Below are 51,462 nucleotides of genomic sequence, written 5' to 3'. Positions count from 1 at the left end.
GTCGATGTGGCGCATTATAGAGATCCCGCTCACATTGGCAAGGCTTTACCGCAATTAAATTGCAAAAAACTGCACTTTTTTAGTTATTCATATCAACACACAGCCTTTATACAGACTTATCCACAGATATGTGCAAAAAGAGAAGTTTTGCCCCGGATAGGCACAGTCGCGTCTGATGCGCAGCGCCAACGGCGGCCTCTATATAAAGAGGCATATAGTGCAGTGCTTATCCCAATCCAGCCTCTTTGACCCAGCACGCCATCAGCTCGCAGGCGGGAAGATCCCAGCAGCCCGATACATTCTGGCCAGCCCAGAGCGGAGAGAAGCCACAGTCCCCCACCTTTTCGGCGGCGGTGCGCAGCGGTGCCAGTGCGCCACTGGCATAGGGGAAGTGAGGGGCAAGATCCGAGAGCGGGCCCAGCTCTTTCATAAGACGGTTGACGATACCCCGCGCCGGGCGGCCACTGAACAGATTGGTCAGTGCCGTCTGCTGGCCTTGGGGTGAATGAAGGGCGGCTCGATGCAGCACCGAGGTGGTCGCTTCATGGCAGCAGAGAAAGGCGGTGCCCATCTGCACGGCGCTCGCCCCCATTGCCAACGCGTTGGCGATCCCCTTGCCATCGACGATACCGCCAGCGGCAATCACCGGCAGATCGGTCACCGCGAGGATCTGTGCCAGCAGGGTCAAGGTGCTCTGCTGCAAGGCGAGATCATCGGAGAGGAAATGACCGCGATGACCGCCCGCCTCCAATCCCTGAGCGATGATGGCATCGGCGCCGTGTTGAGCGAGCCATACAGCCTCCGCCACGGTGGTGGCGCTGGCCAAGACCTTGGCCCCCGCAGCCTTCACTTGAGCAAGCAGCTCGGGAGCGGGCAGGCCGAAGTGGAAGCTGACCACCGCCGGTCTGAACTCAGCCACCATGGCGGCATGATCCTCATTGAAAGGTGCACGGCTTGGCGCCGTCGTAACGGTTGGGGGAAGTATGCCGAACTCGGCATAGTAGGGAGCAAGGCGCTGCTGCCAGCTGGCCAGAGCAACGGGATCAGGTTCCCGTTGTCGATGGCAGAAGAAGTTGATGTTAAATGGCCCAAGGCCGCTTTGGGTAAGTCGTCCCAGTTTGCTGCGCAGCTCCGCTGATGTGAGCATGGCGGCAGGCAAGGAGCCCAAGCCGCCCACTCGGGTCACGGCCAGCGCCAGCTCGCTACCCTGCACACCGGCCATCGGTGCCTGAATAATGGGATAACGCATCCCCAGCTCGGCAAACAGGCTCATCAGTTCACCCCAAGCAGCATTGCCCGTTCTTGCGGGCCAAACCGGTTGTTGCCATCCATCTGTCAGACTCCTTTCCGATAGCTATGGTTACACATCAGGCCCGCAAGGGGCCTGATGAAGAGAGTGAAGGCTTAACGCACGCTGCGCAGCAGGAAGTCCGGCTGACCACAGGAGCGGCGCTCGCGCTTTTGCATCTCGGCGGAGCAGGTGACCGCATCTGTCCCCTCTTTATTGACGCAGATATAGATCTCCCGCAGGAAGCGGCCACCATCGGCGCAAGCCACCGTGATGTTGTCGGGGGCCAGCCACGAGTTGGCGCTCGCCAGATCGGCCTTGAGCTGGAAGCTGGTTTTGCGCAGCGGCTCTTCCGGGGATTGATAAGCCGCCGGGATCTTCACCTTCTGGCGCAGATCGCTTGCCAGCTGATGGAAGGCCTGCTGGCTCAGGCCGGAGCAGGTGCCGTGCTTCTCCCACTCATGGCGATAGAGAAAACGGCTGGGGTAGAGGTCGGCAAACTCGTTCTCCATATCGGGATTGAGCCGTTCGCGGGTGCAGTTGCTGGGGTAACCGCGATCGTACTGGGGCCAAAGACCATGCAGCACAAACCCCAGCTTGCGGGAACACTGGTCCCGATCGGCCGGTTTGACGGCACAATGCTCGGGCGACCAGGAGAGTGCCATGGCGTAATAGTCAAACTCCCCCGCCTCCCCTTTGGCCAGCACGGCCGAGGAGAGCAACAAACCACCCGCCAACAGGGCAATCATCTTCTTCATCTTTATATGTCCACCTAACGCGACTCGGGATGAAAGCCATGCTCCCATATTCTGGCGGCGGGAAACAGCCATGCCGAGACGCCGCGCGACAAGGGTCAGACCAGTCAGGGGTTTCACCTGAGGGCGAGCAGGGGTAAGCTGACCGACCGGTAGGCTCCTCGTCCACCACCAGATAATCCCTCTTGGCAACCACAGGATGTAACATGATCCGCAAGAATCCCTCCGGCCATCTGCCTGTCATCGACGAATCCGCCTATATCGACAAGACCGCCATCATCTGCGGCAAGGTGATCATCAAAGAGAATGTCTTTGTCGGCCCCTATGCGGTGATCCGCGCCGACGAAGTGGATACCAACGGCGAGATGGAACCCATCGTCATCGGCGCCAACTCCAATATTCAGGATGGCGTGGTGATCCACTCCAAATCCGGCGCCGCCGTCACCATCGGCGAGTACACCTCCATCGCCCACCGCTCCATCGTCCACGGGCCATGCGAAGTGGGAAACCGCGTCTTTATCGGCTTCAACAGCGTGCTGTTCAACTGCCATATCGGTGACGGTGCCGTGGTACGTCACAACTCGGTGATCGATGGCTGCGATCTGCCGCCGGAGTTCTACGTCCCCTCCACCACCCGTATCAACCAGCAGAGCGATCTGACCCATATCCCACGGGTCTCGGTGGATGCCGCCGAGTTCTCCGAGGACGTAGCCCACACCAATATCGATCTGGTCAAAGGGTACAAGGCGCTCTCCAACGAGTTCTGATCCCTCTATTTCCAGCGGGTTTCGGTAGATGCCGCCGAGTTCCCCGAAGATGTGGCTCACACCAACATCGATCTGGTCAAAGGGTACAAGGCGCTCTCCAACGAGTTCTGATCCCTCTGTATTCCCAGAGAACAAAACGGGCGCCGAGGCGCCCGTTTTTCATCAGACTATCTATAAAGGCTAGATGGCCCTGACGCAGGTGGCGGCATGGGCCTCGTCCGCCAGATCCCACAGAGGATCACCAGTGCTCAGGTCGAACAGCGGCAGCTCACCATCGTCATTGGCAGTCGCATCGCTGCTCCAGTAGCGGTTGTAGAGCGGCCAACCCTGCTGCTGGAGCAACTGATCCGTCGCGCCATCCTTGTTGTAGGCAGCAAACAGCACCTCCAGCTCGGCCCGGGTCGGCAGACGCCAGTCATCGTGGCCGCGCGCCACCAGCTGCTGGCAGTAATCCCGCGCCCGCGCCTGACCCATGGTCACATACTCCAGCGGGAAGGGATTGTAGTCGCCATCGCTGTCACTGCTCACACCGTCATAGGAGATGGACAGACGCTCCGCCTCGTCCCTGGTCAGCTGGCAGACAAAGGCCAGCTTGCCCGCCACCAGCTCGGGTTGACGACAGCCCCGGGCAAAATCAGGCTGGGCATCGACCACCTGCACCGTCACGTTCAACGTGTGACGAGCCGTGGTCGCCACCAGTCGTGCCGTACCGACCGCCACACCGCGTAACTCGCCCTGCGGACTCACGGTGGCGAACTCCGGCTGTTCGCTGCGCCACTCAACAGGCCCATCGAGCGGGCCGAGAGAACCATCGCTCAATTGCCACTGCAGTTGCAGAGGAAGCGTTCGCCCCACTTCCAGCTGAGGCTGGGCAGGCAGCACGGCCAAGCCGGTGATCACCGCTCCCACCGGAGCCGGGTCATCCGCCTCACTCACCCCCAGCTCGGCAACAGTGGCCGGGGTGCGGCGCGGCTCGGCCGAGGTGCTGCGCAAAAACTCGCCGATGGCATCGAGCTCGTCATTGCTGAGGCCAAGAGCATGCAGGTGATCGGAGGCTTTGGGGAAGAAGGGATCATATTGATCCGCGCCGGTCGGGAAGCCGACCCCGCTGCTCCACTTGGTCACGCCAAAGTTGTACATGGCCACCACCCCCTGCACCGAGCCGCCGATACGCTGGGCCAGGATCGGGAAGATGCCGTTGTGCATATAGGGGCCGGTAAAGGCGACGTCCCGCAAGCTGGGGGTCTTGAAGCGACCGATGTCCGCCTTGTTGCGGGTCTGCAGGAAGCGCCCGCGATCTTCCAGCTTGCCACGACCGTAATAGGTGAGCCCCACACTCTCGAACCCGTGCTGACTCAGCAGCGGGCCAGAGTGGCAGTTCATACAGCGGCCATCGGTGCGGTAGAGGTGCATCCCCCACAGCGCCTTGTCACTGAGCGCCTGACTATCCCCTTTGACGAAGCGCTCAAAATCGCTGTCGCGGCTGATGATGGTGCGCTCGAAGGTGGCGATCGCCTTGGCAATCCGCTCCAGCGTGATCCTCTGATCGCCAAAGACGGTGGCAAAAGCAGCCTGATAGTCGGGGCTGGCCTGCAAGCGAGCCAGCAGTTCGTCATGACTCAGCGCCATTTCGATGGGGTTCTGGATCGGGTGAAGCGACTGCTCCTCCAGCGTGGCGACCCGCCCGTCCCAGAACTGGGTCGAGCTGAAGGCGCTGTTGAGGATGGAAGGAGCATTGCGATTCCCCTTCTGACCCAGATGACCGACCGAGACACTCAGGCCGTCGCTCCACCCCTTTTGCGGATCGTGGCAACTGGCACAGCTGATATCCCGCCCCTTGGAGAGCTGTTTGTCGAAAAAGAGCTGCTGACCCAGCACCACCTTGGCTCGGCTATAGGGGTTGTCGGCCGGGAAGGGAACCGCCGGCAGCGGCCCCAGCTCCTGCCATTCCACCCCGTCATCCACCCTGGCGGCAGGCCATTGAGCCGATGAACCGCTGTATTGGGCGCGCAGGGCCGCCATGTCCGGCTTGCTGCTATCGCGCACCACGGAGGGGCGCACCGGATAGGGTGCCAGCGCATACCAGAGCAGACTCCCCTCTCCCTCATCCAGCCAGGTTCGGGTCGCCAGTTGATAGAGACGGGGTTGACCCGTACCATCCTGCAGCCAGATCTGGGCGGGCAGGGTGACGGCAAAGGTATTGGGGTAGCGCCATGCCGACTTGTCACTGCTCAGCAGCCGTTCGAATTCGGTGAGGGTCGGCAGGCGCCAGTCGCTGCGGCCGCAAGCGGTCAGCCCCGCAGCCAGTTGTGGCTGGCTGGCAATCTTCAACGCACTGGTGTCACTGCCATAAAGCCAGTACTGACTGCCCTTGACCCCGCTGACCGTGCGCACATCGTGCAGGCACTGCCAGGGGCCACGCACCACCAGCTGCCCCTGCTCATCGAGGCGCAGCAGATCTGCCGTCTCCGGCTCGTCCGGCTGGCTTGGATTGGCGGGGTAGAGCTGGGTGCGGGCGGACTGGATCTGGGCACTGTTGCTGCGCTGATACCAGCTGCGCGCCTGCTTGTCATCGCGCAGGGCCAACAGCATCTGCCAACTGTCGGCATAGTCGAGCACGACGCCCGGCTGACGCTGGGCCAGCAGGAAGGCTGCATAATCCTCAATGGCCGCCTGTTGCTGCACGCGGATCTCCTCTGCCCTGCCCCACTCGGCCTGACTGAGGGAACCATCTCCGCTCTGATCCGCCAGCAGGAAGAGCGCCGTCTCCTCCTCGTTCAATCCCAGCCGCGGCACGCTGTTGCGGCGCGCCAGAGTGATCCCGGCCGAGAGATCCGCCACCCGCACCGATACCGCGCGCAGCAGATAACCCTCGTCGCTAGCGAGCAGCTCCAGCGGCTGATCCAGTTGCAGACCTGCTGGCAAAGTGATGCTGACAAGCTGGCCCAGTTCGATGGCCTGCTGCACGCGGATCCCGGTGGCGACCTGTCTCACCTCGAGCTGTGCCCCCGCCCCCAGCCGATCGGCCACATTGACCTCAATGGTCAGGGGAACCCGGGTATGAGTTTCCGGCGGTACTATTGGCGGAGTGATGGGCGGTTCGGTCGGCTTGACGACCGGCGGGGTCACCTCGGGTGAGGGGGTCACCGACGTATTGCTGTGATTGTCATTGCATGCAGTCAGAGCCAGCAGGCTGAGCAGTAAGAGGCTGGTTTTCATTCGGTATGGTTGGGTGGTCAGACAAGTGCGCGACTATCCAACCAAATACCAATCATTATCAATTGCATTCAATTAATATGCTTTTTGACAACAACTTCTTATCAGCACGCCTTACCACCCGATGAGAGAGGGCAGCCTCTTTGGCTGCCCTCTCTTGCTTCAAACCCGCTTGTCGAAAGCCCGACAATCTTCAGGAGCACTTCTTCAGGCTGATATGCCAGTTGGCACCGGATTGCACCTGATGCTTGGCGGCGAAGCTGTCCATGTTCAGCGCCACCGACACCTGCAGCAGGCTGTTGAGGTAGACCAGCGGCTGCCCTTCCGGCACATCGCCGAAGCTGCTGACGTAGGGTGCCTTGCCGTCATATTTGACCGCAGACCCTTCGCTGATCTTGATGCAGGCTGTATCCCCCTTGTTGATCCCCGCCTTGGTCAGCTGGGTATCGTCGATGTTGGTCCAGACGTTGCCGTACTGCACATCGAGGATTGGGATGGTGCCCTTGAGGGTGCCATCCTTCTCGGCTACCGCAGGCTGATAGGGGATCTTCACCACCTCAGCAGGCAGTTTCGGGCCTACCTGCTCGTAGTTGATGGCGCCGGAAGCGAGTCGTGCGCCGGTATAGGCATACACATCGCGGCCGTGGAAGGTGTAGGACTTCTCGGAACCCTTGAGGCGGTTGAGCTTCTCATCGATCTGGCGCACCGCCTCGATGCCGAAGTGCTCGGCCACCAGGGTCAAAGTGCCGTTGTCCGGGGTAACGATGTAGTGGCCGCTCTTGGTCTTGAGCACCACCGAGTGGCGATCGGTGCCCACGCCAGGATCAACCACGCTGACAAACACCGTGCCCTTGGGCCAATACTGCAAGGTCTGGTAGAGGCGGTAGGAGGCTTCCCAGATGTTGTAGGCCGGGATCTCGTGGGTCAGATCATAGAGTGGCAGGGTGCGATCAACCCCGAAAGCGACCCCTTTCATGGCTGACACGGCGCCATCTTTGAGGCCGAAATCGGTCTGGATCACCAGCGCTTCGTTGGCGGTGGCGATGCCACTGGCCAGCATGAGGGCGAGCGCGATGGCGCGGGGAGCGGTGCGAATATCCATATCTGAACTCCTGAATCATCTGAGGATAACGAAACGGCAATAGCCATTTAGACATCCAGACTGCCAGCTGTAGATTTTTTTGCAAGGGGTTTGCAACAAAGTGAGAGGCGACTCGCAGAAATTGTGCTCGCCAAACGGCGGCGGGGGAGGTATCAAAGGCAGAATGGGAAAACGTTTACAATACAGGAGCGCAGCACTATGACACAACCGGTACCGGAGATGATGACCCTGCTGCTGGAGATTGGTGAACAGAGCAGCCAGGTCTGGCTGAGCCAGCCCGAGGGGGCGCCATTGGCCATCCCGCTGGCCTTTGGCACCCACGCCATCCAGCCCGGGCCGTTTCGCCACGCGCCGCCCACCCCGCTTGAGCTGGAGCGGGCCATCATGGTGGTGGAAGATGAGCTGATGCGCATCGCCCCGCAGATCCCGCCTGGCTTGCAGCTGACCCTGCGCAGCCAGCCGTCACTGGCCGAAGTGCTGGGGGACAATGAACTCAGCCGGGATCTGGTGGAGCAGGCCTTTGGCCAGCTGGCCGCCATGGCGGAAGGGGATCCCCTCGCCGCCAGCTTGCTGCCCCGCGACGAGCACTTTGCTGCCGTGCTGCTGATCGTCAGGGAGTGGCTGCACCATCTGGCCAGCGAGAGCGTGCTGATCGTGGAGTAAGGGTAAATAAGTGGTGAAGGCTTCAGCTTCTGGCAAGGGTTGTCGGTGGATCCTGTCGGAATTTCTTTCGCGTATACTTGGCTCACACGGCGCCCGCGTCCCCATCGGTACTGCACCAGACACCTATGACCTTATTTTCAGGTAAATCCCCAACCCTTCACTGGCCACCGGCGCTTGCTCGCCAGTTCATCGTCAAAGTGCTCGGATTAGCCCTGCTCGCCCTGACCGGATTGGGCTGCGTCTTCTATTACACCTATCAGAGCCTGCGGCACGATATGGATCTCATCACCGCCAAGCAGAAGAACGTGTTCGAGGTCTTCTATCAGCGGGCCAAGATCCTCGAGGTGGAGAACATCACCAGCTATCTCGCCTACCAGCGGTCGCTGGAGTCCCCCAACCACCTCGTTCGCAACAAGCCGAACACCAACTACCTCTATGGCTACGACCTGAGAAGCAAATACCGCTTTGCCGATATTCCGCTGCAATACCCGGCCGCCAATATCCTCAACACCTTCCGCTATGCCCTCTCCTACCCAGAGGTGATCAATATCTACACCATCTGGAATGACTACCGGCTGATCGGCATGGTGGCCGACAACGATGTGTTGCCCGCTAGACTGGCGCCGATCAAGGTGGATCTGATGACGCTGCCCGCCTGGTATCACTACTTCGGTTGCGCCAGCTTTGCGCCCGGCCGCCCCTTCTGCAGCGCCGATGAGGCCTTTGTCTCCGATATCGAGATCGACAGCTTCAGCATGCGCAGCACCATAGTGATGAGCTTCCCCTTCATTCATCCGTCGGGGCACGGTGGCTACCAATACGGGCTGCTCAGCATCGACATCGCCGTCGATGAGGCGTTTCGCGATGTGCTGCGCCCCTTCGACACCGTCAACCCGACCCGCACCAACATATCATTTGAAGCTGCCGAACCCTGCCATCGCTGGCACGTCTGCCTGAGCAAACCCTTTATGCGCACCAAGGCGGGGGAAGATCTCTATCTCAAGTGGTCCTACAGCTGGCTCGATTTCGTCAAGCTGACGCTGCAAGGTGCCGCCTTCAAGGTCTATCTCATCGTGCTGCTGTTGGGCATGATTACCTGGAAGCAACTCTACCTACGGCTGCGTACACTGGCCCACACCGACCACCTGACCCGGCTGCCGCGCCGGGACATTCTCAGCCAGAGTCTGCTCCATGAGCACGACTACCTGATGATCCTCGATATCGACAACTTCAAGTCGATCAACGACCGCTATGGTCACGCCGTCGGCGATCTGGCGCTGATGGCGTTCTCCCGCCATATCAAAGGCAGCATCCGCAAGGTCGATACCGCCATCCGCTGGGGCGGCGAGGAGTTTGTCTTGCTGTTCAAGGGGATGGAGGATGACGAGATGATGATCCACTCCGCTGGCCGCCTGCTGGAGCGGCCCTTGCGGATCCCCGAGCTGCCCACCCCCATCACCTTCTCCGCCGGGGTGATCCGCATTCGCGACTACCTCACCGTCACCGAGGCGGTACATCTGGCCGACGAGCTGCTCTACCACGTCAAACAGCACGGCAAGCACAACATCGCCTGCTACACGGGCAAAGCGATCCGGCTGATCCGCCCGTTGCCGGACGCAACAGGGGCATAGCCGCCTTCTGCCGATCCCCCTGCTTCTGTTACCATCGCGGCCACGATGATTGTGTCGTTGTGGCCGCTGGCCGCGATAACCCCATACTGGTGCCCTCTATGTCTATTGCCTCATTCGCCGAACTGGCCCTCTCCCCCCGTCTGCAGCAGACCCTGAGCGAGCTGGGCTATGCCGCCCCCACCCCCATTCAGGCCCGCGCCATCCCCACCATTTTGGCAGGGCGGGATCTGATGGCTGGCGCCCAGACCGGCACCGGCAAGACCGCCGCCTTTGTGCTGCCGCTGCTGGAGCAGCTGCTGCAACATCCAGCGAGCGACACCGCCCACCCGATCCGTGCGCTGGTGCTGGTGCCGACCCGCGAGCTGGCGGTGCAGGTCGCCGAGAGCGTGGCGCGCTACGGTCAAGGCACCGGTCTCACCAGCACCCTGGTGTACGGCGGGGTGAGTATCGCGGCGCAGGTCAAAGCGCTGAAAAGCGGGGTGGATCTGCTGATCGCCACCCCGGGTCGCCTGCTCGATCATCTGCGTCAGGGAGCATTGAGCCTTGATAGCCTCCGCCATCTGGTATTTGACGAGGCGGACCGCATGCTCGACATGGGCTTTATGGACGAGATCAAGGCACTGCTGAAACAGATCCCGGCGGATCGCCAGACCCTGCTCTTCTCCGCCACCTGCGACGACAACCTGTTTGCCTTGAGCAAAGTGCTGCTGCGCGACCCCGAATTAATTGAAGTGGCACCGCGCAACACCACGGCGGCCGAGGTGGAACAGCGGGTCTACACAGTGGATGGCGAGCGCAAGCTGGCGCTGGTCGAACATATGCTCAAAGTGAAGGGGTGGGCACCGGCCCTCATCTTCAGCCGTACCCGCCAAGGGGCGGACAAGCTGGCCCAGCAGCTTGGCAAGGCTGACATCAATGCGCTGGCCTTCCACGGCGATCTGTCGCAAAGCGCGCGTGAAAAAGTGCTGCTGGAGTTTCGCGCTGGCACCCTGCAAGCACTGGTCGCCACCGATGTGGCAGCCCGCGGCCTCGACATCACGGATCTCAACTATGTGATTAACCTCGAATTCCCGTTTGTGGCGGAGGATTACGTCCACCGTATCGGTCGCACCGGCCGCGCGGGCAACAAGGGGCTAGCCATCACCTTGTTCAGCCCGGAAGATGCGCCGCTGTTGGAGAAGGTAGAAGCGGTACTCGACACCCGCCTACCCCAGCAGTGGTTCCCGGGCTTTGAGCCGGATCTCACCCGCTTCGAGCCCGAGCCACGCCGCAACAGCAAGGCGGCCCAAAAGCAGCGCGCCAGAAAGCAGGCGCTCTCTGGCAACAAGGGTGGCAAGGGCAAGCGTTAAGCCGCTCCTGCGCCGCCAACAAAAAACGCCCGCATGGGCGTTTTTTGCTATCCGACTCGGGCAAGTGCCCCTTGGCGAGTAGCACCCTAGCGGCTCGCCAGCACCAGTGGCAGGGATCGCAAAATCTGCCGCTCCGCCAGGGTCGAGAGGATAAACATCACCAGATAACCGAGCCCCAGAGCCACGATAATCGCCACCACGTTGACAGTGAATTCCGCCACCAGATAGTAGGCAGCAACCAGCGCCACTATGCCCGCCAGCCGGATCAGCAAACTCTGGGTAAAGTGACCGTGGGCCTTGATATAGGCGAGCTGATAGCCGTTAAGCATCATAAAGATAAAGAAGATGGAAAAGTGGAACAGCACAGGCACCGCCCCCACGTAGTCGGCGGGGAAGAACAGCAACACCAGCGGCTTGCCCGCCAGCAGCATCAAGCCAAAGAACGCCAGACTGACGATGGCGGAGAGGCGGAAGATCCAGCGCCGTATCATCCTGATCTGGCGGTGATCGCCATTGCGCAGATTGACCGCCAGCTCAGGCAGCACAAAGCGGTAGATGGGGAAGACAAACAGAGTGGTCATATAGGTGAAGATAGGGCGCACCACCACCTGAAAATCCCCCAGCTCGTCGATGCTGAAGTGGCGGATGGTGAGCAGCACAGTGATGTAAATCATCAGGATGCTGGCCCCCGCCTCCAGCGAGGCAGTAAAGCTCTTCTTCACATAACTCACCATCTCGGGGCCTAGCTCAACTTTAGCGAGCGGCTTGGTGGCGATGGCCCGGCGACGCGAAACATACATATAACCGGCGATGGCGAGCGACGAGAAGGTCAGCCCGTAGAAGAGCGAAGCGAGCGCATCCATCCCCAGCCCGAAGTAACAGGCCATAAACAGCAGACCGTTGGCCAGCGGCTCCAGCCAGGTGACCCGATTGGAGAGCTGATACATCCGGTACATGGCCACCAGATTGGTGAAGTAGACCTTGAGCCCCAGCCCGAAGATGACCCCCACCAGTTGCAGATACTCCACCCGGATATGGAGCCCGTGCTTGATATAAGGGATCACCGCCCCCCAGGTGAGCAGCACGATGCCAATCAGGAAGTAGCGGAAGATATTGATGATGTCCCGATCGTTTTTGGTCTGGGAGTAACTCACTACCATGGAGGAGCGAAAACCTGTCATCAGGATAAAGGAGAGGGAGATCAAATCCACCACGCTGTTGAACAGCGCCAGCTCCCCCTTGGCGACCCACTGCGCCAGCCACACCTTGAAGGCGAAGCCAATAACGATGCTGACCAGCGAGGCCCACATCCCAGTGATAAAGGCCTGCTTGAGGCGCGCGAGAGAGGCGTATTGCATAACGAAAATGGATAACTTTCAGGGAAAAGAGAGAGGGCCATCTTATGAAAGCCTCCCTCCCTTGAACAGCGTTAATGCCACGCACTCACAGCCACCAAAAAAACCGCAAACGCAAAAGGCCCGCTTATTTCCTGAAAGCGGGCGTTTTGTGGTGTGCCGTTATGGCTGCTGATTGCAGCGATGGCACGGCTTGCTGCCAGTCTGTCGCGCAACCCTTATGACTGCGGCGCCGCCTTGATCAGCTCTTCATAGTGATCAATCAGCTCAGGCCCGTGCAGCGGTGAGTCGTGACCGCCGATTACCGTCTTGATCGGCAGCTTCATCGCCTTGAGCCGCTCGATGGTCTGCGGATACTCCTTCACATTGGCAAAGCTCAGGTTGCCCAGCTTCTCCTTGAGGATGCAGTTGCCATAGAGCACCTGCTGGTCGGGGAAGTAGACAAAGATGCCGTCCGGCGTGTGGGCCGGGCCTGCGTAGAAGGCGCGCACCTTGCCCTCTTGCAGCTTGAAGTCGCCATCGTGCACCACGTTGGGCAGCACCAGCGGTAGATCCGGATACTCCGGCAGCCCCTTGCGGGTAAAGGCGACAATCTCGGCCCAGTCGCTCTTCATCAGATCCCGGGTCTGGCGAGTCGATACCACCTTGGCCCCGATGGACTTCCAGTAGGCGTTACCGCCCGCTCGGTCGGTGTGGTAGTTGGTGTTGATCACCTCCAGCACCGGTTTGCTGCTGACCCGTTTGATCAGCTTGTGCAGCTCGCGGGCGGTATCCGGCGTCCAGGTCGCCCCCACCACCGTCACCCCCTTGGCCCCGAAATAGACCATGGAGTTCTCTTTGACGTAGTAGTTATCTTCAACAACATAGACAGGGCCGCTCACCTGCATCAGCGACATCCCCGCCGCCCGCACGCTGCCACCCCAGAAACTCGCCATCAGCACCACGGCCCCGGCCAATGTGCACTTTATCCAACCTTTCATCATCTTGCTCCCTCGAACCAACCGCCCCCTCGCCACCCCTGTGGCAAGCCGGGCCTTTTAAGCAGTGAGCAGAAGATACGGGGGATTTGTGAGGGGAAAATGAGGTTGTGTGAAGTCTGGGTGAAGTCAGGGGAAAGTCCGGAGCAATCAGCAGCGGCCTCCTGTTCGCGATCGCCCGAATACGCTGCGCTATTCGAACCTGCAACACAGATAGCAACCCCTCACCCTAACCCTCTCCCGAGGGAGAGGGGATGGCTCGTGCCAATTCCAAGCCACTCATATTCACCCGCACCACAGAGCCAACACACAATCAGCGGAGCATATTTGCCCCCTTCTCCCCTTGCGGGAGAAGGGCTGGGGATGAGGGGATGGTAAATGGCAATACGAAAGCTCAACACTCGAGATAATTTATTGATCTATGTCGAATTTAATCTGGAAGTAACTTCCCTAAAAAATATTTATAGCTATGATGCTCATTTGATGACAAAAAACATGTTGAAGCTATTTTTCGGGAAAGCACTGTGAAAACAGAACTATCTATAAAGTTGGACTATTTAAAAGACAGGAGCAATCCTGCCGAAGTATTCGAAGCAATGGCATCATATATCAATGCCTATCAGGACCTTGGTCAGTTACTTAGTAGTTCTATTGGACTAGATACAGACTTCAGCTTTCAATTAAATGACATAGAGAAAGGTTCAATTCTAAGCAAGCTATCTGTAATATCAGATAAAATAGATAGCCTCCTTGAGGCTGCTTTTTATACCTCAGGAAATGAGTTGTTTAAAGAACTTATCGATGAAGAGTCAACTGAGACTGAAGAGCAAGTTGAACAATTAGCAGCCAAATTAGAGTCATCTCTAGCACGAAACATTCCGCCACAAATGATAGACCACTATATAGATAGACAAAACCTATCTTTTGTTTTAAGCAAATTCTCAAATGCCAATCAGAAAATAAGAAACGGTGAGTCTGTAACATTTAAAAATGGAAAAAGTAATCGTTCCGAGTGCCAAATTAATACAAGGTGGCGATTTTTAGGTAATCCTAGAGAAATGTTCCAAGGTGATACCCAGTCTCATGAAACCGATGATAGATTGTATGTCAAAATTTCTGTCAATGAAGGCAACTCAGTTTGGTCATTCCGTAGTACATTATTAAATCGTTCTTTCCCTGCTAGAATATTGCAAAAAGAATGGTTAGAACGATATCAAGCAGGACTAATCCCTGCCATTGGCCCCAAAGACATTATTAAAGCTAGAATTAAATATGATGTTTACACCCCAACCAAAGGACATGGGCATCCAGAAATAAGGAATGCAAAGATAATTACTATAGAGAATATAGAAAGATTTAGTGGGCATCAATATGAAATTGACGCTTGATATTAAAGAGCGAAAAGCCACATACGCTGAATTAAAAACAGAGTATCTCTATATTTTAATTCCTTTTATGCTGCTTATCTCAGTAAAACTGCATCTATCCTCCTGGCAAGAAATAATAATATCTCCCGACTGGTCTTTAGCATCATGTCTCATTTTTGGGCAAATTACATCTAAAGTATCTAAAGCTATAGCTCGGACAAAATGTAATACCAGCGAGGAGTATTTTGGTTGGTATACGGCAAAGAGATTCCTTCTTGTATTAGTGTCTGCTGCATCTTATTTTGGCATGCTATCTAAACCTACGTTCGAATTGGGTGTATTTCAGTTATTTATTTTTGTACTTGCAAGTTATTTTCATTTCAAAGATGGTTTTACAACAAAACTATTGCAGATAAATTCAAAGTGATTTTTTTCAAAAACAAACCCACCCGCATAACGGATGGGTTTGCTTTCTTATTTCCGGTAAATCCCAAGAGATTTAACTCAAAATAGCATTCACCCCAACGGCGGCGTCCGTGGCGGTACCATCCGCTTGCTGCCGGTAGACTCGAAGGCCGAGGCGAAACGCAGCAGGTTGTTGTCGTCATAGGCGCGACCGGCGAAGGTCAGGCCCACCGGCATACCGATATCGGCCATCACCCCCATGGGGACGGTGACGGTCGGCACGCCGAGATGGCGAATGGCGAGGTTACCGTTGGCCACCCAGATGCCGTTGCTCCAGGCGATATCGGCAGAGGCCGGATTCACGTCCGCATCAGCCGGGGCGACGTCGGCGACGGTGGGGAACAGCACGGCGTCGAGCTTGAGCCCGTCCATCCAGTCCTCCAGGTCCAGCTTGCGGGTCTTTTCCAGAGCGCGCAGGCCATCCGGCACCGATGCAATCTCGTCAAAACGCTTGAGGCCGCGCTTGGCCATATTGACGTACTCATCCATGCCCGCCGCCAGATCGCCCTCGCGGTTCGGCAGGGTGCCCGGATCGTGGGGGAAGATCTTCGGCCCATCGACATCCTCAAGCTTGTTCAACTTGGGATCACCGTTGGCGCGCAGGAAGTCGTCGAACGCCCAGCCAGAGAGCTCCCACAGCTCGTCGTTGAGAAACTCCGGACTCACGATGCCGCGGTTGAACACGGTCGGCGCGCCGGGTCGGTCCCCTTCACAGTTGGAGACCAGCGGGAAGTCCACTTCGATGACTTCCGCGCCAGCGGCTTCCAGCGCCTTGCGTGCGTCTTCCCAGAGGGCGATCACGGTCTCGCGGGTATGGATGCGCTGACCGGTTGGGCCGCCGATACCGGGGTTTTCGCTGGTGCCGGCCAGTTCATCCTTGTTGATAAACATGCGCGGCACGCCGAGGCGCTTGCCCTTGAGGGCATCGGCCTTGGCTGCCAGTTCCAGATAGGAGGCCGGACGCACTTCGGAGGCCTTGGGCAGCTGCACCCAGGGCTGCATGCGCCACAGATCGCCACGGGTATCGGCATCGTCAGCCACCACTACGTCGAGCACTTCCAGCAGATCGGCCATAGTGCGGGCATAGGGCACCACCACATCCATGGTCGGAGTCAGCGGCCAGTTGCCGCGCACCGAGATGACGCCACGGGACGGGATGTAGGCGCACAGGCCGTTGTTGGAGGCAGGGCCACGGCCGCTCGACCAGGTCTCTTCGGCAAGGCCGAAGGCGGAGAAGCTGGCGGCGGTGGCAGTACCGGCGCCGTTGGAGGAGCCGGAAGCAAACGGCGCAGTCAGGTAGTCGGCGTTGTAGGGGCTCTCGGCACGGCCATAGACGCCGCGCTGCATACCGCCATTGGCCATCGGCGGCATATTGGTTTTGCCAAGGCAGATGGCACCGGCGGCGCGCAGGCGCTCCACGGTAAAGGCATCGCGCTGGGCCACCAGATCCTTGAAGGCCGGGCTGCCGGAGGCGGCAGTCAGCCCCTTGACCAGATAGCTGTCTTTGGCGGTGTAAGGGATGCCGTCGAGCGGCCCCAGGGTCTCGCCACGGGCACGGCGGGCATCGGAAGCCTCGGCCTCTTTCAGCGCATCGGGATTGGCGACCACCACGGCGTTGAGTTTGGTGGCAGTCTCGGGGCCGTTGTAGGCCTCGATACGGGCCAGATAGGCCTTGACCAGTTCGACCGCTGTGGTGCGGCCTGATTCGAGCGCGGCACGCAGCTCGGCAATGGAAACCTCGGTCACTTCGATCATTTAGGATCTCCTGTAAAAGGGTGACTGTTTGTCATGATGATCGCCGCATCAGCGCCTGCGACCATCACACTATCAAGGGATAAAACCCCACGGCGTGGGGTTTTGAATACCAACCTCAGCTGGCTTGGAACCGGTTTACGACCCGTCGCGAGAGGCCGTCAGCAAGGTGAAGAGCAGCGCAGGAACCGGAGCGTATAAACATACGTGAGGCTTCCGAGCAGCACATGAGCCTTGATCACGGCCTCGCAGCAGGATCGTCATCCGGTTCTTACTGACCGGAAGGGATCTGCTGGGTAATGCAATGAATATTGCCACCGCCCAGCAGGATCTCGCGGGCCGGTACGCCGATCACGGTGTGCTCCGGGAAGATCTCTTCCAGAATGCGCTGGGCTTCGCCATCGGTGGCGGCATCCAGCAACGGGTAGACGATGCGATCGTTGGTGATGAGGAAGTTCACATAGGAACCGGCCAGACGACCTTCTGCCTCGCGCGGCACACCGCTGCCGCTCTCGACACCGGCAGACTCCTCTTCGGTGCAGAACAGCGGGCCCGGCTGGGGCAGCTTCCACACTTTCAGCTTGCGACCCTTGGCATCGACCGCGGCTTCCAGCACCTTGAGGGCGGCCACGGAGCGGGCGTACTGGGGATCGTTCTGGTCGTCAGTCCAGTGCAGGGCCACTTCACCCGGACGCACGAAGCAGCACATGTTGTCGATGTGGCCGTCGGTTTCATCCATGTAGACGCCTTCGTCCAGCCAGATAAAGCTGGTGACGCCCAGATAGTCGCGCAGGTGCGCTTCGATCTGCGCTTTGCTCAGGTGCGGGTTGCGGTTCTCGTTGAGCAGGCACTCGGCGCTGGTCAGGCAGGTGCCTTCGCCATCGACGTGGATGGAGCCCCCTTCCAGAATGAGCGGCGCATCGTAGCGAGCCATGCCGTGCTGGGCCAGCATCTGGGCCGCCACTTCCTCATCCTGATTCCACGGGTAGTAGAGACCGCCCTTGTGACCGCCCCAGGCGTTGAAGCCCCAATCTACTCCACGGCACTCGCCGGCAGCGTTGGTGACGATAGTCGGGCCGGTATCGCGAGCCCAGCAGTCATCGCTGGCCATTTCGACCAGGGTCACGTGAGCGGGCATGATGGCGCGGGCCTGCTCCATAAACTGGGCTGGCACCCCCATAAAGACCGGGGTAGCGCCGCCGATGGCATCGGCTACCTTGGCAAAGGTGGGCTGGGCGAAGCGACCGGCTTCACGCCAGTTGTCAGGACGAAACGGCCAGATCATCCAGACGGCCTGCTGGTGCGCCCACTCGGCGGGCATGGTGAAGCCGTCGGCGGCCGGCGTGGAATGAATGGTCTTGATGCTCATCGCAAGGCTCCTTGCATGGATTGAGGCCCCGATTTACGCCCGATGCGGCACGGGAACCCGGAAAAATAACAGTGGGTCGCAGAGTAAGACGTTGCGCCCCCATCCATCAAATGAATAGGATGGATTGTCCCATAAACACGGCGAATAATCCCCCCATGAAACTGCACCAGCTCGACCTCAATCTGCTGCTCGCGTTTGACGCCCTGATGACGCAAGGGAGCGTCACTCGCGCCGCCGAAGCGCTCTTTATCAGCCAGCCCGCCATGAGCCATTCGCTCAACCGGCTGCGCACCTTCCTCGGCGACCCACTGCTGGTGCGCACCCCGCAGGGGATGCTGCCGACCCCGCGCGCCCAGCGGCTGCATCTCGGGGTGCAACAGGCGTTGCGGCTGCTGGAGCAGCAGCTCACCGAGGAAGAAGAGTTCGAGCCGAGCCAGTCGAAGCGGCGCTTCGTGCTCTGCACCACAGATTACGTAGAGTGCGTGCTGATCCCGCCGCTGATCCAGCGCCTCAGACGGCTGGCGCCGGGGGTCACCATCGAGATCCGCATCCTGCGCGACACCCTGCCCGAAGCGGATCTGGCGAGCGGAGAGATCGATCTGGTGCTGGGGTTTGACGAATACATGCAGGTGCCGGGGTATCTCGGCAAGGAGACCTGGCTCACCGAGCCGCTGGCCGGGCTGGTGCGCGCCGATCTGCCCATTGCCAAATCCGCCCCCGCCCCCGCCGGTGCCGGTGCCGGTGCCGAGGATGATCCCTCCCAATGGCAGGAACGCATCACCTTGCAGCAGCTGATCGCCATGCCCCATGTGTTCCACTCACCCCTTGGCACCTCGGAGGCGAGCCTCGACCGCTATCTGAAGAGTCAGGGCTTTAGCCGCACCATCTCGGTCAACAGCCAGAGCTATATGTCCGCCGCCGCAATCGTCAGCCAAAGCGATCACCTCTTGGTGCTGCCCAGCATGGTGGCCGACCTGCTCGCCACCCACTGGCCGCTGAAAAGCCTGCCGCTGCCCGAAGACGTGCCGGTTTATCACCTCAACTGCGTCTGGCATCCCGTGCATGCCCAGCAACCCGCACTGGTATGGCTGAAAGATTTGATGCAGGAGCTGGTGGGGCCGAGGTAAACACTCTTCCCTCCGAAATTGGCTGGGATCACCAACCGACCCACTAAAAAACACTTGCTGACGGAGCATGTGGCCCAAACAGAACCTCGATCAATTCCCTCTCCCTTTGGGAGAGGGTTAGGGTGAGGGCCGCTCCCTCCCCCTCATCCCCAACCCTTCTCCCGCAAGGGGAGAAGGGAGCTGATCCAGTACAATCGGCAACATCACGGGTAACCAATTAGCAGGACAATGCCCATCAGCTCGTCAGCTCGTCAGCTCGTCAGCTCGTCAGCTCGTCAGCTCGTCATTACCAAAATCCAGCTATGGCCCATTGTGGTCAACCAAATATCAACAGCACCTCGATCAGTTCCCTCTCCCTCAGGGAGAGGGCTAGGGTGAGGGCGGCTCCCTCCCCCTCATCCCCAGCCCTTCTCCCGCAAGGGGAGAAGGGAGCCGTTACGCTACAACTTGCAACATCGCGGACAGCCAATCAGCCTGGCTATTCCCGATAAATTCAAAAACTTATCGTCATCTGCTTATCACCCAATCCGGCTGACTCCGCTCGAATCCGGCAATGAATACGGTGGTGATCAACCAAATCCCGACAGCACCTCGATCAGTCCCCTCTCCCTTTGGGAGAGGGCTAGGGTGAGGGGACGCAATATTCAACCGGTAAACACCAGGGAAGCTGGCTATATCTATAGGGCCAAACAGAACTGGAGCCCTTTATGGAAAGCAACCGCTTTGCCAAGCGACTGAGACGTGATGCCACGCTGGCAGAGCAAAAACTGTGGCAACAGTTGCGCAATCGCCGTCTGGCGGGAGTGAAATTTCGCCGCCAAATGCCAATCGGTCCCTATGTGGTGGATTTCATCTGCCTTGAACAGGGATTGGTCATCGAAGTGGATGGCTCGCAACATGGCGAGCATGTTAACCAAACACATGACGAGGCTCGGACAGCCTATCTCAATCAACAGGGATTTCAGGTGATCAGGGTGTGGAATAACGATGTGCTGGGCAGGCTCAATGCAGTGCTGGATTTTATCCAGCTCTCATTGCGTCAGGCTGATTGACCCTTCTCCCCTCAATGCACAAAGTGAAAACGGGAGAAGGGGAAACACAATCCAGTGCCTACTTACGCCCGCAGGGCCCGCATCAGCTGGGCGACTACGTCATCGAGCAGGGGGCGGTCGGGGCGGCACTGTGCGAAGGTGACCAGACCTTGCAGGTTGATCAGCAGCAGGGCGGTGAGGGTGCGGATATTGCTATCCGGGGCCAGCTCGCCCTTTGCCTGCGCCTGCGTCAGCAACTCGGCCAGATCCTGCTCCAGCTCGCCGTAGATCCCCTTGACCCGCTGGGTCAGCTCCTCATCCTGCTCGCTCAGCTCCATCATGGTGCGGGTCACCAGACAGGAGCCGCAGAGCGCCTCCCCTACAATCCGGTCGAGATAGGTAGCGAGGCCCGCCAGCGGGCTCGGATTGTCGAGCAAGGAGCGGCGCAGGGTACGTTTGCCCTCGACATAGTGATCCACCGCCGCCAACAGCAGGCCGCGCTTGTTGCCGAAGGCGCCGTAAATGCTGCCCGGATGCAGGCCGGTGGCGGCCACCAGCTCCTGCATGGTGGTCTTGGCGTATCCCTTGGCGCGAAACGCTTCCATGGCATTTCGCAGCACCTCGTCCCGATCAAACTCGGCTATGCGCATGGTTCCTCCCGTGGGAAATGGTTCACCGGCAAGGGGCAACAAGGCCCGCCGATAAAGAGTGGCTGGAAAGGGCGGCAAGTTTACCCCAGCCGCCCGCTCGGGCCAACCTTCTTGAACGCGCATTCAAAAAAAGCTTGCACCCGACGCAAAAAACGTCTTGAATGCACGTTCAAGAATAACCCTTTCAGGACAACCTATCATGAATACCCTGTTTCAGCCGTATCGCCTTAATGACACTCTGACCCTGGCCAACCGCTTCATGATGGCCCCGCTCACCCGCTGCATGGCAGGCCCCGGTCTGGTGCCGACCGAGCAGATGGCTGCCTATTATGCTCGCCGTGCCGACATCGGCCTGATTGTCTCCGAGGCCGTCATCATTCGCCCCGACGCGCAGGGCTATCCCAATACCCCGGGCCTGTTCACCCAGGCTCAGATCGATGGCTGGAAGAAAGTGACCAGCGCAGTGCACGCCAAGGGCGGCAAGATCTTCGCCCAGCTGTGGCACGTCGGTCGTCTCTCCCACCCCTTCTTCCATCAGGGCGAAGTGCTGGCCCCCTCTGCCGTGGCCCATGAGGGCACCATGCCGCGCATGCGCGAGCTGAGCTATCTGGTGCCGCGCGCCCTGACCGAAGCCGACATCGCCCAGCTGGTAGAGGATTACGCGACTGCAGGTGCCAACGCCATCGAGGCCGGTTTTGACGGGGTGGAGATCCACGGCGCCAACGGCTACCTCATCGACCAGTTCCTGCACCACTCCACCAACCTGCGCAGCGACAACTACGGTGGCAGCCCGGAGAAGATGAGCCGCTTCGCGCTGGAAGTGGTCGATGCCATCAGCGCCCGCATCGGCGGTGATCGGGTAGGCATTCGCCTCTCCCCGGGTGCCTATGTCCATCTGGCAGGCAGCCCGGAAGATCGCGCCGTGTTCGACTACCTGCTGGCCGAGCTCAACGATCGCCCGCTGGCCTATATCCACCTCGGCATCTTTGATGACAACCTCACCTTCGATTATCTGGGTGGCCGCGCCTCCGACTATCTGCGCGCCAACTACAAGGGCAATCTGGTCGGGGTGGGCAACTACGACGCCGAGCGCGCTGCCGTGGCCATCGAGGCCAACCGCTTCGATCTGGTAGCCATCGGTCGTCCGCTCATCGCCAACCCGGACTATCTCGACAAGGTGAAGAAGGGCGAAGCGCTGGTACCCTACGCCGACACCATGCTGGCTGAGCTGGTATAACTGCGAAGCCATCGCCAGACGACAGGCAATAAAAAACGAGGGGAGCTGTTGCTCCCCTCGTGCTATCTGCTTGTTCTACCGTTCAGCCATTTTTTGCCATCACGGCAACCTTCTCAGGTGCGAAACAGTGCCTCAATGGAGAGCCCCTGGCTCAGCAGGATCTCCCGCAGACGGCGCAGCCCCTCGACCTGGATCTGGCGCACCCGCTCGCGGGTCAGGCCAATCTCGGCACCGACATCTTCCAAAGTGGCAGGCTCATAACCCAGCAAGCCAAATCGGCGAGCCAGCACTTCACGCTGCTTGGGATTCAGCTCTTCCAGCCAGTGCACTATGCTGGCGCGCATGTCGTCATCCTGCGACTCCAGCTCAGGCCCCATGCCACGCTCGTCGGAGATCACATCCAGCAGCGCCTTGTCGCGATCGCCGCCGATGGGGGTATCCACCGAGGTGATCTTCTCGTTGAGCTTGAGCATGCGGTTCACGTCGGCAACCGAACGATCCAGCGCGAAGGCAATATCCTCGGCTGTGGGTTCGTGGTCGAGACGGTGAGAGAGCTCGCGCGCGGTGCGCAGGTAAACGTTTAACTCCTTGACCACATGAATGGGCAGACGAATGGTGCGGGTCTGGTTCATGATGGCCCGCTCTATGGTCTGGCGGATCCACCAGGTGGCATAGGTGGAGAAACGGAAGCCGCGCTCGGGGTCGAACTTTTCGACCGCACGGATAAGACCGAGGTTGCCCTCTTCGATGAGATCCAGCAGCACCAAGCCGCGGTTGTTGTAGCGACGGGCGATTTTCACCACCAGTCGAAGGTTGGACTCGATCATGCGCTTGCGGGCTGCTTTGTCACCCCGCAAGGCACGACGGGCGTAGTAGACTTCCTCTTCGGCAGTAAGCAGCGGGGAAAAACCTATCTCCCCCAGATAGAGTTGCGTGGCATCCATCACCTTGTTCAGTTCCGGTGCCAGCAACTCATCGGAGATCGTCTCTTCTGCCTCGGCAGTGACCTCCTGCAACCCTTCTGCTTCTACCTCATCGTCATCCTCATGGGAATGAGACTCAGCGTCAAACTCTAACTCTGCATCCTGCATTACCAGTTGTTCTTGGCTCATGGTGTGTCTCCCTGACGTTACCAGAGTAAGACTCGATCTCTGGGGTTAACGCTTTGGCAAATAGCTCATCGGATTGATCGACTTGCCTCGGTACCGGATCTCGAAATGCAATCGCACATCCGGCGCGTCCGTGCTACCCATGTTGGCAATCACCGAGCCCCCCTTGACGCTATCCCCTTCCTTCACCCGCAACTCATCGTTGTGAGCGTAGGCGGAGAGATAGTCATCATCATGCTTGAGGATGATCAGCTTGCCGTACCCCCTTAAAGCGCTACCGGCGTATACCACCTTGCCGCTGCTGGCCGCGTAGACGGGTTGCCCCTTCTGGCCTGCTATGTCGATCCCCTTGTTACCCTGTTCTGCAACAGAGAAACCCTCGACGATCCGGCCTTTTGCGGGCCAGTGCCAAACAAGTTTCGACTGGGAGCTGCTTGTTTTTTGTTCTTTGACCTGAGCGTATTCTTTCGGTGCTGCCGGAGCAACGGATTTCTGCGAAATGAATGGCGTGGTCTGACCTGACCCGCTTGGCTCAGCCAGCGGACGTGGCCCACTGCTCTGCTGGCTCACGGCTACCGGCGTCACAGTTACCGGACGAGTCGCCGCGACCATCTGGGTCGAACCACCACCAGCAGACTGGACGTTAAGCACCTGACCCGGCTGCAACGCATAGGGGGCACTCAAGTTGTTGCTCTGTGCCAGTGTTTGCGGCGCCATACCAAACTGGCGACCGATACTGCTCAGGGTATCGCCCCGACGCACCTCATAGGTGCTGGCACTTCTGCTGGCCGTGGTTACAGAACTGGATGAATCAAACCGCAGCCGCTGACCCGGATAGATGTTATAGGGGGGGCTGATGTTGTTGAGACTGGCCAGCGAGGGGACATCGCTACCGGAATTGAATGCGATGGAGTAGAGGGTATCCCCTTTCTTGACTACATAGCCGCCACCCTGAATGGGGGCTCCCCCCTGGACTCCACCCTGGCGAGCCGGGATGGTCGAGACGAACTGATCATCACCGACACCGTCCACTGGAGCTGCCGTTTTACTGGAAGCGCAGGCAAGCAACAGCCATGACAACACCACAACACAGCTTCCTTGCCAAATAGGCGAACGCATAATGGATCCTTAACGACTAAACCAGAAATAGGCCACAACGGCCAGACCAATACAGAGCCAACCGAGCACATCTACATAGTGCATCAGTTTGCGTTCCATCTTTTCACCGCCCCAACGCATCAGGCCCGCAACCAGGAAGAAACGCATGCCACGACCGATGAGGGAGGTGATGATGAAGGGCAGCAGAGCCATTTGCAACAACCCTGCCGTCACGGTAAACACCTTGTAGGGAATGGGGGTGAAGCTGGCAATGAAGATGACCCAGATACCCCACTGTTCAAACCAGTGGCGGGCGATCTCGATCTTGCTCTGATAGCCAACCGATGCCACCAGCGGTTCTACCACCGGATCCCACAGGGCGTAGCCCAGGGCATAGCCAAACAGGGCGCCCAGCACCGAAAAGGTCGTTGCCAACCCGGCGTAATGCCACGCTTTATGGGGCTTGGCGAGCGCCATGGGCGCCAGCATCACATCCACAGGGATCGGCCAGAACACTGACTCGATAAAGGCGGTGATGGAGAGATACCAGGGGGCATACTTGTGGCGCGCCCACTGCATTACCAATACATACAAACGGGAAAACAACTTCACTCAACATCTCCGTCGATCAGGGGAACAAAACGGACCGGCTCCAGAATACGACTGGTCAACTGGGAGCCGGACCGTTCAATCAATTGCAAGGTTTGCTGGCTGTCGCCCACCGGCAACACCAGTCGGCCACCATCAGCCAGCTGGTCGGTCAGCGCGGTCGGAATTTCACTCGCCGCAGCCGTCACCAAAATGGCGTCATAAGGTCCCTTGTTGGACCACCCCAGCCAGCCGTTGCCGTGCTTGGCCGAGACATTGTGCAGATCGAGCTGGCGCAATCGGCGTCTGGCCAAAAATTGCAACGACTTGATCCGCTCCACGGTATAAACATGCTCCACCAGATGGGCGAGAATGGCCGTCTGGTAACCGGAGCCAGTGCCGATCTCCAGCACATGGGCCGGATTATTTTGCATCAGCAATTCAGTCATGCGCGCCACCATATAGGGCTGCGAAATGGTCTGACCGTGGCCAATGGGCAGCGCCGTGTTGTCCCACGCCTTGTGCGCCATGGCTTCGTCCACAAACAGCTGGCGCGGCACTTTCGCAATCGTCGCCAGCACGCGAAAATCACGAATATCCTGCGCAATAAGCTGATTTAACAGGCGCTGTACTATCACACCCTCATCCCTGCAGATCTAACCAGGCTCCCAGACCGGCGAGACTGTCATAGGCAGTCATATCGATGGTCAGGGGAGTAATCGAGACATAACCCTGCTCGATGGCAGCAAAGTCGGTACCTTCTCCAGCATCCTGCTGGCTGCCTGGCGGGCCAATCCAGTAGATCGGCTGGCCACGGGGATCCTCGGTGCGGATCACCGACTCCGCCCGATGGCGATTGCCAAGACGGGTGGTCTTGATCCCCTTGATCTGCGCGAGGGGCAAGTCCGGCACGTTGACGTTGAGGATCTGATCGGCAGGCAGGGGGTGCTTCATCAGCCCCTTCACCAGCAAGGCAGCATAGTGGGCCGCCGTGGCAAAGTGGGTCTTGCCCACCAGCGAAATGGCGATGGAGGGGTAGCCAAGATGGCGCCCCTCGGTGGCCGCTGCGACCGTTCCCGAGTAGATGACATCATCCCCCAGATTGGCGCCGTGATTGATGCCAGCCACCACCATGTCCGGTTCCGGGCGCACCAGCTCGTTGACCGCCAGATGAACGCAGTCGGTCGGCGTGCCTTTCACCGCATAGTAACCGCTTTCGTTGATGCGGGTGACCCACAGCGGTACTTCCAGCGTCAGGGAGTGACTCGCGCCGCTGCGGTTGCGATCCGGTGCCACCACAATGACCTCACCGCAGGCGCGCAGCGCCTCGCTGAGGGCACCAATGCCCTCGGCATGTACACCATCATCATTACTGACCAGAATTCGCATCGGTCTGATTCCTGAAACCATGATCGGCCTCTTCGGCCAGCATTAACTCGCGCACCACGCTGGTGGCAAACGCGCCCGCCGGCAGGAAGAAGGAGAGGGTCAGCGCCTCGCCATCCAGCTGCCAACTCATCTGTTCCGGCTTGAGCAGCAGCGGGCGGCGATCCTGATCCAGCCCGGCTTTCTCCAGCCCGTCACACCACTCGGCATACGGGGCCAGCACGCCCTGTTCGAACTCAGCAGCGGCGCCCTGACTGGCCAGACGGCCACGACCCCACTGGGGCGCGGTGAGCTGTACGTCGCCGGAGGCGAGGCGGGCCGCCAGCTCAGGGGTAACGCTATCTTCGCTGAAGATGGAGTGGCTACCCTTGAGCATCACGCAATCACCGGCCAGCAACTGATGAGCCAGCCCCTGCTCGATGCGGGCGCTGACAATGGCGTTGAACAGCATGCTACGGGCGGCAGAGAGGTAGAGGGAGCGCTTGTTGCGATCCTTGATCCGCTTGCCGGCGAACATCGCCTTGGCCGCTTCCAGGTTGTTGCCATCACGGCCAAACCGCTGCTCACCATAATAATTGGGGACGCCCTCAGTGGCGATGGCCTGCAGACGATCTTCCAGTGCCTCAACCTGGCTGACATCGGTCAAACGCAGGGTAAAGTGGTTGCCCTTGAGGTAACCCACCCGCAGCTTCTTGTTGTGGCGCTTGGCTTGCAGGATCTGGATGCTGGCACTCTCGATGACCGACAAGTCCGGTTCGGCCTTGCCCGGCAGGTGAATGCCGAACCACTGCTCGGTGACCGCGTGGCGATCTTTGAGACCCGCCCAGCTCACCGCATTGCGATTGACCCCGGCCGCATCGGCCAGTAGACCCGCCACCCAGGCAGTGTTCTCGCCGGTTTTGCGCACCCGGACGAAGATATGCTCCCCTTCCCCGCAGGGCTCGAAACCAAGATCTTCATTCACCACGAAATCGGCGGCCTCAGCCTTGAGGATACCGCGGGCAGTGGGTGCCCCGTGCAGATAGGCAAGTTGTTCCAGCATTATTGTTTCACCAGTAGGACGACGGCTTCGGTGGCGATCCCTTCCTTGCGCCCCGTAAACCCAAGCTGTTCGGTGGTGGTCGCCTTGACGTTCACCCGGTTCAAATCACATTGCAGATCGGCGGCCAGCACGGCGCACATGGCGTCGATATGGGGAGCCATTTTGGGAGCCTGAGCGATGATGGTGACATCCAGATTGCCGATGGCATAACCCGCTTGCTGTACCCGGGCAAACACGTCCCGCAGCAGGATACGGCTGTCGATCCCCTTGAATTCGGCGGCGGTATCGGGGAAGTGGCGACCGATGTCACCGGCGCCGATGGCACCCAGCAGGGCATCGCTTACTGCGTGCAGCACCACGTCACCGTCGGAGTGGGCAATCAGTCCCTGCTCGTAGGGAACCGGCACGCCGCCCAGCATGCAGGGGCCTTCCCCACCAAACTTGTGTACATCAAAACCATGACCAATGCGCATCATACCTGGCATCCTCCACACATGCAGGGAAGGACCCCGTCACACTGGTGCACCTCAATACCCTGTCCAATCCGGACCATGTCAGCTCCTTTAGTCACTGCTCTTGCAAAAATGGCTTATGCCTGCTGGCTTAGAAACAACCCCGCCAAAGAGAGATCTTCAGGCCGGGTCACTTTGATATTGTCGGCGCGCCCCTCCACCATCCGCACGGTGAAACCGGCGCGTTCCATGGCAGACGCCTCGTCGGTGATGGTGGCCCCCAGCAGCAATCCCTCTTCCAGCGCCCGTTGCAGGGTGCGGGTCGGGAACATCTGCGGCGTCAGGGCATGCCAGAGCTGCTCGCGCTCGACGGTGGCGATGATATTGCCCTCGCCATCGGAGCGCTTCATGGTATCGCGCACCCGACTGCCGAGAATGGCGCCACCGCAGCTCATGGCAGCGGCAATCAGCGCATCGAGATCGCCGTGAGTCAGGCAGGGGCGGGCTGCATCGTGCACCAGCACCCACTCTCCTTGCGCCACATGGAGGCCATTGAGGACGGAAAAGGCGCGCTCGGCGCCTCCCTCAACCCGCACAATGCGCGGGTCAGCCGCCACGGGCAGGGCCTCAAACCAGCGATCATGGGGCGCCAGCGCCACTATCACCTGCGTGATGGCGGGGTGAGCGAGCAGCCGCTCCAAGGTATGTTCGAGAATGGTCTTGCCTGCCAGTTGCAGGTACTGCTTGGGGCAATCGGCCCCCATCCGGCTGCCGATACCGGCGGCAGGTACGATCGCCGTCAGGCCGGATACCCGGCTGGCATCAGTCATCGTAGGGCTCATCGTCCGGCGCCGTCTCTTTGTCTTTCTCTTTGGGGATGATCCGGTAGAAGGTCTCCCCCTGCTTGATGTAACCCAGATCGTTGCGCGACAGCTCCTCGATGGCCGCAAGGCCAGAGGTGAGATCATCTATCTCGCGGTAGATGAGGTCGTTACGATCCTTGAGAGTCTGGTTGTCCCGCTGTTGCTGCGAGATGGCCTCCGACAGGTTCTGATAATCGGATAGCCCGTTCTTCCCCAGCCAGAGGTCATATTGCAGTCCCCCCAGCAGGAGGATCAGGATCAGGGTGAATAGCCGCATGCACTAGGTCTCCTTCAGGCGGCCTAGTGTCCCATATTCGGTGGCAAGACAAAAGAAAGCCAGCACCCCTGAGCCACTGGCCGAACAGAAAAAAGTGCCCAAGAGTGAATCAGATAGCACAAAGCCCCGCCAAACCGGTACAAGGATGGCCAACCAGGGCACACCTCATCCGGGGCGGGGCTCTTTATCAGAGCGGGATTAACCGGTTCAGTTGACCGCGACCGGCTCTCCCACGCTCTCGGCAGGGGTATTAAACTCCTCCTCTGCCTCGCGGAAACGCTCCAGCATCGCCTTTGATGGCGCTTCGCTCAACAGACTGCCCACCACGATAGCCAGCAGCGCGAACAGGAAGCCCGGGATGATTTCATACAGCCCCAGCCAGCCGAACTGCTTCCAGACGATGACGGTGATGGCACCAACCAGCATGCCTGCCAGCGCGCCGTTGCGGGTCATCCGCGGCCACAGCACCGAGAGCAGCACCACGGGGCCGAAGGCGGCACCGAAACCGGCCCAGGCGTAGCTCACCAGCCCCAGCACCCGGTTCTCCGGATTCATGGCGACGGCGATGGCAATCACCGAGATCAGCAGCACCATCAGGCGCCCCACCCACACCAGCTCACGCTGGGAGGCATTCTTGCGCAGGAAGGGTTTGTAGAGATCCTCGGTGATGGCGCTGGAGCAGACCAGCAACTGGCAGCTCAGGGTACTCATCACCGCCGCCAGAATGGCGGAGAGCAGCACACCGGCGATCCAGGGGTTGAACAGGATCTTGGAGAGCTCGATAAAGACCCGCTCCGGGTTGCCGGTCACCCCAGCCGCCACTTCCGGGAAGCGGGCAAAGTAGGCCAGCCCGAAGAAGCCGATGGCCACCGCGCCAGCGAGGCAGAACACCATCCAGGTCATGCTGATGCGACGGGCATTGGCCATGGAGTGGTGGGAATCTGCCGCCATGAAGCGGGCCAGAATGTGGGGCTGACCAAAGTAGCCAAGGCCCCAGGCCATCAGCGAGACAATGGCGATCACATCCAGATTCTTGAACATGTCGAGGTTGGTGGCGCTCTTGGCGGCCACTTCGATCATGGCGCTGTCCACCCCGCCGACGGCGATGATGACGAACACCGGCGTCAGGATCAGGGCAAAGATCATCAGGGTCGCCTGCACCGTATCGGTCCAGCTCACCGCGAGGAAGCCGCCGAAGAAGGTGTAGGTGATGGTGGCAGCGGCACCGACCCAGAGGGCGGTGTTGTAATCCATGCCGAAGGTGCTCTCGAACAGACGGGCACCGGCCACCACGCCAGAGGCGCAATAGATGGTGAAGAACAGCAGGATCACCAGCGCCGAGAGGATGCGCAGCACCTTGCTGTGATCTTCAAAGCGGTAGGTGAAGTAGTCCGGCAGGGTCAGGGCGTTGCGGTTCTTCTCGGTATGTACCCGCAGGCGACCCGCTACCCAGCGCCAGTTGAGGTAGGCGCCGATCACCAGACCGATGGCGATCCAGCTCTCGGAAATGCCGCTGACGAAGACGGCGCCGGGCAGGCCCATCAGCAGCCAGCCGCTCATGTCGGAGGCACCGGCAGAGAGGGCGGTCACCCAGCTCCCCATCCGGCGGCCGCCCAGAATGTAGTCATCAAAGTTGCGGGTGGCGCGATAGGCGACGAAGCCGATCAGCACCATTCCGAGGATATACACCAGGAAGGTGATTAACATGGGTGTGCTAGCTGTCATGCAAAACTCCGTTTTGTGTCATTTTCTGCCCGCTCTGGTGACGGGCTCATCCCTAAAAAACCGACCTAGCTTAATCAGCCGTTCGCGCCAGCTCAACCACTTTTAACAAACACAAAACACAATAAAAACCTTTGCGCATCAAATCATCTGCCGCATCAAGAGGATGGCACCAGATTTTCTGCCGTGACCGTGGCGGCCATATCGCCGCACCGGCAGCTATTGAGCGTTATGTTTTCACATTTTGTTACTATCCATTTTTTACAAGCCTGCGCCCCGCTCCTACACTCCCCGCCCTGTCTCATCACACCAGTCAGAGGTCGGCACCATGTCATCTCATCTGTCACACCTGCGAACCCTCGCCCGCCGCCTTCACCCGGTGGAGGAGTCGGGTCATCTCATCAGACGGGCCAAGTATGTGGGGCGTCTCTGGCTCAATCCCGGCGCCCGCGCCCTCTATCGCCAGCAGCAGGAGCAACCGCTGCTGGCGCAGGCGATCAGCCGCTTCCCCGATATTCTGGAAAAGCCGATCCACCCCTATCGCCACAAAGGACTGGGCAAGAGGCTGCGCGCGGGGCTTATCAGCGGCCACTACCAGCAGCTGGCCCGTCAGCTGCCCAAGGCGCAGCAACTGGCGATCTACAGCGGGCGCGGCCTGCTGCTGGCCCAGTGGCAGAGCGACAAGCTGACGGCACCGCTGACCCTGCAACTGGATTACCAAACCCACATGGGCAAAGAGGGGGAGATGAGCCTGACCCTCAAGCTGGGTGACGCCGCGCTCTATTACATGGCCCTCAATCTGCGCCCCGCTCCAAGCCCAACCCTCGAGATCTGCTCGCTGCAGGGCGGCAAGGGGCTGAGCGAGGAGATCAAGCAGGTCACCAAGGCCTGCGGCGGGCTGCGCCCCATGTCCCTGCTGGTCTATATGGCCGCCGAGCTGGCCCGGGGGTTGGCATGCAACACCCTGCTCGGGATCCGTACCCAGAGCCATGTCTATCAGAGCAGCAAACGCACCGCCGAACGGGTCAAATTTGATCTGGATGGCTTGTGGCAGGAGCATCAGGGCAGCGTGCAGGATGCACTCTGGATGAGCCTGCCGCTGGAGGTGCCACGCAAAACGCTGGAGGAGATCCCCTCCCGCAAGCGGGCCAGCTACAAGGCGCGCTACCAGTTGCTCGATCAGCTCGGCAGCGAGCTGCAGGCAAATCTGCTGCGAAGCTGAGTCAGACCAGCAGAAACAAAAAGGGCGAACAGCATGCTGTTCGCCCTTTGTCATGACGGGGATCTGCCTTAGCGGTTGATTGCCATCGGCATGCCGTTGCGCTGTTCCAGCGCCTGTTTCACCAGCTGGGAGTCGCTATCGGCGTGAGCGATGAAGCGAGTCACCGTTGGGGTCATCGGCAGCGGCGCCGGCAGCTTGGAGTTGAACTCCTCCTCGCTGCGCGAAAGCGGCTGGTGCACTTCCAGATAACGGTGACCATCCTGTTCCACAGAGGCCTTGATCGGCTGGTTGACGAACTGGACGCGGGTACCGACCGGTACCTGCTTGAACAGGTAGGCGATATCGTCGTTACGCAGACGCACGCAACCGTGGCTCACCCGCAGGCCGATACCGAAGTTGGCGTTGGTACCGTGGATGGCGTACATCTTGCCGATGTAGAGGGCGAACAGCCCCATGGGGTTGTCCGGGCCAGCCGGCCAGACCGCCGGCAGACTCTTGCCATTGGCGGCATATTCAGCGTGCATCTTGGCGGTCGGGGTCCAGGTCGGGCCCGCTTTCTTGCGCTGTACGCTGGTCACCCAGTTTTCCGGGGTGTCGGTGCCGAGCTGGCCGATGCCGATGGGCAGCACTTCCACCACTTTTTTACCCTTGGGGTAGTAGTAGAGGCGCATTTCGGCCACGTTGAGCACCAACCCTTCCCGCGGGGCATCCGGCAGGATCAGCTGCTGGGGGATCACCAGCTTCTCGCCGGTCTGTACCAGCAGGGGATCCGCATCGGGGTTGGCTTCAGTCATGTTGGTGAGCCCCAGCTGGAATTTCGCCGCAATGGCCTCCAGCGGCTGGCCGTTCTCTTCAGCCGGGACTACGTATTGCAGATTTTCCCCCACCAGACGGCTGTTGGCCGCAGGCAGAGCATATTCAACAGCGAAAACCGGCGCAGCGGTCAGCAGCAGGCTGTAGCAGAGGGTTGCCACACTATTGCGAAGGAGCTTCATAACTTTCCCATGATGATGACTTGAAGTGACGTCTCTGGGCTGGCAGCTGATCAAGCTGGGATCAGGGGCGCGAAGAGAAGGCCGCCATTTTTCTCCTCTGCACGCCAAATTTCAACCGACAAGTAGTGATGGGTCGATGATTAATATACGGATTTTTCCGCGTCCTCGACCCGCCCGATCTCCTTGCTTATCCCCGTTGCCAGCCACGCATGTCGTAACCTGTGGGAGATTGATGCAACCGCAGATGAAATTGCTCAATAACGGCAAAGATATGGTCGAAAATATCGGCCTGGATCCCTTCGTAATCGGCCCATGCGGTCGTCGCGGTAAAGCAGTAAATCTCCAGCGGCAGGCCATCTGAAGTGGGCGCCAGCTGGCGCACCATCAGGGTCATCTCCTTGCGAATGCCGGTGTGGGCACGCAGGTAGGCATCCAGATAGGCGCGCAGAGTACCGAGGTTGGTGAGGTGGCGACCGTTGATGGGGCAGCTCAAGGCATCGCTCAACTGCTGGTTGTAGGCGCTCAGCTCCTGCTCCTTGCGGCTGAGATAGGGTGCCAGCAGTTGCGCCTGCTTGAGCTGCAACTGCTCATCGGCAGTCAGAAAGCGCACGCTGGTCATGTCGATATTGACGCTGCGCTTGATGCGGCGGCCGCCCGATTCGGTCATCCCCTGCCAGTTCTTGAAAGAATCCGAGATCAGCGCATAGGTGGGAATGGTGGTGATGGTCTTGTCCCAGTTTGACACCTTGACCGTGGTAAGGCCGATGTCGGTCACCTCACCATCGGCGCCGTACTTGTCCATCTGCAGCCAGTTGCCGACGCTCAGCATCCGGTTGGCGGAGAGCTGGATCCCCGCCACCAGCCCGAGAATGGGGTCCTTGAACACCAACATCAGCACTGCGGTCATGGCACCCAGACCGCTGAACAGGAACAGCGGCGACTTGCCAAGCAGCAGGGCAATCATCAGGATGCCCACCAGAATGCTGCCTACCAGCTTGGCCCCCTGGAAGATACCGCGCAGGGGCAAATCCCGGCCAAGCCGGGTATAGCGACTCACCGACAACACGCAGTCGAGCAGGGCGAAGAAGGCCAGCAGCAGGAACAGCAGGATCCAGAACTGGGCCACCATCTCGATAAGCTTGAGGCTATCCGATTGACGGGGCAACCAGATCTCCGCCTGACCGAGCAGCACGGCCCCCTGCAGCACGAAGGCGAGCCGGTTGAAGAGGCGCTGTTGCAGCTCGGGCGGCAGCCACACCTGCTTGGCCTTGCCGAGGAGCCCGACCAGCCGTACCAGCAACACCCGGTGCAGCACCATGTGCAGCAGCAACGAGGTGATGACGATAAAACCCAGCGCGATCACCAGCGCCATCAGGTTGGTCACTTCCACCCCAAGGCCCGACAACCAGTTAAAAAACGCCTCTTTCATTGTTCTCTCCCGAACCTGGCAGCCGCTGGCTGCAAAAACAGTGAGGTCAGGGTACCGCTCCCCTCCCCCATGTCAAATCGGCGGACGCCAGAAACGACAACGCCCGGCACAGGCCGGGCGTTGTTTCAAAGCGAGGCTGGCTTAGCAGACCAGGCTCAGGGCATCGCGGGCGATGACCAGTTCTTCGTTGGTCGGGATCACCAGGGCGCAACGGCTGTCGGCGGTGGTGATGCGACCTTCGCCACCCAGTACCGCGGCGTTGTTGGCCTCTTGGTCCACCTTGAAGCCGAACAGGGCCAGACGAGCCAGCACCATCTCGCGCACCATGGCGGCGTTTTCACCGATACCACCGGTGAACACCAGGGCATCCAGACGACCGTCCATGGCGGCAGCATAGGCACCGACATACTTGGCAACACGGTAGGTGAACACATCCAGCGCACGCTTGGCACCGGCGTCGGTGGCGTAGTTGCTGGTGACGTAGCGGCAGTCACTGCTCGCTTCAGTCAGGCCCAACAGACCGGATTCGCGGGTCAGCACATGGTTAATCTCGTCCACGCTGTAACCAAGCTGGTCGTGCATGAAGAACACCACTGCAGGATCGATATCACCACTGCGGGTACCCATCGCCAGCCCTTCCAGCGGAGTCAGCCCCATGGAGGTGTCAACAGACTCGCCGTTCTTGATGGCGCAAACAGAGGCACCGTTGCCCAGGTGGCAGTTGATGATGTTCAACTCATGCAACGGCTTGCCCAGCTCCTTGGCCACTTCTTCCGCGATATAGCGGTGGGAAGTGCCGTGGGCGCCGTAACGACGAATGCCGTGTTCACGATAAAGCTTGTGCGGCAACGCATAGAGGTAAGCCTCTTGCGGCAGGGTCTGGTGGAAGGCGGTGTCGAATACGGCCACGTTCTTCTCTGCCAGCTGCGGGAACACCTTCAGCGCGGCACGAATGCCGATGAGGTGGGCCGGGTTGTGCAGCGGGGCGAACGGAATGGCGGCTTCGATACCGGCGATCACGCCGTCATCAATACGCACGGAGCGGGAGAACTGCTCGCCACCGTGCACGATGCGGTGACCGATGGCCACCAGTTGCTCGGTAAGAGTCGGATCCTGCGGCAGGATGTGACCCACGATATGGTCGAGGGCGGCCTGGTGAGCGGCACCCGCTCCCAGCATGGCTTCGCCCTTGACCCCGTGGAGTTTCCATTTAATACGTGCATCATCCAGATTGAAGCATTCGGCCAGGCCGGACAGCATGTCCTCACCTGTTTCGGCGTCCATTACGGCAAATTTCAGGGAAGAGCTACCGCAGTTAAGGATCAATACCAACTTGCTCATGTTCTACATCTTCCTGTGCTTCGGCTTTATGCCGACAGTGTCGTGTCATCCAAAAGAGGATGGGATTCCCCTGCCGGGGGCTTATGGTCGCAGGAGGGTGTGCGCCCAATTTTTAAATTCTTGCTGTTGAAAGAGTCGTAACGCATCAAGAGTGCATGGCGCTCGTTTCAATTCGCGACAGGCCCGCGCGGCTCTCAAGCGACCCTGTCGTAGTCGGGTGTCTGACACCCAAGAATAGCGATCAACCGGTGATCAGCAGATCTTTATGCACCTTGACCACCAGCTTCTTGACGCGAGCGGGCTGATTGAAGGTGCAGAGCGGACGGTGCAGCTCCCCTGGCCAGAAGATGGCGAAATCACCGGGCTGCAGTGCCAGATAGCTGGTCTGCTCGTCATCGACAAACCAGAGGTCGGGATGGGGATGGTCGGCACCTTCACTCACGTAATCGTGGGGGCCTACACCAATCCACTCTTCACCGCGCAGCAGCAGCTGGATATCAAGATACTGCTGATGGAATTCGCCACGGCGATCTGCGGCTGGCTCGGTCAGATCATCGCTCACCAGACAAAACAGGTTCAGGCCATCGATCTCGGTCTTGCCGAGCGGCGCCTCACTCCAGTGAGCCACGCTCTTCACCACCTCGGCCATGATACGGGCCAGCGGGGAGGGCAGCGGCGTACGCTGCAGGGTGTTCAGGCTACCGGTGATCATGGCGTCTGTTTCCTGTTAGGTATATCTGCGTGGCATCTTTGCCAGCCAATGAAAAAGGACCTGTGACAGGTCCCTCAATAATGCCCTCTGCAATCCGTGCAAAGGGGTTTAAATCTTTTGCTGATGTTCAGCGCTCAAGCACTGTTACACACTCATCAGGTAACTGCCAAGAGGCATAGTCCCATTTTCACGGTGATCGTACCAGCTGAAACCATATTATTCACCACCCTTTCACTGTCGACTTTGACCAGACGCAAAAACGGGCGCATCAGCGCCCGTTTTTTTCATCAAACCACGTTACAACCGGTTTCATTCAAGCCTTTTTGGCGTTTTCCACCGGTTTGGCATACATGGCACGCCAGATATCTTTGTGCTCTTGGGGCACTTCCGACTGACGGGTCAGGAAGGCGGCCTGTTCGATGGTATTGGCCTTGCCAGAGACATCGGCCGCCAGATAGTTGCTGGGGAAGAGGCGGTAGCTGCTCCAGATTGCCTTGTCGATCAGCGCGGCCAGTTCGTCCGGATCGCTGAACCCATCGCTGATGGGGGCGCCGAAGGAGACATGTACCCGCCCCTTCATGCCGACAATACCGGCGACGATACTCTCGATGTCCTCAAACTCGCCCTTCTCATAGCAGCCGTTGACCGACTTTTCATAGAGCTCGCGCGCTTTCGCCTTGTCGGTCGGATCCAGCTCATAGCTGATGCTGACCGGCACTATGTTGAGGCTGCGCATGTAATCCACGAAGTCGATCTTCTGCTTCTTGCCGTCAAGGTAGAACATCTTGAGGATGGCCGGATCTGTCTTGTCATCGCCATTCTTGGCGCGCCCCTCTTTCTGGGCGATCCAGATGGAGTGACCTTCGTGCACCGAGTTGCCGATATAGGCCGACAGTTCACCGAGCATCTTCATCATCTCCCGCGGCCCTTTGGCCGATCGCTTGACGATAAAACTCTTGTTGAGCTTCATCAGCTCGGTGGCGCAGGGCTTGCGCAGCAGGTTGTCGCCGATGGCGATACGCACGGTATCAAAACCATGGCTATGCAGCCCCCAGTTGACGAACGCCGGATCCATGGCGATGTCTCTGTGGTTGGAGACAAACAGGTAGCCCTGCTCTTTTTTCAGATGCTCTATCCCGGAGAAGGTGATCCCCTTGGTGGAAGTGGCAATCATCCGCGACATATAACGGGTCACGCCGAGCTGCACCTGACGCACAGTAGTGACCTTGGACCACTTGCGGCGCAGGAACAGGCGGATCAGCGGGCGAATGGCCCAACCCAGCCAGCTCATCAGAGAACCGAAACGATATCTGGCAATGGCCCCGATAAACTCATCATCCTGGATCAGTCGTTCGATGGCGGCCGGTACTTCTTCATCACGGTAGGGGCGAATATCCGCGAATCTATCTACGTCAGTCACAATGTCAGCCTTGCATGCTAGGGAGTCGCGGCCAACCTGCGTTGGCCGGGAGAATTCAGGGCGCGATTTTACACGCTTTTATGGCAAGGGGTATGCAGCAAGCAACAATAGTGAGATCTGACCAGTTAATTAATCAAGGCTCAACGCCAGTGCTACGGCTGCCTCGGCATGAATGGCGGTGGTGTCGTAGAGCGGCACGGCGGCTCTGGCATCGCCCACCAGCAGGGCAATCTCGGTACAACCGAGGATCACCGCCTCGGCGCCAGCGGCCGCCAGTTCCTCGATAATGGCCAGATACTCGGCGCGGGAGGATTCGCGGATCTCGCCAAGGCAGAGCTCGTCATAGATGATCCGATGCACCCGCTCCCGCCCTGCCTCATCGGGCACCAGCACCGCCAACCCGAAACGCTCCTGCAAGCGCCCCTTGTAGAAATCCTGCTCCATGGTGAAGCGGGTGCCGAGCAGGCCGACTCGGGTGATCCCGTCTGCCCGTAATTTGGCGGCGGTGGCATCGGCGATATGGAGCAGCGGGATATCGATGGCCGCCTCAATCTCGGGGGCGACCTTGTGCATGGTGTTGGTGCCGATCAGCAAGAAATCGGCGCCGCCATCCTGCAGCTTGCGCGCCTCCGCCGCCAGCAAACGGGCAGTGGCGGGCCAGTCACCGGCATGTTGCAACCGCTCTATCTCGGCAAAGTCGACACTGTTGAGCAGTACCCGCGCCGAGTGCAAACCGCCAAGCTGTGCCCGCACCCCGCGGTTGAGCGCCTGATAGTAACTGACGGTGGACTCCCAGCTCATGCCACCCAGCAGACCGATACATTTCATATGAACTCCTTTCACCCCAAGGGAGGGCAGTACCACGCCACCTTGCAGGCAAGGCAACGCGGGCGAGATAAAAAAGGCCCCGCAGGGCCAACAAGACAGCCGGTAAAGGCCCGGGTCAGCCCTGGGCTAAAGCCAGATCATCCCGACACAGGCGGCCGTCGCCAGCCCCATGCCAAGATTGAAACGTCGCCAACCCCGGGCGGTGCGAATGATTTGCCGCACCTGGGCACCAAAAAGCACCCAGAACGCCCCGGTGTAGAGGCCGGTAATAAAGAAGATCGCCAACACCCAGAGTGCGGAGGGCCAGTAAGCCTCCCCCGCCAGGGTGAAACCGCTGATGGCGGAGAGCGCCATCATCCACGCCTTGGGGTTGAGCAGTTGCAGCATGGCCCCCTGATGGGCGGGAATGAGTGGTCGATTGCCCTCGGCCGGGCCGCTGGCGGTCGCCACCTTCCACGCCAGCCAGAGCAGATAAGCCGAGCCGATAAGCTTGAGGCCGTCGTGCAGCAGCGGCACTTTCTCAAACACCACGCCGAGCCCCAGCGCGGTGGCGAGGATCATCAAATTGATCCCCCCCACCACCCCTACCAGCAAGGGAAGTGTGCGGCGAAAGCCCTGCGCCGCGCCGGCGCTGGTGAGCAGCATATTGTTGGGCCCCGGCGTGCCGCAGGTGACCAAGGCAAACCCCGCCAGGGGCAGTAACCAGTTCAGATCCATCTCAACCTCTTGTAGATGCAAAGCGCCCGTTATGGGGAAAGCCTTCTAATATGCAGAGCCAACCCCGTGGCGACAAGTCAGAAATGCCTCTTTCTTGGCCACCTCGTCCATCAACGCTGCGCGGTTCAATACCAGAGCATCACCACGCAGAGCGCCGTCAGCAGGCCGAGGGATCCATTGAGCCGCCGCCAGCCCCGATCCGAGCTGATCCAGTTGCTCAGCTGATGGCCGAACAGCACCCAGACAAAGCAGACCGGCAGCGCCACCAGCACAAACATGGTCATCACCGCCAGCTGACTCGGCCAGTAACTGGCACCGGAGAGGCTGAACAGACTGATGGCGGAGATCCCCATCATCCACGCCTTGGGATTGAGGAACTGAAAACCCAGCCCTTCCAGCATGGTCAGCGGACGAGCGCGCCGGGCCGGATCTCCCGGTGCACCGGCCACCGCGATGCGCCAGGCCAGCCACAGCAGGTAGAGGCTGCCGAAGATCTGCAAACCGAGGCGCAGCAGCGGCCAACGCTCGAACAGGGGATAGAGCCCCAAGGCCAGTACCAGCTGCAACACCGGCTGCCCCACCCCCACCCCGAGCAGATGTGGCAGGGTGCGGCGCACCCCGAAGTTGGCGCCGGAGGCCGTTAGCATCAGGTTGTTGGGCCCCGGCGTACCGCAGGTGAGTACGGCAAAACCGAACAGGGTGACATACCACTCCATCGTCATATTGTGACTCCTTATATTTGCCACATTGTATCGATACAATGTGCACTATCTGGTTGTGGTTGGGATGAAATTCACGCTATATTGGGAACAAATTTGGATCAATGGATTTATTGTCACCATGACAATCTGGACCCCCGACCTGGCCGCCTTCGATGGCCCCCTCTACCTCAAGCTGGTCAAGGCGATCGAACAGGGGATCGCAAGCGGCGAACTGCCCCCGCAGACCCGATTGCCCACCCACCGCTCGCTGGCGGATCGCCTGGGTGTCACCGTCGGCACCATCACCCGCGCCTACAGCGAGGCGGAGCGGCGCGGCCTGCTGGCAGCCCGAGTGGGCCACGGCACCTGGGTTAAGGGAAGCGAGGTTAGGGGGGCGGGTACCGATCCCGCCAATGAGTGGGTGATCCGCAAAGAGGAGGGGCACCGCATCGAGTTGTGGCAGAACCTGCCGGTGCAGCTGGATCGGGCCGCCATCATTCGTCCCCTGCTGGGGGAAGTGGCGGACGGGGATCTCAACGCCCTGCTCGGCTACGACCAAGAGGCGGGGCGGCCGGATCAGCGCCAGCAGTTCGTCGACTGGCTGGTGGAGCAAGGGGTGGACTGCAGTGAGGATCGTCTGCTGTTCAGCCACGGTGCCCAGCACGGCATCATGCTGGCGCTGCTGGCCACCAACTGCGTGGGGGAGACCATTTTGTGCGAAGGATTGAGCTACCCCGGCATGCTGGGCAACGCCCGCCAGCTGAAAAATCAGGTGGTGGGGCTGGCGATGGACGAGGAGGGGTTGCTGCCCGAGGCGCTGGAGGCCGCCTGTCGCACCCGCCGGGCAAAGCTGCTCTACCTCACCCCGACCCTGCAAAACCCCACTACCGCCATCATGAGTCTGGCGCGGCGGGAGGCCATCGTCGCCATCGCCCGCCGCCACGATCTGCTGATCATCGAAGATGACGTCAACGGCCTGCTGCCGGAGCCCCACCCAGAGCCGCTGGTCAATCTGGCGCCGGAGCGGGTCATCTATCTGGGCAGTCTGGCCAAGATCGCCTGCGGCGGTCTGCGGGTCGGCTTCGTGCTGACTCCCCCCGCCCTGCGCAGCGCCTTCGCCCAGACCATGCGGCTGTCGAGCTGGATGGTGAGTCCGCTGCTGATCGAGCTTGCCTGCAAAATGGTCAGTCAGCGCCAGATCATGCCGCTGATCCAACAACAGAGAGAGATACTGAAACGCCGTGGCGAACTGCTGCGCCATCTGCTGCCCGCCGCCCGCTGGCAGCAAGGGAGCATGCACGCCTGGCTGCCGCTGCCGGAACCCTGGCGCAGCCAGCAGTTTGCCGCCGCCGCCGATGCCCTTGACGTCGGCGTGGCGAGCGGGGAACACTTCGCCGCCGGCCAGTTTGCCGCTCCGCAAGGGGTGCGCCTGAGCCTGAGCCAGCCCGCCACCGACGCCCGGGTCGGCGAAGGGCTGGCCCGTCTGGCGCAACTACTGCAGGGAACGCCCCCCAGCAACCCCCTGCTATAGTCAGGGCCGCCCGAATTGCCCCTCATTCGCCAAGGAGATGCCATGCCCCCCATCAGAGCCGCACTGCTGCTTGCCACCCTGCTGCTGGGCGGCTGTGCCTCATCATCGACCCACCAGCAGCTGGGTGCCGCGCTCAATGGACTGGAAGGGGAGTTGCAACGGCTGGAAGAGGAGCTGGCGGCGATGAACGGCCTGCATTATCAAAAGGCGATCGATGCCCCCTTGAGCCTGCGCCGCGCACTCCGTGCACCACAGCCCACGCAGGAGGGGCTGGTACCAGTGAGCAGCAAGCTGGAGGATGGGCCGCTGCTCAGCTATCGCTACCTGCTGCCAGCGGGCATGACGACCCTGCCTCAGGACAACCTCTGCCAGCGCTACGAGTTCGAGCTGCGCCATCTGGGCCGCCTCGGCAAGCTGGAATTAAGCTGGCAGGGGGAACATGGCCAGGGCTCGCGGCTGATCCACCAGGCCGACTGCCCCTTTGCAGCGCAGGCCCGCCCTCGGCAATAACCGATATCAGCCATGAGAGATGACAACAACCGATTGAAATAGCTGCTTATAGTGCCCCCTCCGCCACCCTGCTGACTACTGTTGACTTTTCACTTATTAAGTACTGGGCCGATGTTCCCATTGGGTCTACCATAATCAACTGAATGGTTTGCTCACAGGAAGTGCGCGCATGACGATACTGCTGCTTGAAGAGGCTCCCCTACTCCGCAGCGCCATCACCCGACAACTAACCGAACAGGGTGTGCCCGCCGACCAGATCCACTACCACAGTCATCCTGGCCACGTACACAGCGGCCTGTTTGCCCTGCTGCAACAACAGGCGTTCAGTGCCATCATCTGCCAGCAGGACAAACAGCAGGGGCTGGAGGGGGCTCGCCTGCTGCACGAGGCTCACTACCTCGGCCTGCTGCAACCCGGTTGCGTACTGCTGTTGCTGGATGCCGATCAGAGTGAACAGGATTTTCTCCCCTCGGATCTCTACTTCTCCCTCTATCTGCAGCTCCCCTTCATGACCCAGCAGCTCACCGTCGTGCTCGAGCAACTGGTGAAATTAAGCAGCCTGACTCGCACCCTGGCCGCCCCCATCCTGCTGCGAGAGTGGCAACTGGCCACCGCCCTGTGCGAAGACCTGCTGTTTCAGCGGGAGCATCGCTCGCTGGCCCCCTGGCTGGATCGGCTCAAGGGTTACCTGCTGCTGCAGTCGGCCGAGAGGATCGCCGCCGCCCAGCACTACGCTCTCTGTACCAACGAGTATCTGGCGAGCTGGCCACGCGCCGGGTTCTTCTACGCCATGCTGGGGCTGGGCAAACTGCAGAACGCCCAGACCGACTTGCAACGTCATCAGGCCAAATTGCCTGCCGCCACTCGGCTGGAGCTGACACTGGCCAGCCAGCTGCACCAACATCAGTGGCAGGCGGCGTGGGAAACCATGGGGGAACTGCAGCAGATCCGCCCCCATCAGCCGCGCTGGCATCAGCTGGCGATGTTGCTCGGGCTGGTGCAGAAAAACGAGGAGAAAGTGCTGGAGCAGGCCAACAGCCTGACCCTGCGCCACTTCACCGAACAGCACATCCGGCTTACCATCGACGGCTTTATGCTCAATGCCAGTCTGGCGGTGCTGTGGGGAACCCCGTCCGGCAACCGGCTTCGTTCCCTGCAACAGCAGTGGGATCACCTCAAACGGACGACCACGCTGGAACCCCACGAATATGGGCTGCTGCATGCGCTGATGCTGGGGCTGGAGTACCGTTTTGACGAGGCGCTGATCCTGATTGCCCATCACCAGCCGGACGATGCGAGCGACAACCATCTCGCCTTGCTGCTGGGCTTTGCGGTCAGCCAGTTCTGTGGCCTGCCCCACCACGCCCAGCGTTACCTGACCCAGCTGACCCATTACCGCGCCAGAGTGGCCCCCCACCCGCTGACCCGCCAGCTGTTTCATCATCTGGTGACCGAGTTGGGCCAGCGCCTGACGGCGCGAGAACAACGGCTGAGCGAACTACGCCAGCTGCGCCACAAGGCGATGCAGGCCAACCAGTATCAGACTGCTCTGCAGGCGGGCTTGCAGTTGCTGGTGGAGTTCCCCGCTCTGCCCGGCGATGCCTGGCACCTGCTGGAGTTGTTGCAACACGGCTGGCCTGCGGGCATGGCGGCCCCCAAGGTGGCGCTACTGGTCGACACTCTGGAGCGACGCCTCAAACACAGCCCCGCGTTTCTCGATCAACATGGACAGCAGTACCAGCACACCCTGCGCGAGATCCGCACCCATTTGCAGCCACACCTCTCCGGCAGCGGCCCCTCATGCCTTGTCGAAAGGCGGCCCGAGTCATGATGGTGCAGACGGCGCGCCAACCGGTGCCATCAGTGGCGCTCTGGTCAGCTGCGCTCAAATAGAGAGAGGGGAGCCTTGGCTCCCCTCTCTCTTTTAGTGCTCTGTGTCAGCTTAGTACGATGAACGCCGGGCTCAATCCAGCGCGTCACTCTCCAGCGCCACCTTGAGAAAATCCTTCCAGCTGATGATGCCGACCAGCTCGCCGTTCTCCAGCACGGGCAGGCAGGAGACCCCCTTCTCCAGCATCAGCTTGACGCCGTCACGCACTGTGAGATGGGGGCCGATGGTAATGAGTTGACGGCTCATGACCTGGTGAGCCCGCCGGTTGAGGGTCTCGGTATCGCGGCTCATCTCGGCCTCGGAGTCGAGGTAGGGGCTGATGGCGCGAAACAGATCCCGGTCCGAAATGACCCCCACCAGTTTATCCTCCTCCAGCACCAGCAGATGGCGGAAGTGAGCCTGCTCGAAGATACCTTTGATGACAGTGAGTCGATCATCCATAGAAACGGTGGCGACTCGAGTCGTCATAATATCCCTGATATGCATGCTAACCTCCGCGAACTGAACTGGTTTCTCTGTTATGGCATGTTTTTACCGCGCCAGCCAGTGGCCAACCCTTTGCTCAAGTGCAAATCATCGCCATTTCACGTAAGATCCGCGCCAGATTTTCTCCTCCATTTTGAGCAAGCAGACCCTCTCCATGATAGTTGCCAGTCAAATCGAACTGATCCGCGGCGGCCGCAAGCTGCTGGACAACGCATCCGCCACCATTCACCCCGGCCACAAAGTGGGCCTGGTGGGTAAAAATGGCTGTGGCAAGTCCACTTTTTTTGCACTGGTTCGCGGTGAGCTGAGCATCGACAACGGCGCTTTCAGTCTGCCGGTCGGCTGGCAGATTGCCGGTGTCGCCCAGGAAACCCCGGCGCTCGATTGCTCCGCCCTCGACTACGTGATCGACGGCGACAAAGAGTTCCGCATTCTGGAAGGCCAACTGCAGCAGGCCGAACAAGATGACAATGGCCTGCTGGTCGCCGAGCTGCATGGCAAGCTCGATACCATAGGCGCCTACAGCATTCGCGCCCGCGCGGCCGAACTGCTCCATGGTCTGGGTTTTAGCGACGAACAGCTCGGCTCGCCGGTGCGCAGCTTCTCCGGTGGCTGGCGAATGCGTCTAAACCTCGCTCAGGCGCTGCTTTGCCGATCCGATCTGCTGCTGCTCGATGAACCGACCAACCACCTGGATCTCGATGCGGTGATCTGGCTGGAGAAGTGGCTCAAGGGCTATCAGGGCACGCTGGTGCTTATCTCTCACGACCGCGATTTCCTCGATTCGGTGATCAACCGCATCATCCATATCGAGAACGGCAAGCTCAACGAGTACACCGGCGGCTACTCCGATTTCGAACTGCAGCGCGCCGAACAGCTGGCCCAGCAGCAATCCATGTACGAGAAGCAGCAGCGGGAGATGACCCACATGCAGGCGTATGTCGATCGCTTCCGCTACAAAGCCTCCAAGGCTCGTCAAGCCCAGAGCCGCCTCAAAGCGATGGAGCGGATGGAGAAGATCCTGCCCGCCCACGCCGATTCCGAATTCAGCTTCGAGTTTCGCCAGCCGTCTGCCCTGCCGACCCCGCTGATCGCCATGGAGAACCTGTGCGCCGGTTACGGTGACAAGGTCATTCTGGAGAAGATCAAAATGAACCTGGTACCGGGTTCACGGATCGGTCTGCTCGGTCGCAACGGCGCCGGTAAATCCACCTTCATCAAGATGCTGTCGGGCTCCAACCCGCCGCTGTCTGGCAAGCTGGAGGTGAGCGCCGGGGTCAGCATCGGCTACTTCGCCCAGCATCAGCTGGAGACCCTGCGCCTTGACGATACCCCCCTCGATCATCTGGCCCGCCTCGCGCCGGACAAATCCGAGCAGGAGCTGCGCAACTATCTGGGCAGCTTCGGCTTTCACGGTGATAAGGCCCTCGACAAGGTGGCCCCCTTCTCCGGCGGCGAAAAAGCGCGGCTGGTGCTGGCCCTCGTCACCTGGCAAAAACCGAACCTGCTGCTGCTGGATGAACCGACCAACCACCTGGATCTGGAGATGCGCCACGCCCTGACCATGGCGCTGCAAGGCTTCGAAGGGGCCATGGTGGTGGTGTCGCACGACCGCCACCTGCTGCGTACCACTACCGATGACTTCTATCTGGTGCACGGTGGCCGGGTCGAGCCGTTCGACGGCGATCTGGACGACTACCACAAGTGGCTCGGTGAGCAGGAGAAAGAGGCCAACGCCAAACCGGCTGATGGCCCGGTCTCTGCCAACTCGGCAGTGGCACGCAAGGATCAGAAACGACTGGAAGCCCAGTTCCGCCAGCAGACCCGCCCGCTGCGCCAAAAGCTCGAAAAACTTGAAGCGAGCATGGCGAAGCTGCAGGGCAAGCTTGGCGACATCGAGAGCCAGCTGGCCGATCCTGCCATCTATGAAGAGAGCGCCAAGAACCAGCTCTCCGAACTGCTCAAATCCCAGGGCCCCCTCAAGGAGCAGCTGGAGGAAGTTGAGCTGGAGTGGATGAGCCTCTCTGAGGAGCTGGAAACCATGGAGCAAGCCTTCTTTGCGTGATGAGCAGCTGATGGCAAGCGAGCGGATCGCGGTACATGAGTTACCGACGCCGCTGGGCTTCTGGCACTGGAGTGGCAAGATCTATGGTGAGCGCAGTCAGGACTGGCTCACCGTGCAAACGCTGGGGGGCAACGTCAATCTGGCGCTGTTGTTGCACCGGCTCGATCAGCTCGGCATCGTGGTCGATCTCACCGATCTGCAACCGGCGCTGGTGCAGACCGAAGCTGTGCTGACCCCGTGGCGCGCCCTGCGCCAGAGCGCCAAGGCACGGATCGATGCGCAGGAGTACCAAACCATGCTGGCCCACGAGCTGGAGCTGGAACGGCTGCAGCAAGGGGTCTTGCTGCAGACCCTGCGCAGCCTCTCCCTGTATCGCGGCAACAGCCGCAATTTGTTGAACTATCTATCGTTATTGGGTGCCCAACAGGGGCCCCTCAGAGACCTAATATGCTGAGCTACCGCCACGCCTTTCACGCCGGCAACCATGCCGACGTACTGAAACACGCCGTTCAGGCCCTGATCATCGAATCCCTCAAGAAGAAGGATAAACCCTTCATCGTGCTGGACACCCATGCTGGTGGCGGTCTCTACGACCTGCGCGGCGACTGGTCCCAGAAGAAGGCCGAGTATGCCGACGGCATCGGCCGCCTGTGGGATGAGCGGGCCCAGTGGTCAGCCATGGCCCCCTATCTCGGCGTCATCGAAGAGATGAACCCAGCTCAAGAAGGAGACGGCGGCGAGCTGCACTACTACCCGGGCTCCCCCGAGTTGTCACGCCGCCTCACCCGCGAGCAGGACAAGCTGGCGCTGATGGAGCTGCACAACAACGAAGTGGACGATCTGCGCGCCAACATGGGCTATGACCCTCGCGTGGCCGTTCACCACCGTGACGGCTTCGAGGGGCTGATCGCCCTGCTGCCGCCGACTCCGCGCCGCGGGCTGGTGCTGATCGATCCGCCCTACGAGCTGAAGGAAGATTACTTCGCCGTGGTCGATACCCTGAAAAAGGCGCAGAAACGCTGGGCGACCGGCATCTACGCCCTCTGGTATCCGATCCTCGGGCAAGAGGCGGACAAATCCCGCGACATGCTGCGCGCCATCAAGCGGGAGAACTTCGGTAACGTACTGGTAGCCGAGCTGGAAGTGGCCGCTCAGACCGCCGATTGGGGCATGAACGGCTCAGGGATGCTGATCATCAGCCCGCCCTGGATGCTGGACGAGCAGATCGAGGCCTTCCTCAAACCGCTGTGTGCCAAGCTGGCCCAGGGCGCCGGAGCCCAGTACAAGGTGGAGTGGCTCAACAAGGTCGCAGAGTAGGCCCGCACCAGCTCGCTCCGGCGCCCAGCCAACGCGCCAGCAAGTCGCTCACCCAAGCCGTTCACAGTGGCGGCATGGCCCGCAAAGAGAAGCCCCGTTCCGGGGCTTCTTGTTTTTTACCCGCCAACACTCTTTATCCAGCAACACAGTGGCCGCACTTTCCACTCCCTGCGCCAACCGGTCGCGATTTATTAATTGCTTGATCTGGCTCAGAAACTCCCCGCATCCCCCTTTCCCTTGGCCAATGAGCCGGTAATATATCCAATTGGCAACAAAAGCCTCGTCGGAGTCACCCCATGAGCCATGCCAGCCACACCCCATTGGTTAAACGCAGCAGACTGGAGGCTGTAATTCAGGGGCGGTAGCCATGCCGGATGGAATGGATAAGCGAACGTAGCCCACGACCACCCAGTCAACATAGTGTCGGCCTTATGCTGATTTCTGACCTGCTCATGCAGGCGTGCTTTGGCGGCGCTTGCCAAGAGTGCCCTGAGCACTGATTTTTTATACAGTAGTAACGGTGGCGCAAAAAGAGGAAGTCAAGCGAATACGCTCAGCACGAGAACAAGTTTGTAACATTATGATTTAATGATTTTTTTACTTGGCGGCAGTGAAAATGTTACGGAGTTATATGGAATGCTCTGCTAACGGATTAGTGCCGCCTTCTATCTAATCACTGTTAGGCTTATCAGAGGAACATATTAACGAAATGGATGATGAATTAGCCCAAGTATTGGGATATGAAAGTGCTGAACACTATAGACGTGAAACCGATGAAAATGAGCGAGTTTTTAACAAATCAAAATATTTATACAATAAGCCACCGGAAGAATGGCCAGTAATCAAATTTAACTGGGACTACCGGTTGGAATCTCAAAAGTTTTGCTTTGACGGTTTAACGCAAGCTGATTTTGAAAAAATGTTCCCTGAAGGACTTGTTCTCGGTCACATGCCCTTATTGGAGTTTGATAAACATTTGTGTCATTACAGTCGACGAGATGGCGATGAGTTATGGGAACTTGGCTGCCAATCGAAATTAGCTGAGATGATAGTGTATTTATCTGAGGGTAACCCCATTACTCCACCAATAATTAAACCTGTCGAGAATAACGAAGTTATTTTTCAAGGTGGTCATCACCGATACGCTGTGGCTAAAGCTATAGGAATCGAAGAAGTTTCGATATATGCGTATCCAGAGCATGTTACAGCGCTTAATAAGTTTATGGGTATACGTTGGGCATAAGCCTAACAAACGCCTCAAGAGGGACTGTCAACACGTGGCGTTTCCAGTCCCGATGAACCGTGGTGGTTACGGTTGTTGCGTTTGAGTTTAGTGTAATGCGTTGTCAGCCCCTTAGGCGGGCGTTATGCGATTATAAGGTTGATGAATGAATTCGTATCTATTTACTTGGAACCCCCAAAAGTGGGCTTGGTATGATCTAAAGGAAGCCATTGTCTCTGTTAATACGGATGGTTGTTACCAAGAAATTTGGAGTTCTGGTAAAAGGAAGCAAATTGAGGTTGGTGAGAAATTTTATATGATGCGGCTAGGTTTAGAGCCTAAAGGTATCATAGGATGTGGTTACGTATTAACTAAACCAGATCTCTTAGAACATTGGGATCCTGTTAAGGCTAAAGATAAAGGAAAGGCATTGCGTGCTTTGTTGGACTTTAAAGCTCTGTCTGATGAGCCAATCATATCTCTTAAAGAGTTAGAAAAGAACTATCCAGACTTCAAGTGGACTCCAGAAAGTGGTGGTGTTTATATTCCGAAAGAATATGCAGACTCCATCTGTAAAATGCTAGAAAAAAGAACTCTAATCGAGTTTGGTAAACATAATGGAGATATTCCTGAGTATAAAGAAGGGAGAGCCAAGAAAGTCACTATTACAACGTACGATAGAAATCCAATAGCTCGCCAAAAATGTATTATGACATTTGGGTATAGTTGTCATGTTTGTGAGTTCGAGTTTGGTAAAGTGTATGGAAAACTTGGTGATAAATATATCGAAGTGCACCATTTGAAGCCCATTTCAACATATAAAGGTGAGCATACAATTAACCCCTCAACGGATTTACGCCCTGTTTGTGCGAATTGTCATAGAATGCTACATGCAAAAAGACCTCCTTTATCGGTAGAGGAATTAAGAGATATCATCGAAGACGGAAAAATCGCATAACAAACGGTTAAAGTGCACAAATCTGGGACACCCACCTTTTTGAGCAAGGCGTAGCAGAGCCCGAACCAAAAAGATGGGTGTCCAAGGTCTTCTGCTTTTTTACTATGCGTTGGTTCTTGTGATTACGGTGTTATGCGGAAAGTTGGTAGTAGCGTTGTCTGCCCCTTAAGCGGGCGTTATGTTTAATTCAAGTTTAGGAAACTTATGACAGATCAAGCGATCAAAAAGGAAGGCAACTGGTTAGCAGCTTTCTTAGCTCTTGTTGGAGCATTTATTCTTTCATTGATATTATATTTCGTGTTTTCTGGTGTATATGGAAGTTTTAACCCACTAAATTGGGCTAAACGCGATGTGGCTTATTTTCTGTTAATCGCATTAGCATTTATCTACCCAACAGCGATAAACTACGTCGCTACACAAAAAAATATCGATTTAGAAGCAATAATCAATAGTATTTTTGATTTTCATGAATTTAAGTCCAAAAAATATCTGGACGCCTTGCTGACTCACTATGGTAATGTAGCTACAACAGGTTTGTTTTTGACCGCTATGTTGTATTTTCTACAAAATTTATCAGAATCAGCAGTGACACCTTTTGTTTTGGCAATATTTACAGTAATAATATTCTTTGTTTATTCGCTGTATGTAGTGAGACTAGGTTTAGGAATGAACAAATACAGTAATTTTATTTATTTTCCTACAATGGCATTTGTTGTCTTTTTCGATATGCAAATGATTGAGATGTTTATAAAAAATGCCCCCAAAATATAAACTTAACAAACGCCTCAAGAGGGACTGTCAACGCGCGGCGTTTCCAGTCCCATTGAGCCACGGTGGTTTCGGTTACTGTATTTGAGTTTGGTGGTAATACGTTGTCAGCCCCTTAGGTGGGCGTTATGTGAATAAAGGAGTATCGTGCATAGTGATTAAGTTTATTCTTGGGATTTTGTTGGGCTTTGCTCTAACAATTTGGTACGTAGCATTTGATCTAAATTACGATTTTGATTCCAATATAGCTGTTAACATCGTGATCGCATCTTCAACAGCAATAGCTGCGGCTATTCACTTTGATGCGGTGAGAAAACAAAGAAAAGATCGAATTTGGGAAATTAACAAAAACCATCTGCTCGGTTTGCTTGAGAGCTTGGCAGAGGTTATCGAGTTAACATCTGAGTTGGCTGATTTTGAATTTGAAGTTCAGCAAGGAATTGCAAACTCTGTTGATAGGCCTAATGACTCAACTGATAAGTACAAAAAGTTATCTAAGCACTTAAATGATGCTTTAAATGTTTATGAGCCATTATTAAGTGACGAGGTACTCATTGCGATTGAGAAGTATAAGAAAGCTAATAAAGCAGTTGATGAAGCATTTGAACAAGATCATATAACGTCACTCTTTGAAGTTTACGACAACATCTATGGCAATCAGAAAAACTTGCATAGTGCTATATCTAAGCATGGCGTTGTTTCCCAAATCAG

48 protein-coding genes are annotated in these 51,462 nt (G+C 58.6%); 20 read left to right on the top strand and 28 right to left on the bottom strand.

From position 1 onward, the window contains the following. Window positions 1-226: 226 nt before the first annotated feature. Together BN1135_RS12285 and BN1135_RS12280 are read right to left on the bottom strand one after the other, a co-directional pair. The gene (locus BN1135_RS12285; protein WP_042021485.1) at window positions 227-1,273 is read right to left on the bottom strand and encodes an NAD(P)H-dependent flavin oxidoreductase; all 1,047 of its coding nucleotides are present in this window, start codon (window positions 1,271-1,273) and stop codon (window positions 227-229) included. 131 nt (window positions 1,274-1,404) lie between these two features. Beyond that, window positions 1,405-2,046 carry a ribonuclease T2 family protein gene (locus tag BN1135_RS12280; protein WP_042021483.1) on the bottom strand — a complete coding sequence of 214 codons (642 nt, stop codon included), beginning with the start codon at window positions 2,044-2,046 and terminating at the stop codon, window positions 1,405-1,407. 203 nt (window positions 2,047-2,249) lie between these two features. On the opposite strand from BN1135_RS12280, the gene BN1135_RS12275 reads away from it, so the two are divergent. Then, window positions 2,250-2,810, top strand: coding sequence for a gamma carbonic anhydrase family protein (locus BN1135_RS12275; protein ID WP_042021481.1), 561 nt, complete (start codon window positions 2,250-2,252; stop codon window positions 2,808-2,810). Window positions 2,811-2,990: 180 nt separating this feature from the next. On the opposite strand, the gene BN1135_RS12270 is transcribed toward BN1135_RS12275, so the two are convergent. Continuing rightward, the gene (locus BN1135_RS12270; RefSeq protein WP_042021479.1) at window positions 2,991-6,029 is read right to left on the bottom strand and encodes a cytochrome c peroxidase; all 3,039 of its coding nucleotides are present in this window, start codon (window positions 6,027-6,029) and stop codon (window positions 2,991-2,993) included. Between the two features lie 190 nt (window positions 6,030-6,219). Continuing rightward, window positions 6,220-7,128, bottom strand: coding sequence for an SAM hydrolase/SAM-dependent halogenase family protein (locus BN1135_RS12265; RefSeq protein WP_042021476.1), 909 nt, complete (start codon window positions 7,126-7,128; stop codon window positions 6,220-6,222). 198 nt (window positions 7,129-7,326) lie between these two features. Here BN1135_RS12265 and BN1135_RS12260 point away from each other — a divergent pair, with 198 nt between their 5' ends. The 3 genes from BN1135_RS12260 (at window position 7,327) to BN1135_RS12250 (ending at window position 10,771) form a co-directional block, all read left to right on the top strand. After that, complete coding sequence (locus BN1135_RS12260; RefSeq protein WP_042021474.1) at window positions 7,327-7,791, top strand: hypothetical protein; 465 nt, start codon at window positions 7,327-7,329, stop codon at window positions 7,789-7,791. A 125-nt stretch (window positions 7,792-7,916) separates the two neighbouring features. Next, window positions 7,917-9,422 carry a GGDEF domain-containing protein gene (locus tag BN1135_RS12255; protein WP_042021472.1) on the top strand — a complete coding sequence of 502 codons (1,506 nt, stop codon included), beginning with the start codon at window positions 7,917-7,919 and terminating at the stop codon, window positions 9,420-9,422. Between the two features lie 98 nt (window positions 9,423-9,520). Then, entirely contained in the window at window positions 9,521-10,771 is a 1,251-nt protein-coding gene (locus BN1135_RS12250; protein WP_042021470.1) for a DEAD/DEAH box helicase, read from the top strand. Window positions 10,772-10,857: 86 nt separating this feature from the next. Here BN1135_RS12250 and BN1135_RS12245 read toward each other — a convergent pair whose 3' ends face one another. Both BN1135_RS12245 and BN1135_RS12240 read right to left on the bottom strand, forming a co-directional pair. After that, complete coding sequence (locus BN1135_RS12245; RefSeq protein ID WP_042021468.1) at window positions 10,858-12,129, bottom strand: membrane protein; 1,272 nt, start codon at window positions 12,127-12,129, stop codon at window positions 10,858-10,860. Window positions 12,130-12,344: 215 nt separating this feature from the next. Continuing rightward, on the bottom strand, window positions 12,345-13,109 hold the full coding sequence (locus BN1135_RS12240) for a subclass B2 metallo-beta-lactamase CphA-14 (protein ID WP_082186785.1): 765 nt from the start codon (window positions 13,107-13,109) through the stop codon (window positions 12,345-12,347). Window positions 13,110-13,627: 518 nt separating this feature from the next. On the opposite strand from BN1135_RS12240, the gene BN1135_RS21615 reads away from it, so the two are divergent. Both BN1135_RS21615 and BN1135_RS21610 read left to right on the top strand, forming a co-directional pair. Continuing rightward, window positions 13,628-14,491, top strand: a complete 864-nt coding sequence (locus tag BN1135_RS21615) for a hypothetical protein (protein ID WP_082186784.1) — start codon at window positions 13,628-13,630, stop codon at window positions 14,489-14,491. Next, window positions 14,475-14,897: a hypothetical protein gene (locus tag BN1135_RS21610; protein ID WP_082186783.1), complete on the top strand. Its 423-nt coding sequence runs from the start codon at window positions 14,475-14,477 to the stop codon at window positions 14,895-14,897. The genes BN1135_RS21615 and BN1135_RS21610 overlap by 17 nt, the downstream gene beginning before the upstream one ends. 89 nt (window positions 14,898-14,986) lie before the next feature. On the opposite strand, the gene BN1135_RS12235 is transcribed toward BN1135_RS21610, so the two are convergent. After that, the gene (locus BN1135_RS12235) at window positions 14,987-16,690 is read right to left on the bottom strand and encodes an amidase (protein ID WP_042021464.1); all 1,704 of its coding nucleotides are present in this window, start codon (window positions 16,688-16,690) and stop codon (window positions 14,987-14,989) included. A gap of 268 nt (window positions 16,691-16,958) precedes the next feature. Continuing rightward, the gene (aguA, locus tag BN1135_RS12230) at window positions 16,959-18,056 is read right to left on the bottom strand and encodes an agmatine deiminase (protein ID WP_042021462.1); all 1,098 of its coding nucleotides are present in this window, start codon (window positions 18,054-18,056) and stop codon (window positions 16,959-16,961) included. Between the two features lie 155 nt (window positions 18,057-18,211). Here aguA and BN1135_RS12225 point away from each other — a divergent pair, with 155 nt between their 5' ends. Further along, window positions 18,212-19,183, top strand: coding sequence for a LysR family transcriptional regulator (locus tag BN1135_RS12225; protein WP_042021460.1), 972 nt, complete (start codon window positions 18,212-18,214; stop codon window positions 19,181-19,183). A gap of 707 nt (window positions 19,184-19,890) precedes the next feature. After that, on the top strand, window positions 19,891-20,235 hold the full coding sequence (locus BN1135_RS12220; RefSeq protein ID WP_042021458.1) for an endonuclease domain-containing protein: 345 nt from the start codon (window positions 19,891-19,893) through the stop codon (window positions 20,233-20,235). Window positions 20,236-20,297: 62 nt separating this feature from the next. Here BN1135_RS12220 and BN1135_RS12215 read toward each other — a convergent pair whose 3' ends face one another. Then, window positions 20,298-20,864 (bottom strand): TetR/AcrR family transcriptional regulator, encoded by a 567-nt coding sequence (locus BN1135_RS12215; protein ID WP_042021457.1) that lies wholly within the window; start codon window positions 20,862-20,864, stop codon window positions 20,298-20,300. A 199-nt stretch (window positions 20,865-21,063) separates the two neighbouring features. On the opposite strand from BN1135_RS12215, the gene BN1135_RS12210 reads away from it, so the two are divergent. Then, window positions 21,064-22,101 carry an alkene reductase gene (locus BN1135_RS12210; RefSeq protein WP_042021455.1) on the top strand — a complete coding sequence of 346 codons (1,038 nt, stop codon included), beginning with the start codon at window positions 21,064-21,066 and terminating at the stop codon, window positions 22,099-22,101. 113 nt (window positions 22,102-22,214) lie between these two features. On the opposite strand, the gene rpoS is transcribed toward BN1135_RS12210, so the two are convergent. From rpoS to putP, 10 genes are all read right to left on the bottom strand, one after another. Next, the gene (gene rpoS / locus BN1135_RS12205) at window positions 22,215-23,213 is read right to left on the bottom strand and encodes an RNA polymerase sigma factor RpoS (protein WP_042021453.1); all 999 of its coding nucleotides are present in this window, start codon (window positions 23,211-23,213) and stop codon (window positions 22,215-22,217) included. 45 nt (window positions 23,214-23,258) lie between these two features. Next, window positions 23,259-24,329, bottom strand: a complete 1,071-nt coding sequence (locus BN1135_RS12200; RefSeq protein WP_042021451.1) for a peptidoglycan DD-metalloendopeptidase family protein — start codon at window positions 24,327-24,329, stop codon at window positions 23,259-23,261. 9 nt (window positions 24,330-24,338) lie between these two features. Further along, complete coding sequence (locus BN1135_RS12195) at window positions 24,339-24,920, bottom strand: YqaA family protein (RefSeq protein WP_042021449.1); 582 nt, start codon at window positions 24,918-24,920, stop codon at window positions 24,339-24,341. Then, window positions 24,917-25,534: a protein-L-isoaspartate(D-aspartate) O-methyltransferase gene (locus tag BN1135_RS12190; protein ID WP_042021447.1), complete on the bottom strand. Its 618-nt coding sequence runs from the start codon at window positions 25,532-25,534 to the stop codon at window positions 24,917-24,919. Before BN1135_RS12190 ends, BN1135_RS12195 begins: the two co-directional genes overlap by 4 nt. Before the next feature lie 4 nt (window positions 25,535-25,538). Next, window positions 25,539-26,285, bottom strand: coding sequence for a 5'/3'-nucleotidase SurE (gene surE / locus BN1135_RS12185; RefSeq protein ID WP_042021446.1), 747 nt, complete (start codon window positions 26,283-26,285; stop codon window positions 25,539-25,541). After that, window positions 26,266-27,324: a tRNA pseudouridine(13) synthase TruD gene (gene truD / locus BN1135_RS12180; protein WP_042021445.1), complete on the bottom strand. Its 1,059-nt coding sequence runs from the start codon at window positions 27,322-27,324 to the stop codon at window positions 26,266-26,268. Before truD ends, surE begins: the two co-directional genes overlap by 20 nt. Further along, window positions 27,324-27,800: a 2-C-methyl-D-erythritol 2,4-cyclodiphosphate synthase gene (ispF, locus tag BN1135_RS12175; protein ID WP_042021443.1), complete on the bottom strand. Its 477-nt coding sequence runs from the start codon at window positions 27,798-27,800 to the stop codon at window positions 27,324-27,326. The genes truD and ispF overlap by 1 nt, the downstream gene beginning before the upstream one ends. 113 nt (window positions 27,801-27,913) lie before the next feature. Then, window positions 27,914-28,606 (bottom strand): 2-C-methyl-D-erythritol 4-phosphate cytidylyltransferase, encoded by a 693-nt coding sequence (gene ispD, locus BN1135_RS12170; RefSeq protein WP_042021442.1) that lies wholly within the window; start codon window positions 28,604-28,606, stop codon window positions 27,914-27,916. Next, window positions 28,599-28,916: a cell division protein FtsB gene (ftsB, locus tag BN1135_RS12165; protein ID WP_042021440.1), complete on the bottom strand. Its 318-nt coding sequence runs from the start codon at window positions 28,914-28,916 to the stop codon at window positions 28,599-28,601. Before ftsB ends, ispD begins: the two co-directional genes overlap by 8 nt. Window positions 28,917-29,123: 207 nt before the next feature. Further along, window positions 29,124-30,641, bottom strand: a complete 1,518-nt coding sequence (putP, locus tag BN1135_RS12160; RefSeq protein WP_042021438.1) for a sodium/proline symporter PutP — start codon at window positions 30,639-30,641, stop codon at window positions 29,124-29,126. 325 nt (window positions 30,642-30,966) lie between these two features. On the opposite strand from putP, the gene BN1135_RS12155 reads away from it, so the two are divergent. Continuing rightward, the gene (locus tag BN1135_RS12155; protein WP_042021436.1) at window positions 30,967-31,860 is read left to right on the top strand and encodes a VirK/YbjX family protein; all 894 of its coding nucleotides are present in this window, start codon (window positions 30,967-30,969) and stop codon (window positions 31,858-31,860) included. Window positions 31,861-31,928: 68 nt separating this feature from the next. Here the strand turns inward: BN1135_RS12155 and BN1135_RS12150 are convergent, their stop codons facing one another. The 8 genes from BN1135_RS12150 to BN1135_RS12115 all read right to left on the bottom strand — a co-directional run bounded on the left by BN1135_RS12150 (window position 31,929) and on the right by BN1135_RS12115 (window position 40,024). Further along, window positions 31,929-32,855, bottom strand: coding sequence for a L,D-transpeptidase family protein (locus BN1135_RS12150; protein ID WP_042021434.1), 927 nt, complete (start codon window positions 32,853-32,855; stop codon window positions 31,929-31,931). A gap of 187 nt (window positions 32,856-33,042) precedes the next feature. Beyond that, window positions 33,043-34,284, bottom strand: a complete 1,242-nt coding sequence (locus BN1135_RS12145; RefSeq protein ID WP_042021433.1) for a mechanosensitive ion channel family protein — start codon at window positions 34,282-34,284, stop codon at window positions 33,043-33,045. A gap of 141 nt (window positions 34,285-34,425) precedes the next feature. Next, the gene (locus BN1135_RS12140) at window positions 34,426-35,625 is read right to left on the bottom strand and encodes an acetate kinase (RefSeq protein ID WP_042021432.1); all 1,200 of its coding nucleotides are present in this window, start codon (window positions 35,623-35,625) and stop codon (window positions 34,426-34,428) included. A 241-nt stretch (window positions 35,626-35,866) separates the two neighbouring features. Then, window positions 35,867-36,337 carry a NanQ anomerase/TabA/YiaL family protein gene (locus tag BN1135_RS12135; protein ID WP_042021430.1) on the bottom strand — a complete coding sequence of 157 codons (471 nt, stop codon included), beginning with the start codon at window positions 36,335-36,337 and terminating at the stop codon, window positions 35,867-35,869. 313 nt (window positions 36,338-36,650) lie between these two features. After that, window positions 36,651-37,757 (bottom strand): 1-acyl-sn-glycerol-3-phosphate acyltransferase, encoded by a 1,107-nt coding sequence (locus BN1135_RS12130; protein ID WP_042021428.1) that lies wholly within the window; start codon window positions 37,755-37,757, stop codon window positions 36,651-36,653. Window positions 37,758-37,886: 129 nt separating this feature from the next. After that, window positions 37,887-38,585: an aspartate/glutamate racemase family protein gene (locus BN1135_RS12125; protein WP_042021426.1), complete on the bottom strand. Its 699-nt coding sequence runs from the start codon at window positions 38,583-38,585 to the stop codon at window positions 37,887-37,889. A 126-nt stretch (window positions 38,586-38,711) separates the two neighbouring features. Beyond that, window positions 38,712-39,302: a LysE family translocator gene (locus BN1135_RS12120; protein ID WP_042021424.1), complete on the bottom strand. Its 591-nt coding sequence runs from the start codon at window positions 39,300-39,302 to the stop codon at window positions 38,712-38,714. 125 nt (window positions 39,303-39,427) lie between these two features. After that, complete coding sequence (locus BN1135_RS12115; RefSeq protein ID WP_042021423.1) at window positions 39,428-40,024, bottom strand: LysE family translocator; 597 nt, start codon at window positions 40,022-40,024, stop codon at window positions 39,428-39,430. A 118-nt stretch (window positions 40,025-40,142) separates the two neighbouring features. Here BN1135_RS12115 and BN1135_RS12110 point away from each other — a divergent pair, with 118 nt between their 5' ends. The 3 genes from BN1135_RS12110 (at window position 40,143) to BN1135_RS12100 (ending at window position 43,875) form a co-directional block, all read left to right on the top strand. Then, window positions 40,143-41,534 (top strand): aminotransferase-like domain-containing protein, encoded by a 1,392-nt coding sequence (locus BN1135_RS12110; RefSeq protein WP_042021422.1) that lies wholly within the window; start codon window positions 40,143-40,145, stop codon window positions 41,532-41,534. 42 nt (window positions 41,535-41,576) lie between these two features. Beyond that, window positions 41,577-42,044, top strand: coding sequence for a hypothetical protein (locus BN1135_RS12105; protein ID WP_042021420.1), 468 nt, complete (start codon window positions 41,577-41,579; stop codon window positions 42,042-42,044). A gap of 169 nt (window positions 42,045-42,213) precedes the next feature. Then, window positions 42,214-43,875: a hypothetical protein gene (locus tag BN1135_RS12100; protein ID WP_042021417.1), complete on the top strand. Its 1,662-nt coding sequence runs from the start codon at window positions 42,214-42,216 to the stop codon at window positions 43,873-43,875. A 132-nt stretch (window positions 43,876-44,007) separates the two neighbouring features. Here the strand turns inward: BN1135_RS12100 and BN1135_RS12095 are convergent, their stop codons facing one another. Further along, the gene (locus tag BN1135_RS12095; RefSeq protein ID WP_042021414.1) at window positions 44,008-44,421 is read right to left on the bottom strand and encodes a CBS domain-containing protein; all 414 of its coding nucleotides are present in this window, start codon (window positions 44,419-44,421) and stop codon (window positions 44,008-44,010) included. 154 nt (window positions 44,422-44,575) lie between these two features. On the opposite strand from BN1135_RS12095, the gene BN1135_RS12090 reads away from it, so the two are divergent. The 7 genes from BN1135_RS12090 to BN1135_RS12060 all read left to right on the top strand — a co-directional run. Beyond that, entirely contained in the window at window positions 44,576-46,486 is a 1,911-nt protein-coding gene (locus BN1135_RS12090; RefSeq protein WP_042021411.1) for an ABC transporter ATP-binding protein, read from the top strand. Further along, entirely contained in the window at window positions 46,479-46,940 is a 462-nt protein-coding gene (locus BN1135_RS12085; RefSeq protein WP_042021408.1) for a DUF2390 domain-containing protein, read from the top strand. The genes BN1135_RS12090 and BN1135_RS12085 overlap by 8 nt, the downstream gene beginning before the upstream one ends. Then, complete coding sequence (locus BN1135_RS12080) at window positions 46,934-47,803, top strand: 23S rRNA (adenine(2030)-N(6))-methyltransferase RlmJ (protein ID WP_042021405.1); 870 nt, start codon at window positions 46,934-46,936, stop codon at window positions 47,801-47,803. The genes BN1135_RS12085 and BN1135_RS12080 overlap by 7 nt, the downstream gene beginning before the upstream one ends. A gap of 709 nt (window positions 47,804-48,512) precedes the next feature. Continuing rightward, window positions 48,513-49,046, top strand: a complete 534-nt coding sequence (locus BN1135_RS12075) for a ParB N-terminal domain-containing protein (RefSeq protein ID WP_042021404.1) — start codon at window positions 48,513-48,515, stop codon at window positions 49,044-49,046. Between the two features lie 145 nt (window positions 49,047-49,191). Continuing rightward, window positions 49,192-49,983 carry an HNH endonuclease gene (locus BN1135_RS21175; RefSeq protein WP_052443833.1) on the top strand — a complete coding sequence of 264 codons (792 nt, stop codon included), beginning with the start codon at window positions 49,192-49,194 and terminating at the stop codon, window positions 49,981-49,983. 204 nt (window positions 49,984-50,187) lie between these two features. Then, the gene (locus BN1135_RS12065) at window positions 50,188-50,754 is read left to right on the top strand and encodes a hypothetical protein (protein ID WP_042021402.1); all 567 of its coding nucleotides are present in this window, start codon (window positions 50,188-50,190) and stop codon (window positions 50,752-50,754) included. Window positions 50,755-50,905: 151 nt separating this feature from the next. Beyond that, window positions 50,906-51,462: hypothetical protein (locus tag BN1135_RS12060; protein WP_052443832.1), on the top strand; the 557-nt coding region annotated here is incomplete at its 3' end.

Origin of the sequence: Aeromonas sobria (assembly GCF_000820145.1) — a bacterium.
GTDB classification, from domain to species: Bacteria; Pseudomonadota; Gammaproteobacteria; order Enterobacterales; family Aeromonadaceae; genus Aeromonas; species Aeromonas sobria.
Note: the sequence above shows the minus strand (reverse complement) of the source record. Positions and strands in the feature narration are given on the sequence as shown.

What these genes read in the sequence shown, in the direction of transcription:
- BN1135_RS12285 (WP_042021485.1), bottom strand. Translation starts at nt 1,273, where the DNA reads ATGAGCCTGTTTGCCGAGCTGGGGATGCGTTATCCCATTATTCAGGCA.
- BN1135_RS12280 (WP_042021483.1), bottom strand. Translation starts at nt 2,046, where the DNA reads ATGAAGAAGATGATTGCCCTGTTGGCGGGTGGTTTGTTGCTCTCCTCG.
- BN1135_RS12275 (WP_042021481.1), top strand. Translation starts at nt 2,250, where the DNA reads ATGATCCGCAAGAATCCCTCCGGCCATCTGCCTGTCATCGACGAATCC.
- BN1135_RS12270 (WP_042021479.1), bottom strand. Translation starts at nt 6,029, where the DNA reads ATGAAAACCAGCCTCTTACTGCTCAGCCTGCTGGCTCTGACTGCATGC.
- BN1135_RS12265 (WP_042021476.1), bottom strand. Translation starts at nt 7,128, where the DNA reads ATGGATATTCGCACCGCTCCCCGCGCCATCGCGCTCGCCCTCATGCTG.
- BN1135_RS12260 (WP_042021474.1), top strand. Translation starts at nt 7,327, where the DNA reads ATGACACAACCGGTACCGGAGATGATGACCCTGCTGCTGGAGATTGGT.
- BN1135_RS12255 (WP_042021472.1), top strand. Translation starts at nt 7,917, where the DNA reads ATGACCTTATTTTCAGGTAAATCCCCAACCCTTCACTGGCCACCGGCG.
- BN1135_RS12250 (WP_042021470.1), top strand. Translation starts at nt 9,521, where the DNA reads ATGTCTATTGCCTCATTCGCCGAACTGGCCCTCTCCCCCCGTCTGCAG.
- BN1135_RS12245 (WP_042021468.1), bottom strand. Translation starts at nt 12,129, where the DNA reads ATGCAATACGCCTCTCTCGCGCGCCTCAAGCAGGCCTTTATCACTGGG.
- BN1135_RS12240 (WP_082186785.1), bottom strand. Translation starts at nt 13,109, where the DNA reads ATGATGAAAGGTTGGATAAAGTGCACATTGGCCGGGGCCGTGGTGCTG.
- BN1135_RS21610 (WP_082186783.1), top strand. Translation starts at nt 14,475, where the DNA reads ATGAAATTGACGCTTGATATTAAAGAGCGAAAAGCCACATACGCTGAA.
- BN1135_RS12235 (WP_042021464.1), bottom strand. Translation starts at nt 16,690, where the DNA reads ATGATCGAAGTGACCGAGGTTTCCATTGCCGAGCTGCGTGCCGCGCTC.
- aguA (WP_042021462.1), bottom strand. Translation starts at nt 18,056, where the DNA reads ATGAGCATCAAGACCATTCATTCCACGCCGGCCGCCGACGGCTTCACC.
- BN1135_RS12225 (WP_042021460.1), top strand. Translation starts at nt 18,212, where the DNA reads ATGAAACTGCACCAGCTCGACCTCAATCTGCTGCTCGCGTTTGACGCC.
- BN1135_RS12220 (WP_042021458.1), top strand. Translation starts at nt 19,891, where the DNA reads ATGGAAAGCAACCGCTTTGCCAAGCGACTGAGACGTGATGCCACGCTG.
- BN1135_RS12215 (WP_042021457.1), bottom strand. Translation starts at nt 20,864, where the DNA reads ATGCGCATAGCCGAGTTTGATCGGGACGAGGTGCTGCGAAATGCCATG.
- BN1135_RS12210 (WP_042021455.1), top strand. Translation starts at nt 21,064, where the DNA reads ATGAATACCCTGTTTCAGCCGTATCGCCTTAATGACACTCTGACCCTG.
- rpoS (WP_042021453.1), bottom strand. Translation starts at nt 23,213, where the DNA reads ATGAGCCAAGAACAACTGGTAATGCAGGATGCAGAGTTAGAGTTTGAC.
- BN1135_RS12200 (WP_042021451.1), bottom strand. Translation starts at nt 24,329, where the DNA reads ATGCGTTCGCCTATTTGGCAAGGAAGCTGTGTTGTGGTGTTGTCATGG.
- surE (WP_042021446.1), bottom strand. Translation starts at nt 26,285, where the DNA reads ATGCGAATTCTGGTCAGTAATGATGATGGTGTACATGCCGAGGGCATT.
- truD (WP_042021445.1), bottom strand. Translation starts at nt 27,324, where the DNA reads ATGCTGGAACAACTTGCCTATCTGCACGGGGCACCCACTGCCCGCGGT.
- ispF (WP_042021443.1), bottom strand. Translation starts at nt 27,800, where the DNA reads ATGATGCGCATTGGTCATGGTTTTGATGTACACAAGTTTGGTGGGGAA.
- ispD (WP_042021442.1), bottom strand. Translation starts at nt 28,606, where the DNA reads ATGACTGATGCCAGCCGGGTATCCGGCCTGACGGCGATCGTACCTGCC.
- ftsB (WP_042021440.1), bottom strand. Translation starts at nt 28,916, where the DNA reads ATGCGGCTATTCACCCTGATCCTGATCCTCCTGCTGGGGGGACTGCAA.
- putP (WP_042021438.1), bottom strand. Translation starts at nt 30,641, where the DNA reads ATGACAGCTAGCACACCCATGTTAATCACCTTCCTGGTGTATATCCTC.
- BN1135_RS12155 (WP_042021436.1), top strand. Translation starts at nt 30,967, where the DNA reads ATGTCATCTCATCTGTCACACCTGCGAACCCTCGCCCGCCGCCTTCAC.
- BN1135_RS12150 (WP_042021434.1), bottom strand. Translation starts at nt 32,855, where the DNA reads ATGAAGCTCCTTCGCAATAGTGTGGCAACCCTCTGCTACAGCCTGCTG.
- BN1135_RS12145 (WP_042021433.1), bottom strand. Translation starts at nt 34,284, where the DNA reads ATGAAAGAGGCGTTTTTTAACTGGTTGTCGGGCCTTGGGGTGGAAGTG.
- BN1135_RS12140 (WP_042021432.1), bottom strand. Translation starts at nt 35,625, where the DNA reads ATGAGCAAGTTGGTATTGATCCTTAACTGCGGTAGCTCTTCCCTGAAA.
- BN1135_RS12135 (WP_042021430.1), bottom strand. Translation starts at nt 36,337, where the DNA reads ATGATCACCGGTAGCCTGAACACCCTGCAGCGTACGCCGCTGCCCTCC.
- BN1135_RS12125 (WP_042021426.1), bottom strand. Translation starts at nt 38,585, where the DNA reads ATGAAATGTATCGGTCTGCTGGGTGGCATGAGCTGGGAGTCCACCGTC.
- BN1135_RS12120 (WP_042021424.1), bottom strand. Translation starts at nt 39,302, where the DNA reads ATGGATCTGAACTGGTTACTGCCCCTGGCGGGGTTTGCCTTGGTCACC.
- BN1135_RS12115 (WP_042021423.1), bottom strand. Translation starts at nt 40,024, where the DNA reads ATGACGATGGAGTGGTATGTCACCCTGTTCGGTTTTGCCGTACTCACC.
- BN1135_RS12110 (WP_042021422.1), top strand. Translation starts at nt 40,143, where the DNA reads ATGACAATCTGGACCCCCGACCTGGCCGCCTTCGATGGCCCCCTCTAC.
- BN1135_RS12105 (WP_042021420.1), top strand. Translation starts at nt 41,577, where the DNA reads ATGCCCCCCATCAGAGCCGCACTGCTGCTTGCCACCCTGCTGCTGGGC.
- BN1135_RS12100 (WP_042021417.1), top strand. Translation starts at nt 42,214, where the DNA reads ATGACGATACTGCTGCTTGAAGAGGCTCCCCTACTCCGCAGCGCCATC.
- BN1135_RS12095 (WP_042021414.1), bottom strand. Translation starts at nt 44,421, where the DNA reads ATGCATATCAGGGATATTATGACGACTCGAGTCGCCACCGTTTCTATG.
- BN1135_RS12090 (WP_042021411.1), top strand. Translation starts at nt 44,576, where the DNA reads ATGATAGTTGCCAGTCAAATCGAACTGATCCGCGGCGGCCGCAAGCTG.
- BN1135_RS12080 (WP_042021405.1), top strand. Translation starts at nt 46,934, where the DNA reads ATGCTGAGCTACCGCCACGCCTTTCACGCCGGCAACCATGCCGACGTA.
- BN1135_RS12075 (WP_042021404.1), top strand. Translation starts at nt 48,513, where the DNA reads ATGGATGATGAATTAGCCCAAGTATTGGGATATGAAAGTGCTGAACAC.
- BN1135_RS21175 (WP_052443833.1), top strand. Translation starts at nt 49,192, where the DNA reads ATGAATTCGTATCTATTTACTTGGAACCCCCAAAAGTGGGCTTGGTAT.
- BN1135_RS12065 (WP_042021402.1), top strand. Translation starts at nt 50,188, where the DNA reads ATGACAGATCAAGCGATCAAAAAGGAAGGCAACTGGTTAGCAGCTTTC.